Consider the following 55,681-nt stretch of genomic DNA (forward strand, 5'->3'; position numbering starts at 1 on the left):
GTGCCTACGGGACCGACGCCCCGAAGGCCGGCCCTGTCGGGACGGGTCAGGACACGACGGGCCCGGGCACGACGGGCCCGGGCACGGCGGGCCACGACACGGCAGGTCACGACACGGCAGGTCACGACACGGCAGGTCACGACACGGCAGGTCACGACATGACGGGCCCGACGAAGATCGGCCCTGTCGGGACGGGTCAGGACAAGGTCGGGGACACCGGCCGGCGCCAGGACCGGAAGGTCCCGACGGGCGGCCGCGACACGGGCACCGACCGGCACCAGGAACAGGAGCCGCCGGCGCACCCGCGCATGTCGTGGCTGCGCGCGCCCGCGGGCCCGCCGGACGCGGTCACCCTCCTCCAGGCCCCGACGGCATGGGAACCCGAGGAGCTCGTCCTGTTCCTCGCCGAGACGGCCGTGGACCCTGCAGCCCTGCCCGAGGACGACACGACGGCCGATCCGTGGCACCGCGCCGTACCGGGCGGGGTCCTACCCGAGACCGACACTCCCGCCGTCGTGCAGCCCGCGGACGTGGCGCCGGAACCGACCGTACCGGATGCCCCTGACGAGGCCGTCCAGCCCGCGGACGTGCCGGCGGACGCTGTCGTACCGGCTGCGCCGGACGAGGCTGTCCAGCCCGCGGACGTGCCGGCGGACGCTGTCGTACCGGCTGCGCCGGACGAGGCTGTCCAGCCCGCGGACGTGCCGGCGGACGCTGTCGTACCGGACGCCCCGGACGAGGCTGTCCAGCCCGCGGACGTGGTGCCGGAACCGACCGTACCGGCTGCGCCCGACGAGGTCGTGCAGCCCGCTACGAGGTGATCTGCCGCTTCGACGAGATGACGCCGGTGTTGAACCCGGCGAGGTTGAGCCCTCCGTGGAAGCGTGCGTGCTCGATCTTGATGCAGCGGTCCATCACGACGTCCAGCCCGGCGGTCTCCGCCTCCCGGGCCACGTCCTCGTGCCAGGAGCCGAGCTGCAGCCACAGCGTCTTCGCGCCGATGTCGAGGGTCTCCTGCAGGACGGACGGCAGGTCGTCGTGCCTGCGGAACACGTCGACGACGTCGGGCACCTCGGGCAGGTCCTCGAGCGACGCGTAGGCCGGCTGACCCAGGATCTCCTTCGCCACCGGATTCACGAAGTACAGGCGGTACGGCGAGGAGGACTGCAGGTAGGTCGCCACGAAGTAGGAGGCCCGCGAGGGCTTGTCCGACGCTCCGACGATCGCCACCGACCGCGCGTTCCTCAGCAGGGCCAGACGTTCGGGAGCCGAGGGCCCCTCCCAGGTCCGTGCCGGTGTCGCTGTGCCGCTCATGCTCCCACTCCCACTGCCCGCGACGCCGATGCGTCGTCGTCGTCCTGTCCCGCCGCTTCCTGCGGAAGGTCGTCGAAGGATGCGTCCGGCGAGTCCGCCGCGATGTCGAGTGCCTGGTCGAGATCCCAGAGGATGTCGTCGAGGTCCTCGAGGCCCACCGAGATGCGCACCAGGTCCTCGGGGACGCCTGCCGCGGCGAGCTGCTCGGCCGAGAGCTGCTGGTGCGTCGTCGAGCCGGGGTGGATCACGAGCGTGCGCGCATCGCCGACGTTCGCGAGGTGCGAGGCGAGCTGCAGCGACTCGATGAACTTCTGCCCGGCCTTGCGCCCGCCCCTGATGCCGAAGCTGAACACGGAGCCGGGGCCCTGCGGCAGGTAGGTCTTCGCGCGTTCGTGGTGCACGTGCGTGGGGAGGCCCGCGTAGTTGACGTACTCCACGCGGGGGTCGGCCTGCAGCCATTCGGCCACGGCCTGCGCGTTCTCCAGATGCTCGTCCAGGCGCTGCGCCAGGGTCTCCACGCCCTGCAGCAGCTGGAAGGCCGACATGGGCGAGAGCGACGGTCCGATGTCGCGGAGCTGCTCGGTGCGCAGCTTCGTCAGGAACCCGTATTCGCCGAAGTTCGCCCACCACTGGATGTTCCCGTACGAGGGCACGGGCTCGGTCATGGTGGGGAACTTGCCGTTGCCCCAGTCGAACCGCCCGCTCTCCACGATCACGCCGCCGAGCGTGGTGCCGTGTCCGCCGATGAACTTCGTGGCCGAGTGGATGACGATGTCCGCGCCGTGCTCGATGGGCCGCACCAGGTACGGGGTGCTCAGGGTGGAGTCGACGATGAACGGGACGCCGGCGTCGTGCGCCACCTTCGCCAACCCGGCGAGATCCGCGATCTCACCGGACGGGTTCGCGATGACCTCGGCGTAGACGGCCTTGGTGTTCTCGCGGATGGCGGCGGCGTAGTCCGCGGGGTCGGTCCCGGGCACGAAGGTGGTCTCGATGCCGAAACGACGCAGCGTGACGTCCAGCTGCGTGACGGTCCCGCCGTAGAGCTGAGAGGCGGCGACGATGTGGTCGCCCGCCTGGCACAGCGCCGCGAAGGTGATGAACTCGGCGCTCATGCCGGACGCCGTCGCCACCGCGCCGATACCGCCCTCGAGGGAGGCGATGCGTTCCTCGAACGCCGCGACGGTGGGATTTCCGATGCGCGAGTAGATGTTGCCGTACTTCTGCAGCGCGAAGAGATTGGCGGCGTCGTTGGTGTCCTTGAACACGAACGACGTCGTCTGGTAGATCGGCACGGCGCGCGCGCCGTGCGTGGCGTCGGGGGTGCCGCCCGCATGGAGCGCGCGCGTGCGGAAGCCGAAGGAACGTTCTGCCATCAGATACCTGCCTTGGTGGGTTCGTGGACTGGAAGAGTGGCCCCAGGGTCGAAGTCGACGCCGGCCTTCCGGGCGGCATCCGCCTCGAGCTCGCGGACGATCGGGAGGATGTCCGTGCCGAACGCTGCGACCTCCTCCTGGAAGTGCAGGTAGCAGGTGAGGAAGAGGTTCACGCCGATCTTCTTGTACTCGACGATGCGCTCGGCGATCTGCTCGGGCGTGCCGATGAGCTGTGTCTTGAAGCCGTCGTTGTACTGGACGAGGTCCTCGAACGTGGAGTCCGCCCACATGCCCTTGCCGTCCTTCGTCGAGGCTCCGGCTTCCTGCACGGCGTCGCGGAACCCCTCGACGGCGGGTCGATGCGCCTTCTCGACGATCTCGCGCAGCGTGTCCCGGGCCTCCTTCTCGGAGTCGCGGGCGATGACGAAACCGTTGAGCCCGTACCGCGGGTGCCGCCCGGCCTCGGCGGCAGACGCCTGGACGCCCGCGATGTTCTCCTTGAAGCCCTCGAGGTCCTTGCCGTTCGAGAAATACCAGTCCGCCACCCGGCCGGCGGTGGCCTGGGCCGCCGTCGAGTTGCCCCCGAAGAAGACCTCGGGGTGCGGGCGACCGGGAACGTCGACGGGTGCCGGGCTCAGCGTGAAGTCCCTGATGTCGTAGTACTTGCCCGCCTGGCTGTACCCCTCCTCGGTCCACAGCCCGCGCAGTACCCGGATGAACTCCTCCGTGCGGACGTAGCGTTCGTCGTGCTCCAGCCACTCCAGGCCGAAATTCACGAACTCGTCCTTGAGCCAACCGGACACGATGTTCACGGCGGCACGGCCGTTCGAGATGTGGTCGGCCGTGATGATGAACTTCGCCAGCACGCCCGGGTGCCACATGCCGGGATGGACGGCGGCGATCACCTTCAGCTTCTCCGTCGCGGCGAGCAGCGCCAGCGAGAACGACGTCGCCTCGTGCTGCTTGTCCGCGCCGTAGGACGCGGCATACCGGGTCTGCGAGAGGGCGTACTCGAAGCCGGCGTCCTCCGCGATGCGGGCGAGCTTCCGGTTGTAGTCGAAGTCCCAACTGGTGCGCTGCTCGATCGTCGAGACGACCAGGCCGCCGCTGACGTTCGGCACCCAGTAGGCGAATTTCAGGGGGGTGGAAAGGTCGGCGACGCTCATCGGATCCTCCATCGGTCTGGCAGTAGCACCCTTCTGTCGCCGCGGAGGACGCGGAGGCCAGGGTTGCTGCGGCGTCAATGAGCCAGATCTCTCAGCCGCTCGGGATGGTCAGGACGAGTGTGACACCGAGCCGCCGGCGAACCAAACAATGTGTCCCCGTGTGAGCGCGTCCCCGATGGAGGCCGCGCACCTCCGTCCCGCATAGGGTGGGTGGATGGAGAGCTGGAGGTCCGCGGAGCGTGCTCACGAGCGAAGACTCTGGAGCACGCTCCTCTGCGTCGGGGTGGCGCTGATGGCTGCGCTGTCCAGCAGCCTCGTGGCGGCGGCGATCGGCGCGGATCCGACGGCGAGCGCCTGGTTCTACCTGCAGCAGTCGGTGCTCCTCCTCCTCAGTGCCGGAGGCACGGCGCTCGCGTTGCGTCGCTGGCGATCGGCCCGTGCCGGGGGTAGGGTACGCGCCGTTATGTGAATGTGACAAAACGTCCGAGCAGTGGCTATGTTCGTCGGGTGCCTCCGCCTATGTGAGGCGCTCCTGGACGAAATGCCGAGCCCCGCCGTCGTCCGGGATACGTTCGCACACATCACGGCGGGGACGGGGGAACCACAGTTCCAGTGGACGCGCAGTAACACCTGCCGGCGTCCTTGGGGTTAAGTCGCACCGCACAAGCCGATCAGCTGATGCACGCGCCCGGGTGACTCCCATCCGAACCCGACAGCTCACCCCGCAGGCATGGGAGAGGTATACATCCATGTCACGAAAGATCTCTTCGGCGCGCCACCGCGCCGCAATCGACGGCAATCTCGCACTGCAGGGCCTGTCCCGCGCCGCGAAGGCCCACGCCACCATGGTGGGGCGTCCCGTTGCCGTCGTCGCCGTCACGTCGGGCCTCGCGCTCAGCGTCGTCGGCACCGCCCACGCCGGCACCTCCACGGAGCAGGGCACCACGCCGGCACCGGCAGCAGTAGCAGCCCCGGCCGCTCCCGCTGTCCAGGCAGCTCCCGCGGCCCCGGCCGCAGCGGCCGATGCCACCCACACCGTCGTCGCCGGCGACACCCTCGGCGGCATCTCGGCCGGCTACGGTGCGGACCTGACCGCGGTCCTCGCGGCCAACGGGCTCTCCCTCGCCTCGATCATCTTCCCGGGTGACTCCATCGTGATTCCCACGGGTGGAGCGGTCACGGCGCAGACTGTCTCCGTTCCTGTCGCCGTCGCTCCCGCGGCTCCCATGCAGCAGGCTGCGGTCGTCGCCCCGGCGCCGGTCGTCCAGCAGGCCGCGGCCGTCGCTCCGGCGCCGGTCGTCCAGCAGGCGCCGGTCGTCGCCCCGGCCCCGGCTCCGGCCGTGTCGGAAGCTCCCGGCTCGGGTGTCTACCTGGCCTCGGCCGAGGTCACCCCGGCGGCAGCCAGCGGTGGTGGTGCAACCCTCCTCGCGTCGGCCCAGGGGCAGCTCGCGGCCGGAGCGGTCCAGGACTGCACCGTCCTCGTCGAGAACGCGCTGCACGCAGCCGGTATCGCCGCGGGCGACCTCGGCCCGTCGCAGTTCTTCCAGTACGGCGCGACGGTGGCGACCCCCGCCCCCGGCGACATCGTCATCACCGGTGGCCACGTGGCCATCTACGCGGGTGGCGGCCAGGTCATCAGCAGCGGCATGAACGGGTCGAACCTCACCATGCAGCACCCTCTCTCGGACCTTCCGGGAGCATCCTTCGTCCGGGTCTGATTCCTGAACGAACCACACGCGGGAAGCGGCAGGTGCTTGGACGGGGCGCCTGCCGCTTCCTTATTTAAGCGGAACCCGTCCGGGCGGGTGCACGGCGGGCGGGATCCGGTCCCGCGCCGCCAGGACGTCCTGGATGCCGGGGATGCACCCCTCGTTCTGGAGCGAGGTGGTGTCCCCGAGGGGGCTGCCCTCGTAGAGCTGCGTCAGCAGGCGCCGCATGATCTTGCCGGACCGCGTCTTCGGGACGTCGGGCACGACGACGACGGCCGAGGGCCGAGCGATCGGCCCGATCGCCTCCGCCACATGGGCGCGTAGCGTCGCAGCGACGTCGGCCCCCTGGTCCGCGCCGGCGGCGAGCACCACGAAGGCCGCGATGGCATGGCCCGTCAGGGGATCCGGGATCGGGCAGGCGCCCGCCTCCGTGACGAGCGGGTGGGCCACGAGCGCCGACTCGATCTCGATGGTGGACAGGCGGTGCCCCGAGACGTTGATGACGTCGTCGACACGCCCCAGGATCCAGGTGTCGCCGTCGTCGTCGTACCGCGCGCCGTCGCCCGCGAGGAACCAGCCCCGGCTCGCGAACTTCCGCCAGTAGGCGTCGAGGTAGCGCTGCGGGTCGCCCCACACCGTCCTCGCCATGGCGGGTCCGTGGCGGTCGACGACGATGAGCCCCTGCTCGCCGGGTGGGACGGTTCGGCCGTCCTCGTCCACGATGCGCGTGCTGACCCCGGGCAGGGCGCGTGCCGCGCAGCCGGGCTTGAAGTCGGTGTCGGTGGGGTCGGGTGAGAGCACCGTGGCGCCGGTTTCAGACTGCCACCACGTGTCGACGACGGGCACCTCGTCCCGCCCGAGGTTCCTGCGGAACCAGCGCCACGCCTCGGGGTTCACGGCCTCGCCCACGGTGCCGAGCACGCGGATGGTCGAGAGGTCGTAGCCCGGCGGGACGCCGTCGGGGAACCAGCCCATGAGCGAGCGGACCAGTGTGGGGGCCGTGTAGTAGCTGGTGACGCCGTAGCGCTCGATGATCTCGAAGTGGCGGCCGGGATGCGGCGTGTTCGGGGTGCCCTCGAAGAGGACCTGGGTGGCGCCGTTGGACAGCGGCCCGTACAGCTCGTACGTGTGCGCGGTGACCCAGGCGAGGTCCGCCGTGCACCAGTGCACGTCCTGCCCGCGCTGCAGCGGGTCGGGGTGGCTGAAGAGATGCTCGAAGCTCCACGACGCCTGCGTCAGGTAGCCACCCGAGGTGTGGACGAGGCCCTTGGGCTTCCCGGTCGTCCCCGAGGTGTACATGATGAACAGCGGCGTCTCGGCGTCGAACGGCTCAGGCTCGTGGTGCGGCGAGGCCGTGTCGACGACGTCGTGCCACCAGATGTCACGGCCCTCCGTCCAGGCGACGTCGGATCCCGTCCTGCGGACCACGAGGACGTGCTCGATGCTGTTGGGCCCCGCGACCGCGGCGTCGGCGTTGTCCTTGACGGGGACGGCCGTGCCCCGCCGGTACTGGCCGTCGGTGGTGACGAGCAGCTTGGCCCCGGTGTCCTCGACCCGGAAGCGGAGCGCCTCCGCCGAGAACCCCCCGAACACCAGGGAGTGCACGGCGCCGACCCGGGCGCACGCGAGGGTGATGACGACCGTCTCGACGAGGACCGGCAGGTACACGACCACGCGGTCGCCTGCCCCGATGCCGAGGGCGAGGAGCGCATTCGCGGCCCGGGACACCTCGTCCTGCAGCTGGGCGTAGGTCACGGTGCGCCGGTCCCCCGGCTCGCCCTCGAAGTGCAGGGCCACCCGTCCGCCGTTCCCGGCGCGCACGTGCCGGTCCACGCAGTTCGCGGCGACGTTCAGTGTCCCGCCGGCGAACCACTCGATGACGGGCACGCTGAGCGTCCCGTCCTCCTGCGGGGTCGCCTTCCGGAACGTGTGCAGGGTGTCCCACGGGGTGTCCCAGTCGAGCCGGAGGGCCTGCTCCGCCCAGAACGCGAGCCGGTCGGCCTCGTCCTGGCGTTCGGCGGGACCGTCGGCCGCGGTCGTGCCCGGTATCGCAGTGACTACGCCCACCGGCGCACCGCCCAGCGCTCGGCGATGCCCAGGAGCGCGTCCGTGGTCTTGCCGATGACCGCGAGCAGGATGATCGCGAGGATGATGCGGTCCACGCGGCCCGTCTGCTGGGAGTCCGTCAGCAGGAAGCCGAGCCCCATCGACGACGCGATGAGCTCGGCGGCGACGAGGAACAGCCAGGACTGCGCGAGGGCCAGCCGGAGTCCGGAGAACAGGGCGGGGACGACGGCGGGGAGCTGCACGGTGGTCAGCAGGCGGACGCCGTTCAGGCCGAAGGCCCGCGCCGCCTCCACGAGGTTGCGGTCGACGTGCCGCAGCCCCAGGTAGAGCGTGGTGAACACGGGGAAGAACGCGCCGATGCTGATGAGCGTGACCTTGGAGTCCTCGTTGATGCCGATCCACAGGACCAGCAGGGGGACCCACGCCAGGGACGGGACGGCCCGGAGCGCCCCGACGGTCGGGGTGAGCAGGACGTCCGCGATGCGGGACAGGCCCAGCAGGGCCCCGGCCAGCACGCCGAGCACGGACCCGATGAGGAAACCGAGGACCACGCGCTGCGTGGAGATCAGGATGTGGTTGGCCAGTTGCCCGCGCTCGATGAGGTCGACGGCGGCCGCGAGGACCGACGCCGGCGACGGGAGCTGCGACGGACGGAAGAATCCCGACACCGTGCTCAGGTGCCAGGCGAGCAGGATGAGCGCTGGCACGATGAGCCCGAGCAGGAGGACGCCGGCCCGGCGGCCGACAGGCCGCCGCTGCCCGGTGCGGATTGCTCCCGTCCCGGGCACGGGCGGACCCCCGGCCTCCATGCCCTTCAGACTGACGGGCGTGGCCCGTTCATCACTCATGAGTCGGATCCGATGGAGTCCGGGTCGGCGTTCTCGACGAGGGAGGCGTCGAACAGGGACCCGAGGGCGTCGTCGATCTGCTGCTGGCTCTGCACGTCGCCGGTCTCCACGAACACGGGACCGATCTTCTCGAGGACGCTGCGCTGCGCGTCGCCCGGCGCGGGGTCGACGTCGAGGTTGGTGCGGTCGATGATGACCGAGGTGGCGACGGCCGGATCGATCGAAGCGACCTCCGCGAGGATGGCCGCGGTCTCCTCGGGGTTCTCCCTGGCCCAGGCGCGGGCTTTCTCGTAGGTGTCGACGACTGTCTGCGCGACATCGGGCTTCTCCGCGAGGAAGTCCTCCGTGGCGTTGAGGAAGCCGTAGGTGTTGAAGTCGATGTCCCGGAAGAACAGCTGTGCGCCGTCCTGTTCCGCGGCGGCCATGATCGGATCGAGGCCGGACCACGCGTCGACGGCGCCGCTGGCGAGCGCCGCCCGACCGTCGGCGTGCTGCAGGTTCTCGATGGTGACCTCGGACTGGTCCACGCCCGCGGCCTCGAGGGCCTGCAGCAGGAAGAAGTAGGGGTCGGTGCCACGCGTCGCCGCGACGGACTTGCCGCGCAGGTCCTCGACGCTCGTGATGCCGGAGTCGGGGAGGGTCACCAGGGCGGCCCATTCCGGCTGGGAGTAGATGTCGATGGCCTTGATGGGGGAGCCGTTCGAGCGGGCGAGCAGCGCGGCGGAGCCCGCTGTCGACCCGACGTCGATCGCCCCGGCGCGCAGGGCCTCGTTGGCCTTGTTCGACCCGGCGGACTGCACCCAGTTGACGGTGATGTCCTGGTCTGCGAGTTCGTCCTCGAGCCAGCCCTGGTCCTTGATGACGAGGCTCAGCGGGTTGTAGGTGGCGAAATCGATGTTAAGGGCGCCGCCCTCGGTGGCAGCGCCGTCGGCCGCGGCCTGTGTGTCGGCGGCGTTCTCGCCGGCCAGGCAACCGGTCAGGCTGACGGAGACGGCGGTTGCGAGGGCGAGGGTCGGCAGGAGGGCGCGGCGGTTCATGGTGGTCCTTCGATCGAGCGGATGGAGCGGGGGAGGGTGAGGCAGGAGCCGGTCGCACGGCGACGGGGATCCGGGTGGGGAAGCGGGGAGCGGCCCGGGACTAGTGTCCGGTGACGCCCAGCATCGAGAGCAGCGAGCTCCGGAGCGCCCCGAGGTCCGCGGAGTTGCGGTCCCGCGGACGGGCTCCGGGCACGGGCACGAGTTCGGCGACGGTGGAGCCTGCCGCGTCACCGTCGCTGCGTCCGAGAACGAGGATGCGGTCGGCGAGCTGGAGGGCCTCGTCGACGTCGTGCGTGACGAGCAGCACCGTGGTGGGCTGTGCGCGATGGATGTCGAGGAGGAGGTCCTGCATCTTGATGCGCGTGAGGGCGTCGAGGGCGCCGAAAGGTTCATCGAGCAGGAGCACTCCGGGGTTGCGTGCCAGCGCGCGCGCCAGCGAGGTGCGCTGGGCCATGCCCCCGGAGACCTCGCGCGGCCGGTGCTTGGCGAAGGTGTCGAGGCCCACGAGCTTCAGCAGTTCGAGGACCTTCGCCTTGCCGGCGCTGGCACTCGAAGATTTCGGCAGTCCGATCGCGACGTTGGCCTGCAGGGTGTGCCAGGGGAGCAGCCGGGGTTCCTGGAAGGCCACGGCGCAGCGCTCGTCGATGCCCGACACGGGGGTCCCGTCGATCAGGACCTCGCCGCTGTCGGGGATGTCGAGCCCGGCCGCCGCGCGCAGGAGCGTGGACTTCCCGCATCCGCTCGTCCCGAGGATGGCGAGGATCTCGCCGGGCTTCACCTCCACGGTCACGTCCCGCAGCACCGTACGCCGGTCCGCGGGCGAGCCGAAGCTGCGGCCGAGGCCGGCGAAGCGCACGCCGAGGGCCTGCTCGGTGAGGGTACGGGTGCTGCCGGGTGCCAGAACTGCGGTCATGGTGTCTCCATCGGTCCTGGCGGTAGCACCCTACGGACCGAGCCTTCGCCACCGTCGTGCTGTGGCTCCCGTGGCTCGGACCTCGTTATCGTCCGACGTCAGGGGATGTCGGACGACCAGGGTTGCTGCGGCTTCACTGATCCAGGTCTCTCGGCCGCTCGGGATGGTCACTCCCATGAAACGCCCGCGGCATATCGGGAGCAAAATAGGGCGTGTAACAAAGGCTGTAACAAAACGCGGCGGCCGACGCCGCGACCGACCCGTACGAGGAGCAGGAGGCGCTGTGGCGCACACGAACGATCCGCAGGTGATCAAGAGGCTCCTCACCGAGCCCGGGCGGTGGGCGGTGGTGGGGCTGTCGAACAATCCGCGCCGGGCCGCCGTCGGCGTCTCGCGTTTCCTGCTGGACCGCCTCGGCATGCAGGTGGTCCCGGTGAGCCTCAAGGGCGACGACGTCCACGGGCAGAAGGGCTACACCTGCCTCGCGGACGTCCCCGGGACCATCGACGTCGTCGACTGCTTCGTGAACTCGTCCCGCGTGGGTGCCGTGGTGGATCAGGCCATCGCGGTCGGTGCGCGCGCCGTCTGGCTGCAGCTGGGCGTCATCGACGAGGACGCCGCACGTCGCGCCGCGGAGGCCGGGCTCGACGTCGTCATGGACACGTGCCCGGTCATGGAGGCGCCCGCCCTCGGTCTCTAGTTCCTTCTGCGGGCGCCTACAGGCGCTGGTACTTCGACCGGACGGCCAGAAAGACTCCGTAGGCCATCAGCCCTAGCGCCACGGCGCCGAGGAGCCAGACACCGAAGGGCTGGTCCCGCAGCGTCTTCAGGGCGCCGTCGAGCCCCGCGGACTGCTCGGGGTTGTTCGTCGCGGTGGCGACGACGACGAGGACCCCGAGGATGCCGAGCGCGAAGCCCTTGGCGATGTAGCCCACCGTCCCGAGGGCCAGGACGGCGGTGCCCGCCCTGCCGGCGGGCAGCCCCGAGAGCTCCCGGCGGAAGCGGCGCGTGGCGCCGCTGTAGACGAAGTAGCCGCCGACCACGAGGATGCCCACGCCGATCGCGAGGAGGAGTGCCGCTCCGGCCGGGTTGGACATCAGGGTTGCACTCAGCGACCGCGAGCTGCTGCTGCTGTTGCTCGAGCCGCCCAGCGCGTACTGACCGAACGCAGCGCCGATCACTCCGTACGCCGCTGCCTGGCCGCCGCTCTTCAGGCGCGCCTTCAGCCGGTCCTTGTCGTTCCGCCCCTTCGCGCCGAAGAAGACCTCGCTGAGCTGGAAGAGGGCGAGCGCCACGCAACCGATGAAGCAGAACCACAGGAGCGCCGTCCCGCCCGGGCTTCCCGCGAGCTGCCCGATGGCGCCGCTCTGGTCGGCGCTCCCGGAACCGCCGCGCGCGAGCCCGAGCGCGATGAGCCCGATCATGAAGTGCAGGATTCCGGCGGCCACGTAGCCGGCGCGGGCAGCGAGCTCGAAGCCCTTCGAGTTCACGGCGTCCTCGGCGGCGTCCGTCGCCTTCTCGCCCACATCCCTGGGGCCGCCGTTCGTCCTGTCGTGCTTGTTCCCCTTGTTCTGCTTGTTCGACGCCATGCCTGATGCCATCGTGGTCCGCCTTCCTCGCCGGTCCGGACCTCCATCCTGCCACCGCGGGCCGGAGTCCGCGCGGTTTTCGGGCTAGGTTGGTCGAAAGACCCCGGCGGCGGTGCGCCGTCGATGTACACGCAGGGGAAGAGGCACGCATGGACCAGTTCACCTACGAGGAGCGGGGTGCCACGGACCGGCCGTTCCCGGAGCCGTTCGACGGCGGTTGGCCCTCTGGCTACACCGTGATGGTGGAGTCGCACGAGATTCCGGCCGACGACCCCTCCGCGGCGTTCGTCGCCCTGACCGAGGGCATCCTGGCCTGGGGACTGCACCGGCGCGCGGGCCTCACCATGGAGCCGGATGCCGTGCGGGCCGACCCCGGCGTCCGCGTCGTGTCGGGCTTCGGCATCGGGCCCGCCCGGATCAAGGCACCCTGCCGGGTGATCTGGTCACGGGTGCCACAGCTCGACGGCGCCGGCCGTGCCGTTCCCGGCCAGCGCGGGGGCTTCGGGTACGGCACGCTGCCCGGCCACCCGGTGAAAGGGGAGGAGGGCTTCTACGCCGAGCTGACCGCCGACAACCGCCTCTTCTTCGTCTGCTCCGCCTACAGTGTGCCGGCCACGCCGTTCTTCAGGCTCGCCTCACCCGTAACGAGGCTGACGCAGCGGTACGTGCTCTCGCGCTATGTGAAGGCCGCGCGTGAGCTGGCGGTCGGGGCGTAGCGACCCCTGCAGCGGGGGCGCCACGATGCCAAACCGTTATACGGCGGAAGTACGGCTTTTCGTTGCCCAGGTCACGTAATCACCCTAGGTTGAGAAGTACAGCGGTCGCCCAGCCCGTTCCCAGGATCATCGGGACCCGGCGGATGAGGCGATCAGCGGATCATGGATAGTGTGCGCGGCGCCCTCCTTCTGGAGGACGCCGCTTGCGTGTGGGGCCGCAAGCTGCGCCGTCGGGGATGGCCCGGGGGATACTACGTGTTTCAGGAGACGCGCATCATGATCGTTGCCAAAAAATGGGTTGCTGCCGGATCGACGGCCACCCTTCTCGCCGGTGGACTGTTCCTCGGCGCTCCTCTGGCTTCCGCCGCACCCGGCGACGCCGCCTGCCTGCAGGCATCCACACAGTTCAACGCGGCGCTCGGTGCTGCCGGCGTCGACGTGAGCTTCGTCAACCAGTTCGAGCTGGCGACCGCGGCCGTCGTCGCCGCCGGTCAGAACCTCGAGCTGGCCACGGAGGCCGCGCTGACCTCGCAGGCCGCGATCGACGCCGATGTCCTGTTGGTACAGGCCGAGACGGACTACAACCTCGCGTTCGATCTGGTCGGTACCGAGCAGACCGAGTACGACGCCGCTCTGCTCGCCGCCGGGGGAGACATCGCCGATGCGGACGTCGTCGCCGCACAGGAGGAACTGACGGTAGCACTGGCCGGTCAGGCGACGGCACTGAACAACGCGGAGCTCGCGGCGGCCGCCTACGACGCTGCCGTCACCACGCCGGACGTCCAGGCGGCAACCGCCGCCCTGGAGACTGCCGCTCTGGAGGCCGACGCCCTGCTCGCCCAGCTCAGCGGGAACGAGGCCCTCGCGGCCGAACTCCTCGAGCTGTTCAAGGGCTTCCTCGCGGCCTGCGACGCCAGCGCCATCGGCGTCGACCCGGTCGTCCCCGTCGTTCCCGTGGTCCCGGCCGCCGTCACGCCCGTCGGTCAGGCGCCCGTCGCCCCGGTCGCCGGCGTCCCCGCCCCGACCGGCGTCACTGCTCCGACCGGCACCGCTGCTCCGACCGGCACCAACAAGGGCCTGAACGTGCAGACCGCCGTCGTGACCGAGGACGACAGCGCAGCCGTCGCCCTCCTCGCCGCGCTGCTGGCCGTCGGCGTCGCGGTTCCCGTGGCGACCGCAGCCCGCATGCGCCGCCTCGAGCGCGTACAGCGCTAGCACGCCGGCCGTTCCGCTGCGGGGCTGAGATCCACGGATCGCAGCCCCGCAGCGGGGCAGCCCTCTTCTCCTCGACCCCAGGACGGCGCGACGCATGGAACACCACCGGATGCCGGACCTCCCTTCCGCCCAGGAGCCTGCGCCCGCGCACGAGGCGGGTCGGAAGCGCGGCGGCAGGCGCTGGCTCGCGCTCCCGCTCGTAGCCGCCGCGGGCCTCGCGCTCGCCGTCTCGGTGCTGCCGCCGGACTCCGCCGGAGCGCCCTCCGCGGCGCCGTCGTCGTCCATCCCTGCCGTGGCGACGCCGTCGCCCACTCCTCCGGCGACGCCCGCCGCTCCGGTGACGCCCGCGAAGGACCCCGGCCCGGCAGCCGCACGGCCCACCGGGTTCTCCTTCCCCGCCGCCGGGATGGACATGGCCGTCCTGCCGCTGACGCCCAGCGACGCGGACCTCGCCTCACAGACCCTGGTGCCTCCGCTCACGATCGACGCCTACTGGCTCACGTCGTACGGCGTGCCCGGGGCGGGCTCGAACAACACCACCTACATCGCCGGCCACAGCTGGGACGGCAAGGACGCCCCCTTCAACCGGCTGAGCGACGAATCCCTCCTGGGAAGCGAGTTCACCCTCACGACCGAGACCGGGAATCTCACGTACGTCGTCGACTCCGTGACCACGCACGACAAGGACACGCTGAAGGACAGCGAGATCTGGAACATCGTGCCGAACCGCGTGGTCCTCATCAGCTGCTACACCGAGGACCCCTGGGGCAAGAACGTGGTCGTCACCGCGATGCCGAAGGCCGCCTGACGCCGTCGGCCGGCATAGTTCCCTGCTCGTGGCGTCGCTCGACCGGCGACCGCATGCCCGGGACGCCGCTGTTGCCGGAGCCGGTGCGGCGGTGCATCCCCGGGGGAACGCCGCACCGGGTCCGGGCACCCGGCGCGGCGGCCCACCTGTCCGGGACGCCGCAGCGTCAGCCGAAGTGCTTCGGCAGGGTCTCCTCGTGTGCCGCGCGCAGCATGTCCAGCGGGAGGTTGAAGTAGCCCTGCACGTCCAGTGCGCGGTTCTCCGTGTCGACCACGCCGATACGGCTGGTGGGGAAGTTCCGCGCCGTGCACATGTCGTTGAAGCGCACCTCCTCCGAGCGGGGGACGCTGACGACGGCGCGCGCCTGGCTCTCGCTGAACAGGGCCGTGAACGCGTCGATGCCGTCGCGTTCGCACACCTCGTCGATGCCGATGCGTGCACCGACACCGAAGCGCAGCGCCATCTCGCTGAGGCCGGCGGCGAGCCCGCCCTCGGAGAGGTCGTGGGCGGCGTCGATCATGCCGTCCCGCGAGCAGTTGACGAGGATCGCCGCGAGTGTCTGCTCGGCGGCGAGGTCCAGCGCAGGGGGTTGCCCGCCCAGGTGGCCGCGCAGGTTCGCCCACTCGGAACCGTCGAGCTCGTCAGCGGTCGTGCCCAGCAGGTAGATGGCCTGGCCGTCCTCCCGCCAGCCCGACGGGGTGCGCCGCGCGACGTCGTCGAACACGCCGAGCACGCCGACCACCGGGGTGGGGTGGATGGCGATGCCGCCCGTCTGGTTGTACAGGGAGACGTTGCCGCCGGTCACGGGCACACCGAGCTCCTGGCAGGCGTCCGCGAGGCCGCGGACGGTCTCGGCGAACTGCCACATGACCTCGGGGTCCTCGGGGGAGCCGAAGTTCAGGCAGTCCGTGACGGCGAGGGGCACCGCGCCCGACGTCGCCACGTTGCGGTAGGCCTCGGCGAGGGCCAGGCGCGCGCCCTCGTACGGGTTGAGGTACGAGTACCGGCCGTTGGCGTCCGTGGAGATCGCCACGCCGAGGCCCGTCTCCTCGTCGACGCGGATCACGCCGGCGTCGTCGGGCATGGCGAGCGCCGTGTTGCCCTGGACGTAGCGGTCGTACTGGTCGGTCACCCAGTTCTTCGCGCACATGTTCGGTGACGCCATGAGTTCGAGGACGGCCTCGCGCAGATCGGCGGGCCGCTCGGCGGCGAAGGCGTCGGCCTGGACGCCGTCGAGCCATTCGGGGCGATGGTAGGGGCGCTCGTAGACGGGCCCCTCGTGCGCGACGGTGCGGGGGTCGACGTCGACGATCTTCTCGCCGTCCCACTCGATGATGAGGCGCCCGGTGTCGGTGACCTCGCCGAGCCACGAGTACTCCACGGCCCACTTGTCCATGATCGCCTCGAAGGCCGCGACGTTCTCCGGCGTCACGACGGCCATCATGCGTTCCTGCGACTCCGACATGAGGATCTCACCGGGGGTGAGGGACGGATCGCGCAGCAGCACGTTGGTGAGTTCCACGTGCATGCCGCCGTCGCCGTTGGAGGCCAGTTCCGACGTCGCGCAGGAGATGCCGGCGGCGCCGAGGTCCTGGATGCCCTCGACCACCGAGGCCTTGAACAGCTCGAGGCAGCACTCGATGAGCACCTTCTCGGCGAACGGGTCGCCCACCTGGACGGCGGGGCGCTTGGAGGGTTTCGAGGAGTCGAACGATTCCGAGGCGAGGACCGAGGCGCCGCCGATGCCGTCGCCGCCGGTGCGGGCGCCGAAGAGGACCACCCTGTTGCCGGCACCGGACGCGTTCGCGAGGCGGATGTCCTCGTGCCGCAGCACGCCGACCGCGAGGGCGTTGACGAGCGGGTTGCCCTGGTAGACGGAGTCGAAGACCACCTCGCCGCCGATGTTCGGCAGCCCGAGGGAGTTGCCGTACCCGCCGATGCCCGCGACGATGCCGTGCACGAGGCGCGCGGTGTCGGGGTGGTCGATCGCGCCGAAGCGCAGTGGATCCATGACGGCGACGGGGCGGGCGCCCATCGAGATGATGTCGCGGACGATCCCGCCGACGCCGGTCGCCGCGCCCTGGTAGGGCTCCACGAACGACGGGTGGTTGTGGCTCTCCACCTTGAACGTCACGGCCCAGCCGTTCCCGATGTCGACGACGCCTGCGTTCTCGCCGATGCCGACGAGCAGGTGCTCCTTCATGGCGTCGGTGACCTTCTCGCCGAACTGGCGCAGGTGCACCTTGGAGGACTTGTAGGAGCAGTGCTCGCTCCACATCACGGAGTACATGGCCAGTTCGGCACCCGTGGGCCGGCGGCCGAGGATCTCCTCCACGCGCCGGTACTCGTTCTCCTTGAGGCCGAGTTCGGCCCAGGGGAGTGCCTGCCCGGGGGTCGTCTCCGCGATGGCGACCGTGTCGATGTTGAACCTGCGCGTCGTCCCTGCAGTCACTTAGCCCACCAGTTTCTTGAGTACCGAGGTGAAGATGCCGAGTCCGTCGGTGCCGCCGCGCACGTCCACGGCGCCGCGCGCCGAGGAGTCGGGGCCGAAGCCGGCCTCGACGGCGTGCTCCGGGTGCGGCATGAGCCCGACGACGTTGCCCGCCGCGTTGGAGATGCCGGCGATGTCGCGGCGCGAACCGTTGGGGTTGCCGTCGACGTACCGGAAGACCACGCGGCCCTCTCCCTCGAGTTCGTCGAGGGTGCGGTTGTCGGCGACGAACTGCCCGTCCTGGTTCTTGAGGGGGATGACGAGCTCCTCGCCCTGCGCGTACTCCGAGGTCCAGAAGGTCCCGGCGTTCTCCACGCGCAGGCGCTGGTCGCGGCAGATGAAGTGCAGGGAGTCGTTCTTGATCATGGAACCCGGCAGGAGGTGGGCCTCGGTGAGGACCTGGAACCCGTTGCAGATGCCGAGCACCGGGAGCGCGTCCGCCCCGCCCGAGGCGGCTGCGGTGATCTGCTCCATCAGCGGGGCGAAGCGGGAGATGGCACCGGCCCGGAGGTAGTCCCCGTAGGAGAACCCGCCGGGGATGATGACGGCGTCGACGCCCTGCAGGTCGTGGTCGCCGTGCCAGAGCTGGACGGCGCTGCCGCCGGCGAACCGTACGGCGCGGGCTGCGTCGCGGTCGTCGAGGGTGCCCGGGAACGTGACGACGCCGACCCTCACCCCGTTGAGGGAGCTGTCCTCGTTGCCCGAGGCGAGCGGCTGGGGCCCGCCGATGAGGGGTGTCTCGATGCTCGAGGCGCTCACTGGGCGTCCTCCTCGAGAACCTCCACGCGCGTGACATCCTCGATGACGGGATTCGAGAGCAGCGTGACGGCGGCGTGGCGTGCCTGTTCGAGGACCTCGTCGGTGACGTCACCGTCCACGGTCAATTCGAACCGCTTGCCCTGGCGGACGCCGGCGAAACCGGTGAGGCCGATCCTGGGGAGCGCTCCTGCGATCGCCTTACCCTGCGGGTCGAGGATCTCGGGCTTGGGCATGACGTCAACAACAATCCGGGGCATCCGGCAACTCCTGTGCGTGAGCGGCAAGTGCTGGGGGTTCCAGCGTTGAGGCAGGGGCCCGGAAGTGCCGTCTCACGCCGTATCTGGTTGACACTGGCGCTCCGCGAGCTTGCGCTCCAAGTCTACCGGGGTTTCGCCGCACCCCCGTTCCGCGGCGGGGCGCGGACGGACCGCTACTGCGCGCCGGCCGTTCCGAGGAGGTCCCGCGCCTTGTCCCAGCGGGAGATCTCGCACCCGTCCGTCAGGGCGAAGGACGCCAGGACCGACGTGCCGTTGAAGTCGCCGGTGATGCTCGCGGTCTGCGGCCCGCCGTACTGCTGCGTGCACATGATGTCCTTGTTCGGCCGCGCCGTGAAGAACGCGGTGCCGAGCCGGGCGAGGGCCGCGCAGCCCGCGTCGGGGTCGGGAAGGGTCGAGGCGGGGCCGGGTGCGCCGTCGACGCACTCGAGGACGTACTGGACGGGCTCCGCACCGGCATCCTGCTGGACGGAGATGGTCAGCAGGGCGTTGTCCGCCGGGGCGGCACTCGGCGAGCCGGTCGGGGAGCCGGTGGGGATGGGCGTCGCCGGAGGCGTCGCGGAGGGTGCTGGGCCGCCGTCGGCCGAGGAGGGGCCGGTGGACGAGGGCTGGGGCGTGGAGGACTGCACGGCGGTCTCCTGATCTGTCGGTTCGGCGGTCGATCCACCCTGGGTGCAGGCCGAGAGGGCGAGGGATAGGACTGCGAGGGGGAGTGCGAGGCGCACGACGGCGCGGTCGGCCCGGCATCGGCCCGACGTCGTATCGGTGGTCTTCACGGGGTCCCCTTCGGCTGGCTTCCCAGCGTAGCGGCTGGTGAGAGCACAACGAAGGACGACGGCGGAGAGTCCCGCCGGCGTCGTCAGTCGGGGGCGAGGGAGCGGTCGAGCTGCTGCAGGAGCGTCCTCCGGAGCGCCTGCGACTCCTCGGCGAAGCCGCGCTGCAGGCGCACGTACTCCGCCTTGCCCTCGGTCGTCTCGATCCTGATCGGCGGATGGCCCCATGCGGCGAGGTCGTAGGGCGATGCCCGCATGTCCATGACGCGGATGCGCCAGGACAGCTCGAAGCAGTCCATGACGAGCTCGCTCGGCAGCAGGGGGGTGAGCTTGTACGCCCACTTGTAGAGGTCCATGTTCGCGTGGAGGCAGCCCGGCTGCTCCAGGTCGCGCTGGGTCTCGCGGGTGGGCACGTGCTCGTTGAGGGGCACGGCTTCGGGGGTGTAGAAGCGGAAGGCGTCGAAGTGCGTGCAGCGGATGCGGGAGGAGTCGACGACGTCGTCCGTCCCGTCGGCGCCCAGGCGCAGCTCGAGGTACTCGTGCCGTACCCCGTTGACGGCCGACCGGTAGGCCATGGCCCACTCGTGGAGGCCGAAGCAGCCGAACTGGGCCGGTCGTGCCGCGGTGCGGCCGAGGATCAGCCGGGCGAATTCGATGGCGTCCTGCCGTTCCCCGGTGAACCTGCCGGCATCCACGCGCACGCCGTCGCCGTCGGCGGTGTAGTACTTCCAGTCGGCGCGCTCCGCTGCCGCCGGCCCCGTCAGGACGGTCCCCGCCCCGGGGTGCCAGCGCAGGAGCTGCCCCGGCTTCTGGTTGTAGTAGGTGAAGAGGAAATCCTCCACGGGGTGCTTCGCCCCGCGGGACCGCCGCTCCAGGTAGGGCCCGGCGAAGCGCTCCACACGGTCCTGGTGCTGCCGCTCCCGGGACCGCCACTCGGCCTCGGCAAGGCGGGCGGGGACGACGGCGGGCATTGTTCCATTATCACCCGGCCCCGGATTGGTAAATGTCCTGTGTAAATTCTGGGAAACGCGCCCGGATGAGTCTGGTCAGGGTGTGTTGCCTCGGGTAAGTTTGTGCTCGCCACGACGTCTGTGAGCGTTATCACAGGTGGGGGGTCCTATCCAGGAGACCGTGGCATCGGGGGAACCGGCCCAGGCCGGCCCGCACTTTACGAGAGGCACTACCTTCTTATGACACAACGGAGAAAAGCCGGTCAGGGGCGCAGCACCCTGCGCGCTGCCACGGCTATCGTGCTGGGCCTGCCGTTACTGGTGACATCGACGGCCATCGCGCCCGCCGCCTTCGCGGCACCGGTCCCGGCCACCTCGCTCACGCCCCAGAAGGCGCCGGCCAAGGAGCTGGACCCCGCGCAGTACCCCGACGGCAAGTACATCGTCGTGCTCGCCGACAAGCCCGTCGCCACCTACGAGGGCGGCGTGGCCGGCATGGCACCGACGAAGCCCCAGGACGGCGCAAAGCTCGATGCCGCCGCAGCGAACGTGCAGCAGTACTCCGAGTTCCTCGAGACCAAGCAGCAGGAAGTCGCCGCCGAGAAGAACGTCGACATCAAGCGCACCTACACGGCCGCGATCAACGGTTTCGCCGCGGACCTCAGCACCGACCAGGCCGTCGAACTGGCCAAGAGCGACAAGGTGCTCCTCGTGGCACCGGATGTCGAGAACGCGCCGGACTACTCGAGCATCGACTTCCTCGGCCTGAGCGGCAACAAGGGCATCTGGAAGAGCCAGTTCGGTGGCGAGAAGAACGCCGGCGCCGGGACCGTCGTCGGTGTCATCGACACGGGCTACGCGCCCGACAACCCCTTCTTCGCCGGCAGCCCCGTCAAGCCGCTGAAGGGCAATTCCCAGCCCAAGGTGGGCGAGCCCTACCTCGACGCGACCGGCGAGATCGCCATGCTCAAGTCCGACGGCAGCACCTTCGTCGGCGACTGCCAGGTCGGCGAGGGCTTCGACGGCAGCCTCTGCAACTCGAAGGTCGTCTCGGCCCAGTACTTCGCGGACGCGTTCCTCGCGAGTGTGCCCGAAGCCGACCGCGCACCCCAGGAAGTCCTCTCGCCCGTCGACATCGACAACCACGGCACGCACACGGCCAGCACGGCCGCCGGCAACGCGGGTGTGACCCAGACCGTGGACGGCCGTAACTTCGGCGTCTCCTCGGGTGTCGCCCCGGCCGCCAAGATCTCCGTCTACAAGACCTGCTGGGAGGACAACGACGCCGACACCGGTGGCTGCTACTCCTCCGCCGCCATCGATGCCATCAACCAGGCCATCCTCGACGGCGTCGACGTCCTCAACTACTCGATCTCGGGCAGCACGACGACGACGACGGACCCCGTGTCCCTGGCGTTCCTCTCCGCCACGTCGGCGGGCATCTTCGTCGCCGCCTCGGCAGGCAACTCCGGCCCCACGGCCAGCACCGTCAACCACGGCGCCCCGTGGATGACCACCGTCGCCGCCAGCACGTTCAACAACGAACTGCAGGGCACGGCCGAGTTCTCCGACGGCACCAAGTACCGCGGTGCCTCGATCATGCGCGCCGGCGTCCCCGCCAGCCCGGTCGTCCTCGCAGCCAACGCCGCTGCGGCGGGCGCGGTGTCGCCCCAGCTGTGCGGCCCCAACACCCTGGATCCCGCGAAGGTCGCCGGCAAGATCGTGGTCTGCGACCGCGGCGTCGTCGACCGCACCGCCAAGAGCGCCGAGGTCAAGCGCGGTGGCGGTGTGGGCATGATCCTCGTGAACCTCATCGACTCCTCGACGGACACCGACCAGCACGTCGTCCCCACGGTGCACGTCAACGCCCCCGAGTCCCTCGAACTGAAGGCGAAGGTCGCGGCCAACCCGTCGCTCACGGTCGCCCTGAAGCCCACGGACACCACGGGCAAGCCCCTGCCGCCCGCACCGCAGGTCGCAGGGTTCTCCTCGCGCGGCCCGCTGCTCGCCACCGATTCCGATCTCCTGAAGCCGGACATCACGGCTCCCGGCGTGGCCGTCCTCGCGGGCGTCTCCACGGTCGGTTCCAACGGCGCCCAGTTCGGCTTCCTGTCCGGAACCTCCATGGCATCGCCCCACGTCGCCGGTCTCGGCGCCCTGGTGCTGAGCAAGAACCCCACCTGGTCGCCGGCGACCGTGAAGTCCGCCATGATGACCACCGCCTACCCGCTGAAGACCGCCACCGGCGGCGTCGAGACGGACGTCCTCGCCGTCGGCGCGGGCCACATCAACCCGGCCTCCGTCCTCAGCCCCGGACTGGTGTACGACCAGAGCGACGATGACTACCTGCGCTTCATCGCGGGCACCGGCGTGGACCTCGGCATCGAGGGCCTCGAGCCCGTCGCCGCCAAGGACACCAACGTCCCGTCGTTCGCCCTCGGCAACCTGACCGGGCGCACCGAGGTGACCCGTACGGTCACCGCCGTCACCCCGGGCATCTACCGGGCAACCGCCAGCGTCCCCGGAGTGAAGGTCACGGTCACACCGTCGATCCTCAACTTCAGCGCCGCCGGCGAGACGCGCACGTTCAAGGTCTCCTTCGAGAACCAGACCGCGCCGTTCGGCAAGTTCGCCGCCGGTTCGCTCACCTGGGCCGGCCAGGGCAAGAAGGTCACCTCGCCGGTCGCCATCCGGCCCCAGGCCGTCAACGCTCCCGCAGAGGCTGCATTCACCTCCGCGGGCCCCGACGGCAGCGGCACGTTCGACGTCACCTCCGGCACGAACAGCCCCATCAGGATGACGCTGCTGGGCCTCGCCAAGGCGGACTCGACCGCGATCAACCTGGTCCCCGGTGGCCTCGCCAACGCGAACAACGCGTCCAACGCCGTCAAGGACGTCACCGTCCCCGCCGGCGCCCCGGTCGCGAAGTTCTCCGTCCTCTCCGGCGACCCGACCGCCGACTTCGACATGTTCCTCATCACGCCCGCCGGTACCGTCACCCAGGTGGCGACGGCCGACGCGAGCGAGACGATCACGCTCGAGAAGCCGGCACCCGGCACCTACCGCATCATCGCCAACCTGTACGCCAGCACCGGCAATGCGCCGACCGCCGGCACCATCGACGCGGCGGTCCTGACGGGCACGGAGAAGAACGCGACGCTGACCCCCAACCCGCTCGTCCTGGCGAACGGCACCAAGGGCTCCGTGACCCTCAACTGGACCGGCCTCGCCGCCGGCTCCCACGTGGGCCGCGTGACCTACGAAGGGTCCTCGGCCGTGACCTACGTGACGGTCACCGTCGGCGGGGCGGGCACGGCCCCGGCGCCCGCAGCGCTGCCCACCGTCACCCCGGCGGACAAGCTCATGACCGGTCCTCGCGAGACGACCACCCCGACCGGCGACAAGTAGGCACTCGGCACTACCCGCCCGGAACGGACCGAAGGCCGGTGGATCAACGATCCACCGGCCTTCTCCATGTCCGCGGTCCCCTGGACGGCTCGGACCGGAGGGTGCGAGCGAGGCTTCGTTCCCACGGGCGTCGAACGGTGGGAACGGTGGGAACGGTCCCACCGGGACGGCCCCGGGAACGGGATCGACGACGAGCGGGTGAGATCGACGGCGACGGCGGGGCGGCGCCACCGCGACGGAGGGCGGGACCTCCGACGACGGCGGACGAGAAGTCCGCGGGCTAGCGGCCGGTCCCGGCGTAGACGGTGGCCGTGGCGTCGCCGTCGAGCTCGAAGGCCGCGTGGACGGCGCGGACGGCGTCGTCGAGCAGGTCGGCTCCCGTGACCACCGAGATGCGGATTTCCGACGTCGAGATCATGTCGATGTTCACGCCGGCGTCGGACAGGGCGCGGAAGAAGCGGTACGAGACGCCCGGGTTGGACCGCATGCCCGCGCCGATGAGGGAGAGCTTGCCGATCTTCTCGTTGTACTCCACCGTTTCGAAGCCCACACGGTCCTGTGCCTCGGCGAGCGCGGCCAGGGCCTCGGCGCCGTCGACGATCGGCAGGGTGAAGGAGATGTCCGTGCGGCCCGAGCCGAGTGTCGAGGCGTTCTGGACGATCATGTCGATGTTCGTGTTGGCGCCCGCGACGATCCCGAAGATCTCCGCCGCCTTGCCCGGGATGTCGGGCACGCCGACGACGGTGACCTTCGCTTCGGAGCGGTCGTGCGCTACGCCGGAGATGATGGGCTGTTCCAAGGGTTCTCCCTCTTGAATCTTGATCTGGTCGTCGGGGCTGGGCAGGACCCAGGTGCCCTCGTTGTGGCTGAAGGAGGAGCGGACGTGCAGGGGGACCCCGAAGCGCCGCGCGTACTCGACGCAGCGCAGGTGCAGGATCTTCGCGCCGGACGCGGCCATCTCCAGCATCTCCTCGCTCGAGATGGTGTCGATCTTCTGAGCGGACGGGACGACGCGCGGGTCCGCGGTGTACACGCCGTCGACGTCGGTGTAGATCTCGCAGACGTCCGCGTCGAGGGCCGCCGCGAGCGCCACCGCGGTGGTGTCCGATCCACCGCGTCCGAGCGTGGTGATGTCGTTGCTCTCGCGGCTCATGCCCTGGAACCCGGCGACGATCGCCACGTCGCCCTTCTCGATGGCCGTCAGGATGCGGTGGGGGGAGACGTCGATGATGCGCGCCTTGCCGTGGATGGCATCGGTGATCATGCCGGCCTGGCTGCCGGTGAAGGACTGGGCGGAGGCGCCGATCCCGTGGATGGCCATGGCGAGCAAGGCCATCGAGATGCGCTCGCCCGCGCTCAGCAGCATGTCCATCTCGCGGGCGTCCGACGTGGGGCTCACCTGGGCGGCGAGGTCGAGCAGCTCATCGGTGCTGTCTCCCATGGCGGAGACGACGACCACCACGCGGTGGCCCGCGGACTGCGTCTCCACGACGCGCTGCGCGACCCGCTTGATGCCCTCGGCGTCGGCGACGGACGACCCGCCGAATTTCTGGACTATGAGGCTCATGCACTCGCTCACTGGGGATGACGGCGGCAACTCGCCGTACTGGCTGGGATCCAGGGGCGGCAGCACCGGCGCCTCGGGGACGCGGACGGAAGTCCGGCGCCCGTGCAAGTCTAGCGGGGGGCTGTTTGCGTGCTCAAAGTCCGGGTCCGATTAAGAACGGGCCGCGGGATGATCGTTCCGGGCCATCCTGCGGGCCGAACGCCGCCGTGTCGCCTACGCTCGTACCATGACCGACGAATTTGGGGGAATCGTTGTCGAGGGCGTTGCCAGGAGCTTCGGTTCCGTGCAGGCGATCCGCGACATCGATTTCGTGGCCCCGCCCGGGGAGGTGACCGCTCTGATCGGTCCCAACGGCTCCGGCAAGACGACCCTGCTGCTGATGATGGCGAGCCTCCTGGCGCCCGATCTCGGCACCATCCGGGTGGCGGGGTTCGACCCCGTCACGCAGCCCGCCGAGGTCAGGAGCCGGATCGGCTGGATGCCGGACACCCTCGGCGTCTGGGAGTCCCTCACCGCCTTCGAAGTGCTGAAGACCGTCGGCGCCCTCTACGGCATGAGCGCCGCGGACAGCGCCCGGCGTGCCGACGAACTGCTGGTCACCGTCCACCTCACCGAGTTCGGCCGGCAGCCCGCCCGGGTCCTCTCCCGGGGGCAGCAGCAGCGGCTCAGCCTCGCCCGCGCCCTGATCCACGACCCGCAGGTGCTGCTCCTGGACGAACCCGCCTCCGGGCTCGACCCCGGGTCACGGGTGGAGCTGAGGTCCCTCCTGCGCTCCCTGGCCGCCGCCGGCAAGACCGTCGTCGTGTCGAGCCACGTCCTGTCGGAGCTGGACGAGATCGCCGACCGCGCGGTCTTCGTCAGCCGCGGCCGGTCGGTCAAGAGCCAGACGCTCGACGAGGCCGGCAGCCAGGCACGCCGCTACTACGTCCAGGCGGAGCCCATGACGGCGCTCGCCGCGGCCCTGCAGAGCTACGGGGTCCGCTTCGAGAAGCGCGGGGACTCCCGGCGCGAGGAGTTCCTCGTCCAGCTGGGCAGCACGGCGGAAGCCTCCTGGCTGCTCCGCACCCTGGTGCTGGCCGACGTCGTCATCACCGCCTTCGCACCAGCCGGGGGCGCCCTCGAGGAGACCTACATGAGCCTGGATACGGACCGACTATGAGCACAGTGACCGAACCCTCGACACCGCAGCCTGTCCACTCCTCGACCCGGCTGCCCTTCCGGTCCGCGGTCCGCACCGTGTTCTCGCTCGAGATGCGGCAGCGCCTGCGCGGCAAGGGCTGGTACTGGATGCTCGCCATCTGGTTCGTCGTGATCGCGTTCATCTTCGTCCTCGGCACGGCGTTCCTCGCCACGACGGACAACGAGGGCGGGATCCTCTTCGACCTGGTGGTCGGCTTCGTGCTGCTGTTCGGCCTGCTCGTCGCGCCGGGACTGTCCGCGAATGCCGTCAACGGGGACCGGGCGGGCGGCACGCTCGCGATCCTGCAGGTGACCCTCCTGACCCCCGGGCAGCTGCTCTTCGGCAAGTGGCTCGCCTCCTGGGTGGGATCGCTCGCGTTCCTCGTCCTCAGCAGCCCGTTCATCCTCTGGGCTTTGGCGCTGGGAGGAGTGGACGCCGCGGAGGCCCTGGTCTCCCTGCTCATGCTGGCGGTGGAGCTGGGCGTCGTCTGCGCGATCGGTGTCGGCGTCTCGGCGCTGGCCAACCGGCCCCTGTTCTCGATCGTCAGCACGTACATGCTGGTGGCCCTGCTGGCGGTCGGCACCGTGATCGTCTTCGGCCTGAGCACCACGCTCGTGATGGAGGAGCGCACCGTGCGGTCGTCGTACTACACCTATCCGGAGAGCAGCCTCGACAGCATGGGCGTCCCGGACCCGGAAGCCGAGGCGGTGTGCCAGTCACAGACCTACACCGCCGAGCTGCCGGACACGCAGTACATCGCGTGGATCCTCGCGGCCAATCCGTTCGTCGTGGTCGCCGACGCCGTGCCGTACAAGATCCCGGACGTGCCCGCGACCGTCCCGGGGCCGGGCGGCACGGGCAGCTTCTACTCGCCGGGCGTCATGGAGACGGTCAGTCAGGGTGTGCGCTCAGCCCAGGCGGGGCCGGACCTCGACGTCACCTGCGAGGAGTCGATGCTGGGGCGCCAGCCGCTCCCGCAGGGGGTGCCGATCTGGCCCCTCGGCCTCGGACTCCAGCTGCTCCTCGCCGGCGCCCTCCTGCTCATGGCGCGCCGGAGGCTGACGATGCCTGCCCGGCGCCTCGCACAGGGGACACGCATCGCCTGATGCGGGGTGGGGTCAGGACATGGCCCGGCGGCCCTCGAAGGCCCGTCCGAGGGTCACCTCGTCGGCGTACTCCAGGTCTCCGCCCACCGGCAGGCCGGAGGCGAGCCGGGTCACCGGGATGCCGATGGTCTTGAGCATGCGCACGAGGTAGGTGGCCGTCGCCTCCCCCTCGAGGTTGGGATCGGTCGCGATGATGATCTCCTGGACCTTCTCGTCCGAGAGGCGGGCGAGCAGTTCGCGGATGCGCAGCTGGTCTGGGCCCACACCGGCGATCGGATTGATCGCGCCTCCGAGGACGTGGTACCTGCCGCGGAAGGAGCGGGTGCGCTCCACGGCGATCACGTCCTTGGACTCCTCGACCACGCAGATCATGGACGGATCGCGGCGCGGATCGCGGCAGATGACGCACTTGTCCTGTTCCGCGACGTTGCCGCAGACGGTGCAGAACTTCACGCGCTCCTTGACGGTGGTGATCGCGGTGACGAGGCGCTGCATGTCCTCACCGTCCGCCTCGAGGATGTGGAACGCGAGGCGCTGCGCCGATTTCGGTCCTACCCCGGGCAGTCGTCCGAGCTCGTCGATCAGCTCCTGCACTGCGCCTTCGTACACGGTGGTTCCCTCTTCTGCTGATCTGGTCGGCCGGTGACGTCGACGCCCCCGGCATGCTGCGCGCCCGCCCGCGGAGGGCGGGTGAGCGCTCTTCCATTGTCCGCCCTGCGGAGCCGCGGGCGGGTCACACCACGGCGCGATTACGCCGTGGGCATCACCCGGTCCGTCGGGCGGGTGAGGACCAGATGGAGGACCCCGGACGGCGAGGGGGTGGCCTCGATGTCGAAGCGTTGTTCGAGCCCCTCCAGTCCGTCCCACAGCCGTTCGCCGCGGCCCAGGACGATCGGCACGAGGACGACGTGCAGGTAGTCGATCAGGTCGGCCTCGAGGAACTGCCGGACGGTGGCGACGCCGCCTCCGATCCGGACGTCGAGACCGCCGGCCAGGGCGCGGGCCTGCTCGAGCGCGGAGACGGGGTCCGCGTCCACGAAATGGAAGGTCGTGCCGCCGTCCATCTCGAGGACCGGCCGCGGATGGTGTGTGAGCACGACGACGGGGGTGTGGAAGACAGGGTCGTCGCCCCACCACCCCTTCCACTCCTCGTCCTCCCAGGCGCCGCGCTGGGGGCCGAACTTGTTGCGCCCCATGATCTCCACGCCGATCCCGGACCCCCACGACCCAGCGAACGCGTCGTCCACGCCGCGGGATCCGGCGCCTTCGCCCGGGAGGCCCATCTCGCGGAACGTGCGCGTGCCGACGGCCCACTGCATCAGCCGTGAACCTGCGTGGCCGAACGGGGCATCGAGTTGCTGGCCCTCACCCGTGCCGAATCCGTCGAGGGAGATCGAGAAGTTGTGGACGCGGACGAGGGACATGTCATCTCCTGGTGCTTGTCGTTCGCCCTGACCCTAGACCTACCGATGCCGACGACTCAAGACCGAGGGCCGCTGGTCCTCCGCCCTGGCCTGGGCAGTGCGCAAGCGGGTGTCACTGGCCGTCGATGCTGCGTTCCTCGACGAGCCGTCCGTTGAGGATGCGCTCGATCGCCGTCCGGCCCACGAGTCCGGACTCCTCGAGCGTCTCGTCGTCCGCGCTGGGCTCGTCCTCGACGAACCGGCGGTCGGCGGCGCCCCGCGCGGCCGCGGCTTCCTCGGCCCGCTTCCGCTCGGCCTCGTCGAGGAGCTGCTGGTATCGGCTGATCGGTTTCTGCCGGATGTTCTCGGCGGGCGCCGGGCGGTCGGGTGCAGCAGTACCGTTCGATCCGGTGGCCGCGGCGGGTCCGGCGGGCGCGTCCGGGACAGGTCCCCGTGGTCCGGTGCCTGCCACGCCTCGCGGCGGCGCGGGCGACAACGGCACCGTGGAGTCGGGCGACGTCGGGGCCACGGGAGGGCTCCACACCACTGATCGCGACGGCTCCGGTCCGGCGGTCCGCGCCGCCGCTTTGGGGGCGTGCTGCGGCCCAGCCGCCGGAGCGGCGGCGGACGGAGGCGCGGCCTTGGCCGGGACCTCCGTACGCGCTGCCGCCGGAGAGGCTGCCGGGCGTGCCGGCGCAGCCCCCTGCGGCTCCCTGGGGCGGCGGTCGTACGGATCCTCGGGAACCGGGCCCCAGTCGCCCCCCGGGTCGAAGGCCTCCTCGGGGGGCTCGACGAGCGCCCAGGAGTCGTCGGACATCGACGGATCCCACGCGCTGACGGCCTCGGACGCAGGGGGTTCGGAGGAGGCGGTCGGGCCGGCACCGCGACCGTCCCCGCGGCGGGGACCCGAGCCGCTGGGCCGGTGCTGCCGGCCGGTGCTGCCTGCGGTCCTGTCCTGGGGACCTGGAGCGTCGCCCGAGCGGGCTCCTCCGGGCGCAGGCCGCGCCGCCGGATGGCTGCCGGAGCGGGACGGCATGGAGGGTGTCTGTCCGCCGGCCACGGGAGTACCGCCCGGAGCGGCACCTGCGGACGGGGGCGCTGCAGGAGCCGTGGCCACGGATTCCGGCGTACCGGGGCCGGGACCGCCGGCAGCGGCTGGAGCCGTTGTCGTTCGTGGTGGTGCCGCGCTTACGGATGCATCGGGGCTGGAAGCACCTGCCGTGGGCGGTGCGGCGGCCGGCGTATCGGCGCGCTCCTGGGAGTCGCCGGGCGACGGAGCGCCCGCAGGCGTCTCGCTGCGCTCCTGCGGCGTTCCACCCGCGGAGGGCTGGTTGCCAGCCATACTGAGAGCGGGTCCGGAGCGCCGGGGCGTCCCGTCGGCTGTCCCTGCGTCCGCAGGAGCCTGCGCTCCGCCGGGCCGGGCACCCTCGGCCGCAGTGCGGGCGGCCGCGGGCACAGGAGTAGCGAGGCCCGGGTTACTGCCCGGAGCCGCCTGGCTGGCCGGTACTTTTGGGCCCGACTCACCCGCCCCGCCGGCGTCGTGGACCGCCTCGATGGAACACGTCAGTCCTAGGACCGTGTGGATGGCCTGCTTCACGTTGTCCACGTGGGGTCCTCGCTGGAACCCGATGGCGTTGCCCTGGTTCGCGAAGGCCAGGACCAGCTGGTTGCCCTCGAAGGAGCGTGGCTTCGCGGAGACGTTGACGATCAGCCAGGTGGCCCGCTTGATCCGCGCGACCTCGTCCATGATCTCGGGCCAGGCGCGGCGGATCATCTCGACGCTGCCTCCGGAGCCGCTCGGTTGACCCTGCGGACCGGACTGACCCTGCTCCGGGCGCCGTGCATCCTGCTGCGGCCGGCCGTGCTCCGGAGCGCTTCGCGACGGTTCCTGTGGTGCTGCCTGTGGTGCTGCCGCGGGCGCTTCCTGCGGTCGGGAGGGCGCACCCCAGGACGGCCCTGTGCTCTCGCCGCGGACCGGGGCCCCGTTCCCCGGTGCACCGGGTTCGTCGGGACGCCGACCATGCTCGGCAGCTGCCTGCCGGGGGGCCGTGGGGTCCTGTCCCCGCGCGTCGTCCCGCGCAGGAGTGCGCTCGCCGTCGGAGTGCCGGGCGCCCAGGGGTGCCTGCGTCGAGGGCTGTTCCGGCGGGGGTCCCGACGCGGCAGGAGGGGCCGCAGGGTCGGCAGCGGCGGAATCCACGGCCGTCCGCTCGGCCGCCGGCTCGCCCGTCCGCCCGTCCGTCTGCACTCCCGGATCCGGCGCTGCAGCGGGCGCTGCAGCCGCCGGTGCCGCCGGTGACGCGTCGCCGGTTCGTACGGGCTCGCCGGTCGTCGGCTGTCCTGCCGGACGGTCCTTCTGTTCGGAGTCGGCGAATGCGGAGTCGGTGGACACACCCCAGCTCCCGCCCCAGTCGGGCGACGAATCCTCAGGGGCACCCGCTCCACCCGGCCGGCTGCCGCGGGATGCGGCCGGGACGGCGGGGGAGTGTGCGCCCGGGACGGCGGCCGCGGGAGCTGCCGGGTCGGCGGACGGCAACGACCAGCGGGCCGCAGCCTCTTCTGCTGTCCTGGGCACATCGAGACGCGGGCGGGCGGGCGCTTTCGGTGTCTCCTCGGGCTCTGCCGCGGGAGTGCCCGAGGCGTACTCGAGGCGGCGTTCGATGCGGTCGACCCGGGCGAGGGTGCCGCGCACGGTGGCGTCCGCTGCCGGAAGCAGCAGGCGGGCGCACAGGAGCTCGAGGTGCAGCCGGGGCGAGGTGGCGCCCGTCATCTCGGTGAGTGCGGTGTTGGTGACGTCGGCTGCCCGGGAGAGTTCCCCGGCGCCGAGCTGGTTCGCCTGGGCTCGCATGCGGTTCAGCTGGTCGTCCGGGACACCGCGAAGGATCGACGACGCTCCCTCCGGGACGGCGTTGATGACGATGAGGTCGCGGAAACGCTCCAGCAGGTCCTCGACGAAGCGGCGGGGGTCGTGCCCCGTCTGGATCACGCGGTCGACGGCGTTGAACACCGTGGCGGCGTCCTCGGCCGCGACGGACTCGACGACGTCGTCGAGGAGCGTGGCGTGCGTGTAGCCGAGGAGCGAGACCGCGAGCTCGTAGTCGAGTCCGTTCTCGCCGGCACCTGCCATGAGCTGGTCGAGCACGGAGAGGGAGTCACGCACCGACCCTCCGCCCGCCCGGATCACGAGCGAGAGCACGCCGGGTGCCACCGGCACGTTCTCCTGCCGGCAGAGCTGCTCCAGGTACGCCATGAGGGGTTCCGGCGGGACGAGCCGGAACGGGTAGTGGTGGGTACGCGAGCGGATGGTGCCGATCACCTTGTCCGGCTCCGTGGTCGCGAAGATGAAGAGGATGTGCTCCGGCGGCTCCTCGACGATCTTCAGCAGTGCGTTGAAGCCCGCCGACGTGACCATGTGGGCCTCGTCGATGATGAAGATTTTGAAGCGGTCCCGGACGGGTGCGAAGGTCGCGCGTTCACGGAGGTCACGGGCGTCGTCCACGCCACCGTGGCTGGCGGCGTCGATCTCGATGACGTCGAGGCTGCCCGACCCGTTGCGGGCCAGTCCGACGCAGCTGTCGCACGTCCCGCAGGGCGTGGAGGTGGGGCCCTGGGCGCAGTTGAGGCAGCGGGCGAGGATGCGGGCCGAAGTGGTCTTGCCGCAGCCGCGGGGCCCGGAGAAGAGGTAGGCGTGGTTGATGCGGTCCTTGTCGATGGCCGCCATCAGGGGTTCGGTGACGTGCTCCTGGCCGATGACATCCGCGAAGGTCTCGGGACGGTAGCGACGGTAGAGGGCTGTACTCACGGGTGAACCTTATCGGTTGGTGCTGACGGTTTGCATGCCGGGCCGGCGGAGGGGGAGATCAGCGTCGCGGGGTCCACGATCCAGGGATCACGTGGCAACCGGACGGGGTCGAAGGACGCGAGGGCCGCCTCGAGCGGTCCTCCGGGAAGGCCCAGCGAGGCGAGGATGGTGTCCAGCACGGCACGCGACGACCGGCCCAGCCCGGCGAGATCCTCCAGTGTCACAGCGCCGTCCCGTTTTGCCAAGCGACTACCTCCGGCCGTGACGGCCAGGGGCACGTGGGCGTAGGTGGGGGCCGGCAGCCCGAGCAGCGAGGCCAGGTAGGCCTGGCGCGGAGCGGACTCGAGCAGGTCCTCCCCCCGCACCACCTGATCGATGCCTTGGGCGGCGTCGTCGACGACGACGGCGAGGTTGTAGGCGACCACGCCGTCGTTCCTCCGCAGCACGACATCGTCCACCGGGGCCGAGACCTCCCCCGCCAGCAGGTCATGGACCGTCCAGGTACCGACGGCGGAGGCCAGGCGCAGCGCCGGACGCCGCTGCGCCCGCCGTCGTTCCCGCTCGTCCCCGCCGAGTCCCCGGCAGGTGCCCGGGTAGAAGCCGGGGCGACCGTGCGGGGCGCTCGCGGCGTCGGCGACGTCCCGTCGCGAGCAGAAGCACTCGTACACCAGTCCCTGTGCCTGCAACCGGTCGAGGGCCTGCCCGTAGCGGTCGGCCTGCTCGCTCTGGCGGAGGACGGGTGTGTCGGATGTGATCCCCAGCGCGGCCAGTTCGGCCAGCTGCTCAGCCTCGGCCCCGGCGCGGACGCGGTCGAGGTCCTCGACGCGGATCAGGAAGCTCCTGCCCGTGGACCGGGCGAACAGCCAGGCGACGACGGCCGTGCGGAGGTTTCCGACGTGCAGCCGTCCGGAGGGACTGGGGGCAAACCGGCCGGCGCCCTTGCCTGCCACGTCCGACCTCCCGCTGCGCTCGCTTAAAGTGAAGACCCCCCATGCACCTGCCAGAGCCCGCTTACCCTTGCTACCTTCCGGTCCTGGGGGAGTTCACAGGGTGACACCACATGAGGGGCCGGGAAATAGTCTACACAGGAGCATGCGCGGCTTTCGAATCGGCGGCAGGCGGCAGCCGGACGGCCTGCGCGAGGGGGCGATTCGGCAGGATGCCCTTGTATGGGTATTCTGGTATCTGCTCCAAATGAGGAGGATTCGCCTAGCGGCCTATGGCGCACGCCTGGAACGCGTGTTGGGTTCACGCCCTCGGGGGTTCAAATCCCCCATCCTCCGCTCGAAGCACACAGCTGAACCCCGGCCCCGCGGCCGGGGTTCAGCCGGTTAAGCCCTCGACGGGTCGGCGGTGCCGGTCACGCGGCGGATGCGCTTCTTCGCAGCCGCCTCCGCGGGGCCCTCGGGTCCGAGCCCCAGCCGGATCACCCCGAGGACGATCCTCACCGCCGTGCGGATCGGCAGGGGGATCGGGCCCAGCGACGGCACCCGGAGGCCGAGCAGCTCCCGATGCCTCGGTTCGAGGGTGGCCACCGCCCCGGCCAACAGGATCTGGTAGCCGAGCCGCTGGGAGCGCGGGAGCGGTGGACGGCGGATGTAGGTCAGCGCCTCCTGCACCTGGTCGCTGTTCCTGAGTTCCGCGTCGAACGCCGCGAGCTGCGACCGGAGCTCCGCCTCGGACCGGGGCGGGTCCTCGAGACCCATCAGGTGCCCCGCCTGGGCCCATTCCGCGACGTACCGGTCCACGCCGCCCGGGATGGCGCCGCCGTACGCGGCGTGGGCGGCGACGAAGGCGTCGGTGAAGGCCAGGTGCACCCAGCGGGTGAGATCGGGGTCGGCAGCGGAGTAGGGCCGTTCCGCGCCCCGGCTGTCGGTGTACGTGCCCTTGACGCGGGTGTGGAGGCGCTGGACGAACGCCGACCCCTCCTGTGCAGCCACCTTCGAGCCGTAGGTGACGGTGAAGATCCAGCGGATGGTGTTGGCGAGGCGGCCGAGGGGCTCCTCGCGGAAACTGGAGTGCGCATGGACACCCGCCATCGCGCCCGGGTGCAGCGCCTGCAGCAGCAGGGCGCGGATGCCCGCCACCGTGGGGGTCATCGAACTGTGCACCGTCCAGACCGCCGAACCGACGGGGAAGTAGCCGGCGTCATCGCCCTTCTCGAACTCGAACTGCCACTGCGGGATGCTGGGATCGCCGTCCGTGAAGGTGGTTCGGAGCTGCAACTTCCACGTGTCGATGATTCCCATGCGACGACCTATCCTGTTGATGACGTGGGGCCTCCCCGGCCGTCGTTCCTTCCAACGTATTCCCGCGCCCGTTTGCTCCTGCCACGCCCGCCGACCCGGGACCATCCGTCCCGCGGAGCGGAACGAAGCAGGAGGACCATCACCTACCAGGGAGCAGCCATGTCCTCGTCGGACCTGTACGACATCGACCTCACCATGAACGACGGCGCCCGGAAGTCCTTCGGCGACTACCGCGGGCAGCCCGTCCTGGTGGTGAACGTGGCGTCGAAGTGCGGCTTCACCCCCCAGTACGCCGGGCTCGAGGAGCTCCACGGCAAGTACGCGGAGGAGGGCCTGGTGGTGCTCGGCATGCCCTGCAACCAGTTCATGGGCCAGGAGCCGGGCACCGACGGCGAGATCGCCGAGTTCTGCTCCACGACGTTCGGCGTCACGTTCCCCCTGCTGTCGAAGGGCGACGTCCGCGGGAAGGACCAGCACCCGCTCTACGGGCAGCTGACGAAGTTCAGGAACGGTGTCCTACCCGGGCTCGTGAAATGGAACTTCGAGAAGTTCCTCGTGAACCGGGAGGGGGACGTCGTCGCACGCTTCGCCCCCACCGTGGAACCCGACGCCCCCGAGGTCGTCGCGGCGATCGAGGACGTCCTGGCGCGTCCGGCCGCCTGACGTGCCGTCGGCGCGGCGCGCCGGGCGTCAGCCCAGGGAGGCGACGCAGCGGGTGAGGAAGGCGGCGCCCGCCTCCTCGTGGATCAGCGTGCCCTCGGTCAGCACCTCGTAGGGCTTCGCGGGGATCCCGTCGGCGGGCCGCACGTCCACGTGCGCGACGTCGAACCCCTGGTCGTGCAGGTAGTCCGCCATGGCGTAGTCGGTGCGGGAGTCGCCGACCGTCCGCCACGTCCGCGGGATGTCCATGAGCGGGGCGATGAGCGTGAGGGCGCGCTCCGCGCCGACATCCTTGCCGACGCGCACGGATTCGATGTCCGTGGAGATGATGGTCGGATCCACCCGGTAGTGGATGTCCCCGCTGCTGTCCGGTTCCTCGCGGTCCAGCCGGCAGGCGCCCATGTCGTGGCTGTGCATGATGTCCAGGGCGTCGCTGTCGAAGGCACGCTGCCCCTCGAGGTAGTCGGCGTTCGTCGCGTCGAGGGACTGCTCGACCGACACCATGGCGAGTTTGGTCTCGTCGAAGAACATGAGGGACGAGTACTTCTCCTCGACGAGGTCCCGGACGTCGTCGGCGAAGCTGCCCGGCAGGGCGAGCTCGCGGTCGACGAAGACCTGCCCTGCGCCGTCGGCGGTGAACGAGAACCACGTGGCGCCCTTCTCGCAGACCGCGTGGAAGGTGACCCCGGCCGGGATGCCCCGGGCGAGCATCGGCTCCATGACCTGTTCCCTGATGAAGGCGTCCGAGCGGCCGGTGTTGAAGACGACGGGCCACCCGGCGGCGGCGAGCGTCAGCAGGTCGGCGATGATGCCGTCCGGCACGGTGCGCGTGACGGGGCTCGCCACCGGGCCGTCGACGTCGAGCAGCAGCCCCTGGGCCGGCCTTCCGTCTCCGGGCGCGGGGGCGGAGGGAGCGTCGGGGAGCAGGTCGATCGGGGCATCCGTAGGCATGGTCCCATTATGTTCCCGAGCCGCTCCTGACTCGTAGTCGGCCCCTGTCCCGGGCGCTCCCGCGTCCCGTGGGAGACTGCTGGGCATGAGTACCACCCCGGGCATCGTCGTCGTGGGGTCCGTCAACGCGGACCTCGTGGTCACCCTCGAACGCCATCCCCGACCCGGCGAGACCGTCCTGGGCCGGACGATGACCGTGCTGCCCGGCGGCAAGGGCGCGAACCAGGCGGTGGCCGCGGCGCGGCTCGGCGCCGGCGTCGTCCTAGTCGGAGCCGTGGGAACGGACGCGTACGCGGACACGGCGCTCTCGGCGCTGACCGAGGCGGGCGTCGACCTGGGTGCGCTCCGGCGGATCGGCGGCAGCACCGGTATCGCCGTCGTCGAGGTGTCCGACGACGGCGAGAACACCATCGTGGTGCTGCCCGGCGCCAACGCCCATATGACGCCGGAGCTCGTCGCCGCATCGGCCGCCGTGATCGGTGGGGCCGCCGTCGTCGTCGTCCAGGGCGAACTGCCGGCCGGCGCGACCGAGGCGGCCGTCCGGGCCGCATCCGGGCGCGTGATCGTCAACCTCGCGCCTGTCGGGCCGGTCGACCCGGAGGCGCTCCTGCGTGCGGATCCGCTGGTCGTCAACGAACACGAGGGCGCACTGGTCCTGGCGCAGCTCGGGGGAGGGGAGGCGTCGGGCCACCGGGCCGTGGTGGAGGCACTGCTCGGGTGCGGCTTCGCGTCGGTGGTCATGACGCTCGGCGCCGCCGGTGCACTCGTGTCCGACGGCGGTCCCGTCCTGGCGGTGGCCGCGCCCCGCGTCGACCCGGTCGACACGACCGGTGCGGGCGATGCCTTCGTCGGCGCCCTCGCCGCACGGCTCGCGGACGGCGACCCGCTCGCGGACGCCGTCCGGTTCGCCGTGCAGGTCGGGTCCTACGCCGTCCGGCACGCGGGCGCACAGCCCTCCTACCCGACGCTCGACGACGGGCTCCCCGCACTGCCCGCGGACGTGCCGCGGCATGACCTTTGAGCCGCGGGATGGTGGCATCGAGCCCCCTCGCGTTCCCATTGGCTGAAGCAACAACCTAGGCTGTAGCAGTGATCTTCAAAGCAGTGCGCGACGGACGGCCCTACCCGGACCACGGACATGTGACCCCCAGGGACTGGGCGGAAGTAGCTCCCCGGCAGGTGCGGCTCGACGAACTCGTGACCACCAAGACCACCCTGGACCTCGAGGCGCTCCTCGCGGAGGACTCGACGTTCTTCGGCGATCTCTTCCCGCACGTGGTGCTGTGGAACGACGTCATGTACCTGGAGGACGGCCTGCACCGCGCGGTCCGGACCGCCCTGCACCAGCGGAGCATCCTGCACGCGCGAGTCCTCGTGCTCGATGACTGAGCAGGAATCGCCCCGGCGGCAGCGGCCTGAGGACTCGCCGCGCCAGCAGCGGGCGCAGGCCAGGCGGGACCCGACCGAGTGGCACGGCCACCGCATCGTCACCGAGACCGATCTCGGCACCGTCTTCGAGGAGGACGACGCCGCCCGGAGGCGGCGCATCTCCATGCGCAGGATCCGGCACGGGATCGTGCTGGTGCTGCTCGTCGGACTGGTCGGGGCCGGCATCGTCGTGGCCCTCGGCCTCGTGCGCGGCGACATCAGGATCGGTTCCTCCGAGGCAATCCCGGAGCCCACGTCGACGTGCCCTGCCGGGCCGTTCGACTACCAGGATCCGAGCGCGATCACCGTCAACGTCTACAACGGCACGAATATCGACGGTCTCGCCGGTACGGCCGCCGAGCAGCTCCGCGGGCGGGCGTTCGCGGTGCGCGACATCGGCAACCGCGAGGGGGGATCCTCCGCCGTGTTCATCGTCTCGGGCGAGGGCGGACGCGCCAACGCGTTCACGCTGCAGCGTACGTTCCCCGACTCGATCTACGTGCCGGACGAGCGGGAGGACAGGACGGTCGACGTCGTCCTCGGCTCCTCCTTCGCCGGCCTCGTGCCGCCGGAGAAGGTGGACATCACCCCGGCAGGGCTCACCTGCGCGCCCGAGGAGGGCGTGACGCCCACCCCGGCGCCCTCGGCTCCGTAGGCGCCTACGGGGTTCCCGACCCTGCGCTCGTTCACGCCGTCGCGGCGGGTCAGGACGGCGCGCGGTTCCGTACCGCCCGACGACGGACCGCCAGCGGGTAGACGACCCACAGCAGCAGCACCACGAGCAGGACCGACCCCGCCACGACGAGGCCGGAAAGCCGGCCGACCACGAGGTCGAAGATCAGCCAGGCGGTGCCCGCGAGGACGAGCCCCACGAGGGCGATGGTCGCCTGGATGATGATCGCGGTGTGCCGGACGAGCGTCGCCTTCACGCGCAGGCCGAACAGGACGCGATGCAGGTTGACCGACGACAGCACCAGGGCCGTGATCAGCGCCGACAGGCAGACGAGGCCCAGGTAGACCATCACCTGGGTGTCGTCGAGCTCGGCGAAGCGGCTCTGGAACGGCAGGGTCAGCAGGAATCCGGTCAGGATCTGGATGCCGGTCTGCATGACGCGCAGCTCCTGCAGCATCTCCTGCCAGTTCCGGTCGAGGCGCTGGTTGCTGCTCTCGCCCCGTCCGTCGTCCGGCACCGACCCGCCCGCGACGTCGTCGGACGAGCCGGGCTCCTCGTCGTACGGGTCCGCCGCTGTGCTCACGATGCGCCTCCGTCCGCCGCTAGGAGTGCGCGCCGCCCTGCCACACGGCGTCGAACGGGGCGTTGGACGCGACACGGTTGCGGATGCCCTCCGTCACGAAGCCCTTGGCGGTGCGGGCGGCGTCGAGCGGTGCCGCACCCTTGGCGAGTTCCGCGGCGATCGCCGCAGCCAGGGTGCAGCCGGCGCCGCTGACGGCGACCTCGCCGACCTTCGGCGCGGACAGCACCTCGAGGGTCTCGCCGTCGAAGTAGACGTCGACGGCGTCCGGGCCCTCGAGGCGCACGCCGCCCTTGGCGAGGACGACGGCGCCGCTCTGGCGGTGGATGATGCGGGCCGCTTCCTTGAGGTCGTCGAGGGACCCGATGGTGATTCCCGAGAGGGACTCCGCCTCGAAATGGTTGGGGGTCACGAAGGTGGCCAGCGGCAGGATGTTCGCCTTCAGTGCCTGGTCGGTGTCGAGGGCGGCGCCGGGCTCCTGTCCCTTGCAGATCAGCACCGGGTCGAGGACCACGTTGTCCCACTCCTGGCTCTTCAGCGCCGTGGCCACGGTGTCGATGGTCGCCGGCGTGCCCAGCATGCCGAGCTTGACCGTGCGGAGGGGGTAGCAGGACTGGATGGCCTCGAGCTGGTCGGCGATGACCTGCTGGTCCACGGGTACGAAGCGGTGCTGCCACTCGTTCTTCGGGTCGAAGGAGACGATGCAGGTCAGCGCCACGATGCCGTAGACCCCGAGCTCCTGGAACGTCTTGAGGTCCGCCTGCGCGCCGGCGCCGCCCGTCGCCTCGGATCCGGCGATGGTCAGGGTGACGGCGGGGGGTGCGGGGGTCTGGGTCTCGGACATCTCCCTAGTCTGCCCGAACCGGCTCGGGGGCGGCCACCCGATCCCGGGCGAGGATGTCGTCGAGTGCCGGCCCCAGCGTGGGATAGGTGAAGCGGAAGCCCGCGTCGAGCAGTCTGCGGGAACTCACCCAGCGGCTCTTCAGCACCAGTTCGGCCTCGGTGCGGATGAGCCTCCCGCCGAGGTGCAGGAGCCAGGCGGGTGTCGGCAGACCCGCAGGGACACGCAGGCGCTGCCGGACGGCTGCCATGAGGTCGGCGTTCGTCACCACCTCCGGCGCTGCGACGTTGACGGGCCCGTGGAGGGACGGCGACCCGGCGATGAACACCACGGCGCGGAACAGGTCGTCGAGGTGCACCCAGCTGAACTTCTGGGCACCCGTGCCCATCGGACCGCCGAGGCCGGTCCGGGCGAGGACCGTCAGGGGCGCCATCACGCTGCCGGGGCCGAGCACGATCGAGATGCGCAGAGCCACCTTGCGCACTCCCGGGGAGTCGGCGTCGGCCTGTGCCCTCTCCCAAGCCCGGGCCACCGCGACCGAGAAGCCCGTGCCGAGCTCGCCGTCGTCCTCCGTCTGGGGCCGGTCCATGGCGTGACGGTAGATGGTGCCGGTGCTCGAGTTGATCCACACCGGAGGCGGCGTGCCTTCGCCGGCACGGCACAGGGCGAGGGCCCGGCCGAGTTCCTCGGTGGTGTCCACGCGGGAGGAGAAGATCGCGTCCGCGTTCCGCTTGTTGTAGCGGCAGTTCACGCTGCGGCCCGCGAGGTTGATGAGCAGGTCGGCGCCGTCGAGCGCGGTCGCGAGGCCCCTCGTGTCGCCCCATACGGTAGGGCCTGCGCGACCGATGGTCCTCACCTCGACGCCGGCGTCGGTGAATCGGCGGACGAAGTGCGTGCCGATGAAGCCCGAGGCTCCGGCGATGACGACCGTGCTGATGCTCGACGGGGTGTTCATTGCTCGCGGACCATCCTCCAGATACTGGCGCGGGCCATCGCGGCCGCGCCTCCGATGACGAGTGCGGTGGGCAGGCTGTCCCGGGGGAGTGTCGAGGGGGAGAGCAGGGCGGTGACGAGGAAGGCCGTCATCGCGAATCCGACGAAGAAGATCGCGACGTGGATCCACTGGTTGCTCACCGGGCGCAGGAGGAGTCCGAGCACGATCCCGAGGGGCAGCCCCGTGACCAGGCCGATCCCGACGCCGTACCAGAGCGCCAGCAGGAAGACCCGGGGCGCCTCGGCGCCCCAGGAGGAGGCGAAGGCCAGCGCGAGGACGGTGAGCCCCACGAGGAATCCGACGGCGACGGCGCCCGGGCCGAAGGTCACGCGTCGGCGTCCCGGAGACCGGTCCTCCGGTGATCCGTCGTCAGGCGTCCCGCCGTCCGCGCTCATTCCCGCGTCCCCCGGATCAGCTGCACGACGTCCTCGACGATCTTCCGGACCACCGGGAGCCGGGAGAGGATCACGAGCTTCGAGATCAGCGGCGCCACCTGGTGGATGAGCCGGCGTGTGCGGGCCTGGGAGGGGGAGGAGTCGTACACCCAGAAGAGGGTCACGGCCATGTAGGCGAACCAGAGGAGTTCGGGCAGGTCGTCGCGGATGGCGAGCGGCGGTTGCGGCCTCGACATGGCCACGGCCTGCCGGAACAGGGCGATGGCCCGGGCGCGGGCCACGGCGGATTCGCTGCCGAAGGGGCTCGTCGTCGCCGAGGGTTTGATCGCGATGCCGATGAAGTTCGAGCCGAAGTCGTGGTACGGCTCCATGACGTCGATCCCCGTGTTCAGCACGATCCGCAGGAGTTCCCCGAGGTTCTGGCCCTCGTGCAGCAGTGGCAGGGCGCGGGCGCGGTGCTCCTCCTGCAGGCTGCGGTACAGCTCGTGCACGAGATCGTCCTTCGAGGCGAAGTAGTAGTACGCACTCCCCGTCGAGACGTTGGCGGCCGAGGCGATGGCGCGCATGGTGGTCTTCTCGTAGCCGACGTCGCGGAAGAGCCGGAGCGCGGTGGACACCAGCAGCTCCCTCGTGGCTTCGCTCTTGGCGGTGGCGGTGGCGGTGGGCATGAACTCCCTTTCTGAACGTGTTCAATTCGGAGTGTAGCCCCTAATTGAACATGTTCAAAAGCGTCGCGACGTCCCTCATGGTCGGGCAGCCGTGCCGTCGTCGCCCTTCCCCGGTCGGGGCCGCCGCGCCGGGTGTCCAGACCCGTTGGTTCTTGCCCCCGGGTCGGAGACTCCGGCCCGGCTCTGTCTGGCCCTCCGCGCCCGCAAGGACCGAAAGTGCGGTCCACGGCGCACCGCCGCCGAAGACGCGGAACGTCCGGATGCTGCGGCGTCCTCGTCAGGCGGCGGCTCTCCGCAGGGCGGCGTCGAGGGCCCGACGGATGCGTGCTTCGAGTTCCGCTTCCCGGAACAACTCCGACCACTCGATGCGCACGATGGTCCAGCCCTGTTCCGTCAGAGCTTTCTCCCGGCGTCGCTCCTGATAGAGCACCTCGTCCGTCGCGGTACCGAAGTACTTCACCCGGCCGTCGAACTCGAGACCGACCAGCAGTTCCGGCCAACCGAAGTCCAGCCGGTACAGCCCGTGGCGAGTGTCGACGTCGACCTGGGACCGGGCAGGAGGAAGGCGGAAGCGGAGCAACCGGCTTCGGGTGAGCGTCTCGCCCGGCGACTCCGACAGGGGGTCCGCTGCCATGACGACCTCCCGAGCCCGGGCGATTCCCGTGACCGGGCCGAGCAGTTCGAGGCCTTCGAGGGAGGCCGTCCTCGGAACACCTCGTGCGAGGCACTGGTCGGCGATGATCAGCGCCTGGTCGAAGGGGAGGGTCCTCGCGCAGTCCAGCATCGTGCGGTGCAGTGACGTGGAGGGTAGCCCTCGCAGAACGACGACGTCGTCCTCGTTCAGATTGGCGCTGTGGTTCCGCACATCGGCACCGTGACTCGCGTTCGAGGTACGCGTCGGCTGCGTCACGTGGACCTCCGGGCCGGGCTTCCACAGACTGAGCCCGTGCAGGGCTGCGGCCGTCTCGTGACTGTAGACATGCTGGGTCGTGACGAGTCCGACGAGCGAGTGGTGGTGGGCCTCGGCGCGGAATGCAAGGCGTTCCAGCGGCGTGAGAGCCGCCCAGTAGGCGTCCGGGACGTAGCAGTTCTTGCGCAGCCGGCAGAGCTCCCCGCACGCAACGAGTCGCTGGATGCGCTGACGGCTCAGCCCCTCGTCGAGGAGCTCCTGATAGCGCCAGAGGGTTCGTGCTCCGAAGGCATCGGTCGAGGGGGTCATGGCCATACCTTGGCGAGCCGGGCGCCGCGATTCACGGTCGGTGCGCGGAATGTGGACAAGTCGGCCGACGGCGGCTCCGGTGGGTGGGCCGCCAAACCCGCGGCGCACGCTCATCCCCGGTGCTGCGTTGCCCCGGGTCTGGACACCCAGCGCGGCGGCCCCGGAGGGGGGTAGGGAAAACCCGCGCCGCAGTGTCAGGACCGGGGGCAAGAACCAACGGGTCTGGGCACCCGGCGCGGCGGCCCCGATACAGAGGCGGGCGGGGACGGCGGAGGACGACGACGCCGCTAGGCGTAGTACCTCCCCAGCACCTCCGCCTTCAGGTCGTAGAAGGTCCCGTCGTCGATGGCGTCCCGCGCGTCGTCGACCATGCGCACCACGAAGCGCTCGTTGTGGATCGAGATCAGCGTGGCCGAGACCATCTCCTTGGCCTTGTACAGGTGGTGGATGTAGGCGCGGGTGTAGTGGGTGCACGTGTAGCAGTCGCAGCCCTCGACCAGCGGCGTGAAATCGCGCCGGAAGCGGGCGTTCGAGAGATTCCAGCGGCCGTCCGGCGTGTAGAACGCGGAGTTCCTGGCCACGCGGGTGGGGGAGACGCAGTCGAAGGTGTCGGCACCGTTCTCGATGCCCGTGAACAGGTCGTCCGGCTCCGAGATCCCGAGCAGGTGGCGGGGCTTGTCCTCGGGCAGCTCGTCGCTGCACCAGCCGAGGATCGTGCCCAGGTTCTCCTTCTCGAGGGCACCGCCGATGCCGAAGCCGTCGAAGTTCAGGCCCCCGAGGTCGGCGGAGGCCTTCCTGCGCAGGTCCTCGTACTGCGCGCCCTGGATGACGCCGAACAGGGCCTGGTAGGGGCGGTGGCTGCGCTCTGCCGTGAGCCGCTCGTGCTCGGCGATGCAGCGCAGCGCCCACAGCCGGGTCCGCTCGAGGGACTCCTCCTGGTAGCCACGCGAGTTCATCAGCGTGGTGAGCTCGTCGAAGGCGAACATGACGTCCGCGCCGAGCTGGTGCTGCACCTGCATCGAGATCTCGGGCGTGAACCGGTGCCGGTCGCCGTTCAGGTGGCTCTTGAACCAGACACCGTCGTCGTCGATGTGGGCGAGGCGCTCCTTGCCGACGGCCACGCGGTCATCGGCGCCGGCCTGATCGGCGTCCACCGGCACGTCCATGGTGATGACCTTCTTGAACCCCGAGCCGAGGCTCATGACCTGGAACCCTCCGGAGTCGGTGAAGGTGGGGCCGGGCCAGTTCATGAAGGCACCCAGTCCTCCGGCCTCGTCCAGAATGTCCGCACCGGGCTGCAGGTACAGGTGGTAGGCATTGGCCAGCAGCGCCTGGGCGCCGAGCTCCGCCATCGAACCCGGGAGGACGGCCTTCACCGACGCCTTGGTGCCCACGGGGATGAACGCCGGTGTGCGGATCTCGCCGTGCGGCGTCGTGATCGTCCCGGTCCGCCCGTGCCGGCGCCCGCCGCTCCCTGCCCCCGGCGTCGTGTCCTCGAGGCGGCTGTGGACGGAGAAGGCGAACGAGGACTGCTGGGACTGTGGATGCACCACCCTATTTTGCCAGCACCGGGCCGGCGGACCGAGCGCCCGCGAAGACGAGGCCGGACTAGCCGCCCGCGAAGGCGGGCGGCTAGTCCGCGGCGAGCCGGTCGTCGAGCGCCCCGACGGCGGTGAGCTCCGCGGCGATCCGGCGCTCGAGGACGTCGCGGCTCAGGGTCTCGGACCCACCGTGCGCCCGCAGGTAGAGCAGCACGCCGATGCGCAGCACCCGCCAGTCGCGTTCGACGTCGATCTTCCCCGCCGAGGAGGCCCGCAGGATCTCCGGGTCGTAGACGTTCGGCTCATTGAGCTGGCGCTGCCGGTACACCGCGGCCGTCTTGGCGCGCAGCGGGTCCGTCTCGGCGTCGTCGGCCGCCCGGATCGCCGCCGCGTACCGGGCCGAGCGGGCGTCGTCGTGCCGGGTGAGGTAGGCGGCGATCGCGAGGCCGCCCTCGATCCACTTCCACCGACCGAAGTTCCCGTCGAAGGGCAGCTCGGCCAGCAGGTCGGCGACGGTCAGGGCCGACGCCGTGTCGCCCTCGTCGATGAGCAGGGCGAGCGCGAGCTGGTGCAGGTCCTGCAGGTTGCTGCCCGACTTGAGGTTGATGCCCCGGGCCAGCCGCCCGGCCAGCTCCTGGATGGCGGCGCTGTCGGGATGCCCCAGCGCGATCTGCGCCACGAGCGCCTCAGGGGAGCCGTGGTCCGCGGCGACGGCGGACACGCCGATCTCCGCGTCGGACGGCTCGAGGTAGACCATCGAGCCCGTGGCGATCGTGATGCGCCGCCCTCCGTCGACGGTCGCGACGACGAGGGCGGGCACCCCGAAATCGTCGTTCTCGACGGCGATGGCGGAGACCTCCGCCAGGGCACCGTCGGGGAGTGCCAGGACGTCGCCCGCCGTGAGCGCCTCCGCCGGGACCGCACGCAGTCCTGTCCTGTCTGATCTGTTCATGTACGTCGTGCCAACCTCTGCCAGTAGCGCCCCGGATGTCCTGTGGCGCCCCAGCGCGCCTGTTTCACGATACGGTAACGCGGGCACCGACGGGTGCTCATGGCCTCTCTAGCGGCCCCAGCCGGCATGCGCGAGCGCCTGGCGCAGCAGATCTCCACGCCCGCCCGAGAGCTCTGCCTGGATGGCGGGACCCAGCGCCTCGGCCGGGGTCAGCCAGGACAGCTCGAGCGCGTCCTGCCGGGGGGCGCATTCACCGGTCACGGGGATGATGTACGCGAGGGCGACGGCATGCTGGCGGTCGTCGGTCAGGCCGGTCTCCGACGGGGACGGGAAGTACTCCGCGATCGTGAAGGGCAGGGGCGACGGCGCCAGCTGCGGGAGGGCGAGCGGCCCGAGGTCCTTCTCGAGGTGGCGCAGGAGTGCGGCCCGGATGGTTTCCCGGTACATCACGCGGCCGGAGACGAAGGTGCGCAGCATCTCGCCCTGTTCGTTCGCCTGGAGGAGCAGGCCCACCTCGTTGACGTAGCCGAGGGCGTCACAGCGCACGGGGATCGCCTCGACGTACACCATCGGCAGGCGGCGGCGGGCCTCGTACAGGTCATCTTCGGAGAGCCAGCCCGGGTTGGGGTCAGGGGTGCGTACGTTCATACCCCAGTTCTATAGCAGACACCCACCGGGGCACCTACGGCGCGCGGTTCTTCGGCCCGTGGCTGAATACCCGTGGCTGGATACCCGCGGGTGCCGCGCCACCGCCCCGTCAGGAGATCGTGTGCCCGGGGACGTCCCCTCGCCGCTCGTCGATCCGCACCTCGGTACCCCACGGCGCGCGGACCCGGAGCGACCATCCGTTGCTTCCGTCGCTCACCACGGGCTCGGAACCACCGGCCGTGAGGGGCCCGAGCAGGTCCCGTACGTCGCCGTCGTACTCGAACGCCAGGCCCACTCCTCTGCGCGCCGCGGCACGGACGGCCACGAGGCCGCCGTTCTTCGCCTGGAAGTCGTGCGGGGTGCCGGCAGCGGAGCCGGTCCTCGGCTTCGCGCCCATGTCACGCAGCACCCTCGCGGCGAGGTCGACGTCGGGCGTGGACCAGAGCGCGAGGACGGCGAGGGGGGACGCCGGAGCACCGGTCTCGCGGGGACCCTCCTCCGCGGGGAAGGAGGTGCCGTCCGGCGCGGCGATCCGCGCGGTGAGCAGGGAGCCCTCCCGGGACAGCCCGACGGCGGTGCCGGCCTCGACGGTCCGGCGGGCGAACTCCCGGACGTCGCCGACGTCGAACGCGAGGGCCGCCCGTCCCTCCTCCCCGCTGCCCGGTGCACAGGAGCGCAGGGCCACCCGGCCGCTGCCGGCGTCGAACATCGCGCAGGTATCGTCGGCAACCGGCTCCTGCGCCGGGTGGAGCCCGAGGGTCCGGAGGAAGCCGGCCGCAGCGGGGAGATCGGAGGTGGCAACGACGGGGCGGACGCGGAGCATCGGTTCTCCCTGGGGTAGGCGCGGAAGCACTGTTCCACGAAGGCGGCGGACCGCCCTTCGGGTCCGTCAGATCCGTCAAGGATGCCAGCAATCCGGTAGGCAGTCGGGAAGGGGCGTCCTAGGGTATGAGCATGAAGGCCGAACTCCCCGAACTCCTGCTGCCCGACGCGGCGGCCTGGCGGCGCTGGCTGGAGGAGAACCACGAGTCCTCGCCCGGCGTCTGGCTGATCGAGCACAAGAAGGGCGGCACGACGACGGGGCTCACCTACGCGCAGGCCCTCGACGAGGCGCTCTGCTTCGGCTGGATCGACGGCCAGGCGAAGTCCCGCGACGAGGGCAGCTACCTGCAGCGCTTCACGCCGCGCGGGCCGCGGAGCATCTGGTCGGTCCGCAACCGGACCTATGTGGACAGGCTTCGCGCCGAGGGCCGGATGCGTGACGCCGGGGAGCGGGCGGTCGCCGCGGCCCAGGCGGACGGCCGATGGGAGCGGGCCTACGCCGGCCCCGCGACAGCCGAGATGCCGCCCGACCTCCTGGCCGCGATCGAGGCCGACGACGCCGCGCTCGCCACGTACCGCACGCTGTCGTCCCAGAACCGGTACGCCATGATCTTCCGCCTGTCCCAGCTGAAGACCGACGCGGCGAAGGAGCGGAACATCGTGAAGTTCGTCGCGATGCTGTCCCGAGGAGAGACCTTCTACCCGCAGGGGAAGGGCCCGGCGAAGAGCGACTAGAGCCGTCCCGACCCGTCCCGACCCGTGCTGTCCGGACCCGTCCCGACCCGTCCAGACCCGTGCTGTCCGGACGTCGCCGCCGGCCCCGAGGGCTGGTCAGTCGAGCCGGGTCACCTCGTAGGTGTGCCCGGCGGCACGGAGCCGCTGCACGAGCACCATCCCGAGCGCGGTGGCGGGCGTCAACGATCCGCTCACGGACGGCAGCCGGTCACCGTCCAGTGCCAGGGCCAGCGCCGTCTCACCCGCCATGACGGCGGTGGCGGCGTAGCCCGGATCGCCGGGGCCGGCAGCGATCGCCTGGTAGCGGTGCCCGCCCTCGGTACGGGCGGTGACCTGGGAGCGGAACCAGCCCCTGCTCCGCGTGGCGGCACTCGGACCCGTCCCGGGTGCCGGGAGCACGCGGTCGAGCAGACGCCGGGTCGCCGGCAGCGCCATGGCACCGCCGAAGGCCCGGAGTCCGATGGCGGTCGCCCCGGCGACGACCGCCCCCGCCGGTCCGCGGGCCACCCCCATCACCTCGCCGTACCGCAGGGACCGGCCGTAGGCCCAGCCCTGCAGCGCGTTGCTGCGGCGCACGATCCGCGTGTTGGCCGCGGCCATGACGAAGGGCGCCGTCCAGGTGCCGTCGTCCGAGCGGCTCACCGGACCCGCGTCCGCCGGCTGCGGTGTCGCCGGCTCGCCGGTGCGGTCCGGGCTGAGCGCGTAGGGATCGACGGCGAGCGACCGCAGGGCGGCACTCGAACGCATCCCGTCGAGCTGCCCGCGCATCGACTCGAGGGTGCCTCCGCTGATGCCGCCCTTGGCCGTGGCGACCAGCTGGACCTCGGTCAGGGCACCGGCGCCGTCTGCCTCCGCTGCCTGGTGGAGCAGGAGTACCGCGAGGTCGGACGGCACGGAGTCGTACCCGCACGCGTGGACGATCCTGGCACCGCTCGACCGGGCCGGGAGGTCGCAGCGGTCGATCGCCTCGCGGACGAAGGACACCTCGCCCGTCAGGTCGCCGTAGTGGGTGCCCGCCCGCGCGCAGGCCTCGACGACGGGCAGTCCGTACTTCGCGTACGGACCGACGGTGGTGAAGAGCACCCTCGTGCTCCCGGCCAGGGCGGCGATCGAGGCCGCGTCCTCCGAGTCGGCCTCGATGAGGGGCCACTGGTGCGCAGCGGCCGGCAACCGCGACCGGACCGCCTCGAGCCTGGCCGCCGACCGGCCCGCGAGCCCGATGCGCAGGCCGGCCGGGGCGTGCGCCGCGAGGTAGGCGGCGATCAGTTCGCCGACGAAGCCCGTCGCTCCGTAGAGAACGAGGTCATGATCGCGGGGCAGGTTCTCCATGCGAGCAGTCTGTCATCCCGGGCGGTCGGGCTGCCGGGGACCGCGGGGGAGCTTCATCCGAGGCCGGTTCGCGTTCCCCGTGCACGGGCCCTGCCCGCGGCCTCCAGGATCATCCAAGCCTGGAGCTGCGAGGACAGGCTGACGGGCCCGTCCTGCCGCGGCGGGAACACGAGTGTCGTGGCTCCCGGCGTCCCGTTCGACGGCGGCCCGTCGACCGTCGTCCGGCCCGCCCAGAGTCGCTCCGCCGTCGCTTCCAGGAGGGATCGGGCGGTCGCTGCGGCCCGCGCGTCGATCCCCGGCGTGAGGACGGCGAGGGACAGGTACCGTGCGAGGATCCCGGTGAACAGGCCGGCGTCGCCCCCGGAGGCGAGGGGCAGCACGCCGTCGTCGTCGGCCAGGCGGTCCGCGATCGCGTGGACGAGGGCCGATGCCCGCTCGAGGTTTCCCTCCCCGCCCGTCGCCACGAGCGCGCCGAGCACCGTGCCCTGGTTGTAGGTGTGGACGGTGCGCTCCACCGTCCCCTCTGCGCTGCCGTCGGCCTTCACGCCGTCGAGGTACAGCCCTGCGGCAGGGTCGTGCAGGCGTGCGTGCAGCCAGTCGAGGAGCTCCTGTGCGCGTGCCGGGTCCCCGGCGCGTGCGAAGAAGAGTGCGGCGGGAGCCGTGCTGGGGGTGTTCTTGTAGTCCCGCGTCGTGTTCCAGAAGACGCCGCCACCGAGGTCCGGCGTGTGGGCCGACTCCAGGGCTCGCCCGAGGACCCGGACGCGGCGCCGTGGCCGCTGTCGCCCCTCCATCGCGTCGAGGCGCTGGAGGGACAGGGCCAGCCAGGCCATGTCGTCGTAGTAGGCGTTGCGCCACCGGCCGCCGTTGCGCAGCCAGATACCCCGGGCGAGCTTCCGCGCCTCGGTCAGCGCACTGCCGTCGGGGTGGCGGAGGTGTTCGTCCAGGAGGCAGTCGAGGTAGTGCGCCTGCCACCAGTAGTGCCAGTGGCTCCTCCGGCTGCTCGGCGCCGGGTAGGCGATCGCACCGAGCCTCGTTCCGGGAAGGCGCAGGCTCCGGCGTGCGAAGAGGCGCCGGACGCTGTCCGCGGCCGGGGAGGCGGCGTCGTCGGGGATGGGCATATGACCACCCTAGTCACGCCCACTGCTCCAGGGATTGCGCAGGATGCGCAGTCCCACGCCCGCCGGGTGCGCAGTGGGCCACGTCACAGTACGCTGAGCAGCGGGACGGACCAACGGCGGTCCTTTCGCTGCGGAAGGATCAGGCATGGACATCAGGGGAGCGGTAGCGCTCGTCACCGGAGGCGCTTCGGGACTCGGTCTCGCCACCGCCTGCAGACTGTTCGACGACGGCGCGTCCGTGGTGCTCGTCGATCTCCCGCAGTCCGCCGGCGCGGACGCCGCGGCGGACCTCGACCCCTCCGGCAGCCGCGTGCGGTTCGTCGCCGCCGACGTCGCCGACCCGGCGCAGGTGCAGGCCGCCGTGGCCGTCGCCGCCGGGCTCGGGTCGCTGCGCATCGTGGTGAACTGTGCCGGGATCGCCACGCCCGGCAAGGTCCTCGGGCGGGACGGCGTCCTGCCGCTCGAGCAGTTCGCCCGCGTCATCAACGTCAACCTCGTGGGCACGTTCAACGTCATCAGGCTCGCCGCGGAAGCCATGGCGGCGACCGCCACGGTCACGGGCGTCGGCGGCTCGGACGAGCGCGGCGTCATCATCAACACCGCGTCCGTCGCTGCCTTCGACGGGCAGATCGGCCAGCCCGCGTACTCTGCGTCGAAGGGCGGCGTCGCGGCCATGACGCTCCCCATCGCCCGCGAACTCGCGCGGTCGCTGATCCGCGTGGTCACGATCGCCCCGGGCATCTTCGAGACGCCCATGATGGCCGGGCTGCCACAGGAGGCGCAGGACTCCCTCGGCGCCCAGGTGCCCCACCCCTCACGCCTCGGCAAGCCCGTCGAGTACGCGGCGCTCGCCGCGCACATCGTCGAGAACCAGATGCTCAACGGCGAGACGATCCGCCTCGACGGCGCCATCCGCATGGCGCCGAAGTAGAGCACGACCCGGTCTCAGCTCGATCGAAAGGACGGCTCGATGGAGAGCCAACTGCCCACCGCCGACTTCCTCGGCTTCGAATCCCTCCTCACGACGCACGAGCGGGAGAAACTGCAGGACGTCCGGGACTTCCTCGCGAAGGAGGTCTCGCCGCGCGCCGTGGAATGGTGGAACCGCGCCGAATTCCCCCACGAGCTCCTGCCGAAGCTCGCCGGGCTGAACCTCAGCACCCCCGTGCAGCAGGGCTACAGCCACCTGTTCAGCGGGATGGTGATCGCCGAGCTGACCCGGGCCGACACGTCGATCGCGACGTTCTTCATGGTCCACCACGACCTCTTCGTCGAGGCCCTCCACACCTTCGGCAGCGAGGACCAGAAGGCACGCCTGCTGCAGGACGCCATGGACCTGAGGATCACGGGCGCCTTCGCGCTCACGGAGCCCCTCCACGGCTCCGACGTCGCCGGCGGCATGACGACCACGGCCACGCGCGACGGCGACACCTGGATCCTCGACGGCGAGAAGCGGTGGATCGGCAACGGGACCTTCTGCGACTACATGCTCCTGTGGGCTCGGGACACCGACACCGGGGGAGTGCGTGGATTCATCCTCGATGCCACCCTGCCCGGCGTGACCCGCACCGCCATCGGGAACAAGATCGCGCTGCGCACGGTGCAGAATGCCGACATCGTCCTCACCGGGGTGCGCGTCGCCGAGGCCGACCGCTTCGCCGGCATCAAGTCCTTCGAGGACACCCGGCAGCTCCTGCTCGGCTCCCGGATCCTCGTGGGCTGGCAGGCCGTCGGCCAGCAGCTGGCCGCCTTCGACGTCGCCCGGCAGTACGCCGTGGAGCGCCACCAGTTCGGCAGGCCGATCGCCGGCTTCCAGCTCGTCCAGGACCAGCTCGTCACCATGATGGGCAACACGACGGCGAGCCTGGCCGTGATGGCGCGGGTCGCCCAGCTGCAGGAGCAGGGCACCTCCGGCATGCCCCAGGCCGCCTTCGCGAAGTCCTTCACGACGGGGCGCATGCGCGAGACGGTCGCCCTGGGCAGGGGCATCCTGGGCGGGAACGGGATCGTGACGGACTACGGGATGGCGAAGATCTTCGCGGATGCCGAGGCCGTCTACACCTACGAGGGGTCGTACGAGATCAACAGCCTCATCGTGGGCCGCGCCCTGACGGGTATCTCCGCCTTCGCCTGATCCGGTGTCCCCGGGCCGGCGGGTCGTCGTCGTTCATGCTTCTCGTGCCACCCACCGCGTGTCGGGCGCCGACGCGCCGCATTCTGGTCGGTCTGTCGATGAAACCCGGGAACGACGGCGGCCCCCGGTACGGGCGGGTGTCCGACGGGGTGGACCGTTCACATGACGGGCGGGGTGAGGCGCACGCCACGTTACTGGGTAGGATCCCAACAGCAATCCGTCGTATCCAGTGCCGCATACGCCCCGTTTTCCATGCCCTGAAAGCAGGCCGTTGTGACAGTGCCCCTCGAAGTGTCCCCCCTGCACGCCGACCCGTTCGGCGGCGCCGCGGACGACATCAGTTCCGACCTCCGCGCCGACGTGCGCCGCGTGAGCACGCTGCTCGGCGAATCGCTCGTCCGGCAGCACGGCCAGGAGCTGCTCGATCTCGTCGAGCGCGTCCGCCGGCTGACCAAGCAGTCCAAGGAGTCCGGCAGCGGAGCCGACGCCGAGGAGCGGGCAGCCCTCACCGAGCAGGTGCGGGAGCTGCTCGCCGCCCTCCCTGTCGACAGGGCCACCGAGCTCGTGCGGGCCTTCGCCGCCTACTTCCATTTGGCGAACGCCGCCGAGCAGGTGCACCGCGTGCGGGGGCTGCGGTCGCGGTCGGAGGAGGACGGCTGGCTCGCCCGGACGGTGTCCCGCATCGCGGTCGACGCCGGCCCCGAGGCGCTCACGGACGTCGTCCGGGCGCTCGACGTCCGCCCCGTGTTCACCGCGCACCCCACCGAGGCCTCGCGCCGCTCCGTGCTGGACAAGCTGCGGCGGCTCTCCGACATCCTCGCGGACACGACGGCGGAGGGCTCACAGCAGCGGCGCCGCCAGGACCGGAGGCTCGCCGAGGTCATCGACCTGATCTGGCAGACGGACGAGCTGCGCCAGGTACGGCCCACGCCCATCGACGAGGCCCGCAACGCCATCTACTACCTCGGCGACATCCTCACCACCGCCCTGCCCGAGCTCCTCGAGGACCTCTCGGACCTCCTGGCCGAGCACGGCGTGGCCCTGCCGGCGGAGGGCGCACCGCTGAGATTCGGGTCCTGGATCGGCGGGGACCGCGACGGCAATCCGAACGTCACCGCGGCCGTCACCCGCGAGATCCTGCAGATCCAGAACCAGCAGGCCGTCCGGATCGCCATCCACTTCGTCGACCGCCTGATCTCGTCGCTGTCCTCGTCGACGGCGATCGTCGCGGCGTCGGAGGAGCTGACGGCGTCCATCGAACGGGACCTCGCGAGCCTGCCCCGCCTCGACAAGCGGATCCTCGAACTCAACGCCCAGGAGCCCTACCGGCTCAAGCTCACGTGCGTGAAGGCGAAGCTGCTCAACACGGCGTCCCGCGTGCAGAACCAGATGGCCCACGAGCCCGGCCGCGACTACAGCACCACCGCCCAGGTGCTGGCGGACCTCCGGCTCGTCGGGGACTCCCTGCGGCAACACGCGGCGGGCCTCGCGGCGGACGGTGCCCTCGCCACGGCCTCGCGCGTGATCTCCTCCTTCGGGCTGCACCTCGCGACGCTCGACGTCCGGGAGCACGCGGACATGCACCACGACGTCATCGCCCAGCTGGCCGACCGGCTCGGCGAGCTGCACGTGCCCTACCTCGAACTGGCCCGCGAGGACCGCCTCCGGGTGCTGTCCCGCGAGCTCGCGTCGCGGCGTCCGCTCGCCACGATCAACCCGCCGCTCGACGACGGCGCGCGGCGCACGTTCGACGTCTTCCGCGAGATCGCCTCGGCCCTGGAGACCTACGGCCCCGACGTCGTCGAGACCTACATCGTGTCCATGACCCGCGGGGCGGACGACGTCCTCGCCCCCGTGGTGCTGGCGCGCGAGGCCGGACTGGTCGACGTCGTCGGCGACGGTTCCGGCGGCCCGGAGTCCGGGGCATTCGCGAAGATCGGTTTCGCGCCGCTCCTCGAGACGGTGGACGAACTCCGCGTCTCCGCCGAGATCGTGGACACCCTCCTCTCCGACCCGACGTACCGCGAGGTGGTGCGGCTGCGCGGGGACCTCCAGGAGGTCATGCTCGGGTACTCCGACTCCAACAAGGAGTCCGGCGTGCTCACGAGCCTGTGGGAGATCCACAAGACCCAGCGCCGCCTGCGCGACGTCGCCGCGAAGCACGGCGTCCGCCTCCGCCTCTTCCACGGCCGCGGCGGGTCGGTGGGTCGCGGTGGCGGCCCCACGTACGACGCCATCCTCGCCCAGCCCAACGGGGTCCTCGAGGGCGAGATCAAGTTCACCGAGCAGGGTGAGGTCATCAGCGACAAGTACTCGCTGCCGGCCCTCGCCCGCGAGAACCTCGAGCTCTCGCTCGCCGCCGTCATGCAGGGGTCCGCGCTGCACCGGACGCCCCGCACGTCCGACGACGACCGCGGGCGGTGGGCCGAGGTCATGGAGACGGTGTCAGACGCCGCCTTCGCCCGGTACCGCTCCCTGATCGACCACGAGGACCTGCCCGCGTACTTCCTCGCGTCGACACCGGTCGAGCAGCTCGGGTCCCTCAACATCGGCTCCCGCCCGTCGAAACGCCCCGACTCCGGAAGCGGGCTCGGCGGGCTCCGGGCGATCCCGTGGGTCTTCGGGTGGACGCAGTCACGGCAGATCGTCCCGGGCTGGTTCGGCGTCGGGTCCGGCCTGCGGGCCGCACGGGAGGCGGGCCACGGTGGGCTGCTCGCGGAGATGCTCGACCGCTGGCACTTCTTCCGCACCGTCGTCTCGAACGTCGAGATGACGCTCGCCAAGACCGACCTCGACATCGCCGCACACTACGTCGAGGCCCTGGTGCCCGACGAGCTGCAGCACCTCTTCGGGGTGATCCGCGAGGAGTACGAGCTGACCCTCGCCGAGATCCGCCGGCTCACCGGCGAGCACGAACTGCTCGACAACCAGCCCGTGCTCAAGCGGTCCCTGGCGGTGCGTGACCAGTACCTCGACCCGATCTCCTACCTCCAGGTCGAACTGCTGCGCCGGGTGCGCGCCGGGTCCGACGGCGGGCAGCCCGACGAGCAGATCCAGCGCGCGATGCTGATCACGATCAACGGCGTCGCTGCGGGGATGCGCAACACCGGCTGAACGGCGTTCCGCCCGACGCCCTCCCCTCCGCGCGCGGACGGAATAGCTGCAGGTCGGTGCCGGTTGCCGCCTCCGGAAGCAGACCGGCACCGGCCGGACCAGCGTCGAGGAGGAGCACCAGGCAGTGTTCTACGAGCAGTACGGCGATCCCGACGTCCTGC

Annotated in this window: 50 protein-coding genes, 1 tRNA gene, 1 other RNA gene and 2 riboswitches (1 of these 54 cut by a window edge); of the genes, 19 read left to right on the plus strand and 33 right to left on the minus strand. The window is 70.9% G+C overall.

Annotation, left to right across the window (positions count from 1 at the left end):
* Positions 1–821: the 3' portion of a hypothetical protein gene (locus tag CXQ97_RS09090; protein WP_104180542.1), read on the plus strand. It extends 760 nt beyond the left edge of the window; 821 of the gene's 1,581 nt are visible here — the last part of the coding sequence; its start codon lies off the left edge, out of view; its stop codon occupies positions 819–821.
* Here CXQ97_RS09090 and CXQ97_RS09095 read toward each other — a convergent pair.
* From CXQ97_RS09095 to sfnG, 3 genes are all read right to left on the minus strand, one after another.
* Positions 811–1,314 carry a CoA-binding protein gene (locus tag CXQ97_RS09095; protein WP_104180543.1) on the minus strand — a complete coding sequence of 168 codons (504 nt, stop codon included), beginning with the start codon at positions 1,312–1,314 and terminating at the stop codon, positions 811–813. The genes CXQ97_RS09090 and CXQ97_RS09095 overlap by 11 nt on opposite strands.
* Positions 1,311–2,690: an O-acetylhomoserine aminocarboxypropyltransferase/cysteine synthase family protein gene (locus CXQ97_RS09100; protein ID WP_104180544.1), complete on the minus strand. Its 1,380-nt coding sequence runs from the start codon at positions 2,688–2,690 to the stop codon at positions 1,311–1,313. Before CXQ97_RS09100 ends, CXQ97_RS09095 begins: the two co-directional genes overlap by 4 nt.
* Positions 2,690–3,868: a dimethylsulfone monooxygenase SfnG gene (gene sfnG / locus CXQ97_RS09105; protein WP_104180545.1), complete on the minus strand. Its 1,179-nt coding sequence runs from the start codon at positions 3,866–3,868 to the stop codon at positions 2,690–2,692. The genes CXQ97_RS09100 and sfnG overlap by 1 nt, the downstream gene beginning before the upstream one ends.
* A riboswitch (SAM riboswitch) is annotated at positions 3,862–3,967 on the minus strand. (Overlaps the previous gene by 7 nt.)
* Positions 3,968–4,070: 103 nt before the next feature.
* Between sfnG and CXQ97_RS09110 the strand changes: the two genes are divergently transcribed.
* Positions 4,071–4,325: a hypothetical protein gene (locus CXQ97_RS09110; RefSeq protein WP_104180546.1), complete on the plus strand. Its 255-nt coding sequence runs from the start codon at positions 4,071–4,073 to the stop codon at positions 4,323–4,325.
* A gap of 63 nt (positions 4,326–4,388) precedes the next feature.
* Positions 4,389–4,600: riboswitch (cyclic di-AMP (ydaO/yuaA leader) on the plus strand.
* A gap of 5 nt (positions 4,601–4,605) precedes the next feature.
* Entirely contained in the window at positions 4,606–5,574 is a 969-nt protein-coding gene (locus tag CXQ97_RS09115; protein ID WP_104180547.1) for a LysM domain-containing protein, read from the plus strand.
* A 60-nt stretch (positions 5,575–5,634) separates the two neighbouring features.
* On the opposite strand, the gene acs is transcribed toward CXQ97_RS09115, so the two are convergent.
* The 4 genes from acs to CXQ97_RS09135 all read right to left on the minus strand — a co-directional run bounded on the left by acs (position 5,635) and on the right by CXQ97_RS09135 (position 10,430).
* Positions 5,635–7,614, minus strand: coding sequence for an acetate--CoA ligase (acs, locus tag CXQ97_RS09120; RefSeq protein WP_104180622.1), 1,980 nt, complete (start codon positions 7,612–7,614; stop codon positions 5,635–5,637).
* Between the two features lie 8 nt (positions 7,615–7,622).
* On the minus strand, positions 7,623–8,480 hold the full coding sequence (locus CXQ97_RS09125) for an ABC transporter permease (RefSeq protein ID WP_104180548.1): 858 nt from the start codon (positions 8,478–8,480) through the stop codon (positions 7,623–7,625).
* Entirely contained in the window at positions 8,477–9,517 is a 1,041-nt protein-coding gene (locus CXQ97_RS09130; RefSeq protein ID WP_104180549.1) for an aliphatic sulfonate ABC transporter substrate-binding protein, read from the minus strand. The genes CXQ97_RS09125 and CXQ97_RS09130 overlap by 4 nt, the downstream gene beginning before the upstream one ends.
* Before the next feature lie 100 nt (positions 9,518–9,617).
* Complete coding sequence (locus tag CXQ97_RS09135) at positions 9,618–10,430, minus strand: ABC transporter ATP-binding protein (RefSeq protein ID WP_104180550.1); 813 nt, start codon at positions 10,428–10,430, stop codon at positions 9,618–9,620.
* A gap of 283 nt (positions 10,431–10,713) precedes the next feature.
* On the opposite strand from CXQ97_RS09135, the gene CXQ97_RS09140 reads away from it, so the two are divergent.
* Positions 10,714–11,130 carry a CoA-binding protein gene (locus CXQ97_RS09140; RefSeq protein ID WP_104180551.1) on the plus strand — a complete coding sequence of 139 codons (417 nt, stop codon included), beginning with the start codon at positions 10,714–10,716 and terminating at the stop codon, positions 11,128–11,130.
* 16 nt (positions 11,131–11,146) lie between these two features.
* Here CXQ97_RS09140 and CXQ97_RS09145 read toward each other — a convergent pair whose 3' ends face one another.
* Positions 11,147–12,031, minus strand: coding sequence for a DUF1206 domain-containing protein (locus CXQ97_RS09145; protein ID WP_258062444.1), 885 nt, complete (start codon positions 12,029–12,031; stop codon positions 11,147–11,149).
* A 137-nt stretch (positions 12,032–12,168) separates the two neighbouring features.
* On the opposite strand from CXQ97_RS09145, the gene CXQ97_RS09150 reads away from it, so the two are divergent.
* The 3 genes from CXQ97_RS09150 (at position 12,169) to CXQ97_RS09160 (ending at position 14,758) form a co-directional block, all read left to right on the plus strand.
* Positions 12,169–12,735, plus strand: a complete 567-nt coding sequence (locus tag CXQ97_RS09150; protein WP_181035027.1) for a DUF1990 family protein — start codon at positions 12,169–12,171, stop codon at positions 12,733–12,735.
* Between the two features lie 276 nt (positions 12,736–13,011).
* Entirely contained in the window at positions 13,012–13,950 is a 939-nt protein-coding gene (locus CXQ97_RS19815; RefSeq protein WP_104180554.1) for a hypothetical protein, read from the plus strand.
* A 109-nt stretch (positions 13,951–14,059) separates the two neighbouring features.
* Positions 14,060–14,758, plus strand: coding sequence for a class F sortase (locus CXQ97_RS09160; RefSeq protein ID WP_104180623.1), 699 nt, complete (start codon positions 14,060–14,062; stop codon positions 14,756–14,758).
* Between the two features lie 166 nt (positions 14,759–14,924).
* On the opposite strand, the gene purL is transcribed toward CXQ97_RS09160, so the two are convergent.
* The 5 genes from purL to CXQ97_RS09185 form a co-directional block, all read right to left on the minus strand.
* Complete coding sequence (gene purL, locus CXQ97_RS09165) at positions 14,925–17,210, minus strand: phosphoribosylformylglycinamidine synthase subunit PurL (protein WP_104180555.1); 2,286 nt, start codon at positions 17,208–17,210, stop codon at positions 14,925–14,927.
* A complete protein-coding gene (gene purQ / locus CXQ97_RS09170) occupies positions 17,211–17,978 on the minus strand; it encodes a phosphoribosylformylglycinamidine synthase subunit PurQ (RefSeq protein WP_104180624.1) in 768 nt (255 codons plus the stop codon). It abuts the gene before it with no gap.
* A gap of 26 nt (positions 17,979–18,004) precedes the next feature.
* Positions 18,005–18,265: a phosphoribosylformylglycinamidine synthase subunit PurS gene (purS, locus tag CXQ97_RS09175; protein WP_104180556.1), complete on the minus strand. Its 261-nt coding sequence runs from the start codon at positions 18,263–18,265 to the stop codon at positions 18,005–18,007.
* Positions 18,266–18,438: 173 nt separating this feature from the next.
* Complete coding sequence (locus CXQ97_RS09180; RefSeq protein WP_104180557.1) at positions 18,439–19,059, minus strand: SSI family serine proteinase inhibitor; 621 nt, start codon at positions 19,057–19,059, stop codon at positions 18,439–18,441.
* Between the two features lie 83 nt (positions 19,060–19,142).
* Entirely contained in the window at positions 19,143–20,027 is an 885-nt protein-coding gene (locus CXQ97_RS09185) for a 3-methyladenine DNA glycosylase (protein ID WP_104180558.1), read from the minus strand.
* A 219-nt stretch (positions 20,028–20,246) separates the two neighbouring features.
* On the opposite strand from CXQ97_RS09185, the gene CXQ97_RS09190 reads away from it, so the two are divergent.
* The gene (locus CXQ97_RS09190; RefSeq protein WP_104180559.1) at positions 20,247–23,414 is read left to right on the plus strand and encodes a S8 family peptidase; all 3,168 of its coding nucleotides are present in this window, start codon (positions 20,247–20,249) and stop codon (positions 23,412–23,414) included.
* A gap of 280 nt (positions 23,415–23,694) precedes the next feature.
* Here CXQ97_RS09190 and CXQ97_RS09195 read toward each other — a convergent pair whose 3' ends face one another.
* A complete protein-coding gene (locus CXQ97_RS09195) occupies positions 23,695–24,981 on the minus strand; it encodes an aspartate kinase (protein ID WP_104180560.1) in 1,287 nt (428 codons plus the stop codon).
* Between the two features lie 226 nt (positions 24,982–25,207).
* Here CXQ97_RS09195 and CXQ97_RS09200 point away from each other — a divergent pair, with 226 nt between their 5' ends.
* Positions 25,208–26,140 (plus strand): ABC transporter ATP-binding protein, encoded by a 933-nt coding sequence (locus CXQ97_RS09200; protein ID WP_104180561.1) that lies wholly within the window; start codon positions 25,208–25,210, stop codon positions 26,138–26,140.
* Positions 26,137–27,267, plus strand: coding sequence for an ABC transporter permease (locus CXQ97_RS09205; RefSeq protein ID WP_104180562.1), 1,131 nt, complete (start codon positions 26,137–26,139; stop codon positions 27,265–27,267). The genes CXQ97_RS09200 and CXQ97_RS09205 overlap by 4 nt, the downstream gene beginning before the upstream one ends.
* Positions 27,268–27,279: 12 nt before the next feature.
* On the opposite strand, the gene recR is transcribed toward CXQ97_RS09205, so the two are convergent.
* The 5 genes from recR to ffs all read right to left on the minus strand — a co-directional run bounded on the left by recR (position 27,280) and on the right by ffs (position 33,542).
* Entirely contained in the window at positions 27,280–27,876 is a 597-nt protein-coding gene (gene recR / locus CXQ97_RS09210) for a recombination mediator RecR (RefSeq protein ID WP_104180563.1), read from the minus strand.
* Positions 27,877–28,016: 140 nt separating this feature from the next.
* Entirely contained in the window at positions 28,017–28,691 is a 675-nt protein-coding gene (locus CXQ97_RS09215; RefSeq protein WP_104180564.1) for a dihydrofolate reductase family protein, read from the minus strand.
* Between the two features lie 112 nt (positions 28,692–28,803).
* Positions 28,804–32,469: a DNA polymerase III subunit gamma and tau gene (locus CXQ97_RS09220; protein ID WP_104180565.1), complete on the minus strand. Its 3,666-nt coding sequence runs from the start codon at positions 32,467–32,469 to the stop codon at positions 28,804–28,806.
* Positions 32,466–33,419 carry a tRNA glutamyl-Q(34) synthetase GluQRS gene (gene gluQRS / locus CXQ97_RS09225; protein ID WP_104180566.1) on the minus strand — a complete coding sequence of 318 codons (954 nt, stop codon included), beginning with the start codon at positions 33,417–33,419 and terminating at the stop codon, positions 32,466–32,468. Before gluQRS ends, CXQ97_RS09220 begins: the two co-directional genes overlap by 4 nt.
* Before the next feature lie 27 nt (positions 33,420–33,446).
* Positions 33,447–33,542, minus strand: an RNA gene (ffs, locus tag CXQ97_RS09230) — signal recognition particle sRNA small type.
* 125 nt (positions 33,543–33,667) lie between these two features.
* On the opposite strand from ffs, the gene CXQ97_RS09235 reads away from it, so the two are divergent.
* Positions 33,668–33,752 (plus strand) — tRNA-Ser (locus CXQ97_RS09235).
* 48 nt (positions 33,753–33,800) lie between these two features.
* Here CXQ97_RS09235 and CXQ97_RS09240 read toward each other — a convergent pair.
* On the minus strand, positions 33,801–34,718 hold the full coding sequence (locus CXQ97_RS09240; RefSeq protein WP_104180567.1) for an oxygenase MpaB family protein: 918 nt from the start codon (positions 34,716–34,718) through the stop codon (positions 33,801–33,803).
* A 159-nt stretch (positions 34,719–34,877) separates the two neighbouring features.
* Between CXQ97_RS09240 and CXQ97_RS09245 the strand changes: the two genes are divergently transcribed.
* Positions 34,878–35,381, plus strand: coding sequence for a glutathione peroxidase (locus tag CXQ97_RS09245; protein WP_104180568.1), 504 nt, complete (start codon positions 34,878–34,880; stop codon positions 35,379–35,381).
* Between the two features lie 27 nt (positions 35,382–35,408).
* Here the strand turns inward: CXQ97_RS09245 and CXQ97_RS09250 are convergent, their stop codons facing one another.
* On the minus strand, positions 35,409–36,329 hold the full coding sequence (locus CXQ97_RS09250; protein ID WP_258062445.1) for a hypothetical protein: 921 nt from the start codon (positions 36,327–36,329) through the stop codon (positions 35,409–35,411).
* Positions 36,330–36,414: 85 nt separating this feature from the next.
* Between CXQ97_RS09250 and CXQ97_RS09255 the strand changes: the two genes are divergently transcribed.
* The 3 genes from CXQ97_RS09255 (at position 36,415) to CXQ97_RS09265 (ending at position 38,412) form a co-directional block, all read left to right on the plus strand.
* Positions 36,415–37,350, plus strand: coding sequence for a ribokinase (locus CXQ97_RS09255; RefSeq protein ID WP_104180569.1), 936 nt, complete (start codon positions 36,415–36,417; stop codon positions 37,348–37,350).
* A gap of 68 nt (positions 37,351–37,418) precedes the next feature.
* Complete coding sequence (locus CXQ97_RS09260; RefSeq protein WP_104180570.1) at positions 37,419–37,718, plus strand: type II toxin-antitoxin system VapB family antitoxin; 300 nt, start codon at positions 37,419–37,421, stop codon at positions 37,716–37,718.
* Complete coding sequence (locus tag CXQ97_RS09265) at positions 37,711–38,412, plus strand: LytR C-terminal domain-containing protein (protein WP_104180571.1); 702 nt, start codon at positions 37,711–37,713, stop codon at positions 38,410–38,412. Before CXQ97_RS09260 ends, CXQ97_RS09265 begins: the two co-directional genes overlap by 8 nt.
* A 49-nt stretch (positions 38,413–38,461) precedes the next feature.
* Here the strand turns inward: CXQ97_RS09265 and CXQ97_RS09270 are convergent, their stop codons facing one another.
* From CXQ97_RS09270 to CXQ97_RS09315, 10 genes are all read right to left on the minus strand, one after another.
* Positions 38,462–39,013, minus strand: a complete 552-nt coding sequence (locus tag CXQ97_RS09270; RefSeq protein WP_104180572.1) for a DUF6328 family protein — start codon at positions 39,011–39,013, stop codon at positions 38,462–38,464.
* Positions 39,014–39,032: 19 nt separating this feature from the next.
* The gene (gene thiD / locus CXQ97_RS09275; RefSeq protein ID WP_104180573.1) at positions 39,033–39,854 is read right to left on the minus strand and encodes a bifunctional hydroxymethylpyrimidine kinase/phosphomethylpyrimidine kinase; all 822 of its coding nucleotides are present in this window, start codon (positions 39,852–39,854) and stop codon (positions 39,033–39,035) included.
* Positions 39,855–39,858: 4 nt separating this feature from the next.
* Complete coding sequence (locus CXQ97_RS09280) at positions 39,859–40,806, minus strand: TIGR01777 family oxidoreductase (protein WP_104180574.1); 948 nt, start codon at positions 40,804–40,806, stop codon at positions 39,859–39,861.
* The gene (locus CXQ97_RS09285; RefSeq protein ID WP_146069612.1) at positions 40,803–41,240 is read right to left on the minus strand and encodes a hypothetical protein; all 438 of its coding nucleotides are present in this window, start codon (positions 41,238–41,240) and stop codon (positions 40,803–40,805) included. Before CXQ97_RS09285 ends, CXQ97_RS09280 begins: the two co-directional genes overlap by 4 nt.
* Entirely contained in the window at positions 41,237–41,908 is a 672-nt protein-coding gene (locus CXQ97_RS09290) for a TetR/AcrR family transcriptional regulator (protein ID WP_104180576.1), read from the minus strand. The genes CXQ97_RS09285 and CXQ97_RS09290 overlap by 4 nt, the downstream gene beginning before the upstream one ends.
* 277 nt (positions 41,909–42,185) lie before the next feature.
* Positions 42,186–43,127 (minus strand): hypothetical protein, encoded by a 942-nt coding sequence (locus CXQ97_RS09295; protein ID WP_258062446.1) that lies wholly within the window; start codon positions 43,125–43,127, stop codon positions 42,186–42,188.
* A 287-nt stretch (positions 43,128–43,414) separates the two neighbouring features.
* Complete coding sequence (tgt, locus tag CXQ97_RS09300; RefSeq protein WP_104180626.1) at positions 43,415–44,677, minus strand: tRNA guanosine(34) transglycosylase Tgt; 1,263 nt, start codon at positions 44,675–44,677, stop codon at positions 43,415–43,417.
* Positions 44,678–44,759: 82 nt separating this feature from the next.
* Complete coding sequence (locus CXQ97_RS09305; RefSeq protein WP_104180578.1) at positions 44,760–45,620, minus strand: DUF6707 family protein; 861 nt, start codon at positions 45,618–45,620, stop codon at positions 44,760–44,762.
* Between the two features lie 108 nt (positions 45,621–45,728).
* Complete coding sequence (locus CXQ97_RS09310; protein ID WP_104180579.1) at positions 45,729–46,268, minus strand: NUDIX hydrolase family protein; 540 nt, start codon at positions 46,266–46,268, stop codon at positions 45,729–45,731.
* A gap of 109 nt (positions 46,269–46,377) precedes the next feature.
* Positions 46,378–47,091, minus strand: a complete 714-nt coding sequence (locus CXQ97_RS09315) for a VOC family protein (RefSeq protein WP_104180580.1) — start codon at positions 47,089–47,091, stop codon at positions 46,378–46,380.
* Between the two features lie 131 nt (positions 47,092–47,222).
* Here CXQ97_RS09315 and CXQ97_RS09320 point away from each other — a divergent pair, with 131 nt between their 5' ends.
* The gene (locus CXQ97_RS09320) at positions 47,223–47,825 is read left to right on the plus strand and encodes a YdeI family protein (RefSeq protein ID WP_104180627.1); all 603 of its coding nucleotides are present in this window, start codon (positions 47,223–47,225) and stop codon (positions 47,823–47,825) included.
* A gap of 96 nt (positions 47,826–47,921) precedes the next feature.
* Here CXQ97_RS09320 and CXQ97_RS09325 read toward each other — a convergent pair whose 3' ends face one another.
* Positions 47,922–49,154 carry a trans-acting enoyl reductase family protein gene (locus tag CXQ97_RS09325; protein ID WP_104180581.1) on the minus strand — a complete coding sequence of 411 codons (1,233 nt, stop codon included), beginning with the start codon at positions 49,152–49,154 and terminating at the stop codon, positions 47,922–47,924.
* A 53-nt stretch (positions 49,155–49,207) separates the two neighbouring features.
* Complete coding sequence (locus CXQ97_RS09330; RefSeq protein ID WP_104180582.1) at positions 49,208–50,272, minus strand: glycoside hydrolase family 76 protein; 1,065 nt, start codon at positions 50,270–50,272, stop codon at positions 49,208–49,210.
* Positions 50,273–50,417: 145 nt separating this feature from the next.
* Here CXQ97_RS09330 and CXQ97_RS09335 point away from each other — a divergent pair, with 145 nt between their 5' ends.
* The 3 genes from CXQ97_RS09335 (at position 50,418) to ppc (ending at position 55,520) form a co-directional block, all read left to right on the plus strand.
* Positions 50,418–51,203 carry an SDR family NAD(P)-dependent oxidoreductase gene (locus tag CXQ97_RS09335; RefSeq protein WP_104180583.1) on the plus strand — a complete coding sequence of 262 codons (786 nt, stop codon included), beginning with the start codon at positions 50,418–50,420 and terminating at the stop codon, positions 51,201–51,203.
* 39 nt (positions 51,204–51,242) lie between these two features.
* A complete protein-coding gene (locus CXQ97_RS09340; RefSeq protein WP_104180584.1) occupies positions 51,243–52,406 on the plus strand; it encodes an acyl-CoA dehydrogenase family protein in 1,164 nt (387 codons plus the stop codon).
* A gap of 273 nt (positions 52,407–52,679) precedes the next feature.
* Positions 52,680–55,520 (plus strand): phosphoenolpyruvate carboxylase, encoded by a 2,841-nt coding sequence (gene ppc, locus CXQ97_RS09345; RefSeq protein ID WP_258062447.1) that lies wholly within the window; start codon positions 52,680–52,682, stop codon positions 55,518–55,520.
* Positions 55,521–55,681: the final 161 nt, after the last annotated feature.

The organism is Arthrobacter sp. B0490, from assembly GCF_002929355.1.
Taxonomy (GTDB): Bacteria; Actinomycetota; Actinomycetes; order Actinomycetales; family Micrococcaceae; genus Arthrobacter_D.

Excerpts from the sequence above, each read along its gene's own strand:
- CXQ97_RS09135 (WP_104180550.1), bottom strand. The coding sequence starts at position 10,430 with ATGACCGCAGTTCTGGCACCCGGCAGCACCCGTACCCTCACCGAGCAG.
- CXQ97_RS09315 (WP_104180580.1), bottom strand. The coding sequence starts at position 47,091 with ATGCTCCGCGTCCGCCCCGTCGTTGCCACCTCCGATCTCCCCGCTGCG.
- CXQ97_RS09325 (WP_104180581.1), bottom strand. The coding sequence starts at position 49,154 with ATGGAGAACCTGCCCCGCGATCATGACCTCGTTCTCTACGGAGCGACG.
- CXQ97_RS19815 (WP_104180554.1), top strand. The coding sequence starts at position 13,012 with ATGATCGTTGCCAAAAAATGGGTTGCTGCCGGATCGACGGCCACCCTT.
- thiD (WP_104180573.1), bottom strand. The coding sequence starts at position 39,854 with ATGTCCGAGACCCAGACCCCCGCACCCCCCGCCGTCACCCTGACCATC.
- CXQ97_RS09095 (WP_104180543.1), bottom strand. The coding sequence starts at position 1,314 with ATGAGCGGCACAGCGACACCGGCACGGACCTGGGAGGGGCCCTCGGCT.
- CXQ97_RS09290 (WP_104180576.1), bottom strand. The coding sequence starts at position 41,908 with ATGCCCACCGCCACCGCCACCGCCAAGAGCGAAGCCACGAGGGAGCTG.
- CXQ97_RS09150 (WP_181035027.1), top strand. The coding sequence starts at position 12,169 with ATGGACCAGTTCACCTACGAGGAGCGGGGTGCCACGGACCGGCCGTTC.
- CXQ97_RS09160 (WP_104180623.1), top strand. The coding sequence starts at position 14,060 with ATGCCGGACCTCCCTTCCGCCCAGGAGCCTGCGCCCGCGCACGAGGCG.
- CXQ97_RS09335 (WP_104180583.1), top strand. The coding sequence starts at position 50,418 with ATGGACATCAGGGGAGCGGTAGCGCTCGTCACCGGAGGCGCTTCGGGA.
- CXQ97_RS09200 (WP_104180561.1), top strand. The coding sequence starts at position 25,208 with ATGACCGACGAATTTGGGGGAATCGTTGTCGAGGGCGTTGCCAGGAGC.
- purS (WP_104180556.1), bottom strand. The coding sequence starts at position 18,265 with ATGCCCCGGATTGTTGTTGACGTCATGCCCAAGCCCGAGATCCTCGAC.
- CXQ97_RS09330 (WP_104180582.1), bottom strand. The coding sequence starts at position 50,272 with ATGCCCATCCCCGACGACGCCGCCTCCCCGGCCGCGGACAGCGTCCGG.
- CXQ97_RS09205 (WP_104180562.1), top strand. The coding sequence starts at position 26,137 with ATGAGCACAGTGACCGAACCCTCGACACCGCAGCCTGTCCACTCCTCG.
- CXQ97_RS09265 (WP_104180571.1), top strand. The coding sequence starts at position 37,711 with ATGACTGAGCAGGAATCGCCCCGGCGGCAGCGGCCTGAGGACTCGCCG.
- CXQ97_RS09240 (WP_104180567.1), bottom strand. The coding sequence starts at position 34,718 with ATGGGAATCATCGACACGTGGAAGTTGCAGCTCCGAACCACCTTCACG.
- CXQ97_RS09185 (WP_104180558.1), bottom strand. The coding sequence starts at position 20,027 with ATGCCCGCCGTCGTCCCCGCCCGCCTTGCCGAGGCCGAGTGGCGGTCC.
- CXQ97_RS09320 (WP_104180627.1), top strand. The coding sequence starts at position 47,223 with ATGAAGGCCGAACTCCCCGAACTCCTGCTGCCCGACGCGGCGGCCTGG.
- CXQ97_RS09310 (WP_104180579.1), bottom strand. The coding sequence starts at position 46,268 with ATGAACGTACGCACCCCTGACCCCAACCCGGGCTGGCTCTCCGAAGAT.
- CXQ97_RS09245 (WP_104180568.1), top strand. The coding sequence starts at position 34,878 with ATGTCCTCGTCGGACCTGTACGACATCGACCTCACCATGAACGACGGC.
- CXQ97_RS09255 (WP_104180569.1), top strand. The coding sequence starts at position 36,415 with ATGAGTACCACCCCGGGCATCGTCGTCGTGGGGTCCGTCAACGCGGAC.
- CXQ97_RS09145 (WP_258062444.1), bottom strand. The coding sequence starts at position 12,031 with ATGGCATCAGGCATGGCGTCGAACAAGCAGAACAAGGGGAACAAGCAC.
- CXQ97_RS09215 (WP_104180564.1), bottom strand. The coding sequence starts at position 28,691 with ATGTCCCTCGTCCGCGTCCACAACTTCTCGATCTCCCTCGACGGATTC.
- CXQ97_RS09190 (WP_104180559.1), top strand. The coding sequence starts at position 20,247 with ATGACACAACGGAGAAAAGCCGGTCAGGGGCGCAGCACCCTGCGCGCT.
- CXQ97_RS09125 (WP_104180548.1), bottom strand. The coding sequence starts at position 8,480 with ATGAGTGATGAACGGGCCACGCCCGTCAGTCTGAAGGGCATGGAGGCC.
- CXQ97_RS09115 (WP_104180547.1), top strand. The coding sequence starts at position 4,606 with ATGTCACGAAAGATCTCTTCGGCGCGCCACCGCGCCGCAATCGACGGC.
- CXQ97_RS09280 (WP_104180574.1), bottom strand. The coding sequence starts at position 40,806 with ATGAACACCCCGTCGAGCATCAGCACGGTCGTCATCGCCGGAGCCTCG.
- CXQ97_RS09110 (WP_104180546.1), top strand. The coding sequence starts at position 4,071 with ATGGAGAGCTGGAGGTCCGCGGAGCGTGCTCACGAGCGAAGACTCTGG.
- CXQ97_RS09250 (WP_258062445.1), bottom strand. The coding sequence starts at position 36,329 with ATGCCTACGGATGCCCCGATCGACCTGCTCCCCGACGCTCCCTCCGCC.
- CXQ97_RS09340 (WP_104180584.1), top strand. The coding sequence starts at position 51,243 with ATGGAGAGCCAACTGCCCACCGCCGACTTCCTCGGCTTCGAATCCCTC.
- CXQ97_RS09100 (WP_104180544.1), bottom strand. The coding sequence starts at position 2,690 with ATGGCAGAACGTTCCTTCGGCTTCCGCACGCGCGCGCTCCATGCGGGC.
- CXQ97_RS09295 (WP_258062446.1), bottom strand. The coding sequence starts at position 43,127 with ATGACCCCCTCGACCGATGCCTTCGGAGCACGAACCCTCTGGCGCTAT.
- CXQ97_RS09285 (WP_146069612.1), bottom strand. The coding sequence starts at position 41,240 with ATGAGCGCGGACGGCGGGACGCCTGACGACGGATCACCGGAGGACCGG.
- sfnG (WP_104180545.1), bottom strand. The coding sequence starts at position 3,868 with ATGGAGGATCCGATGAGCGTCGCCGACCTTTCCACCCCCCTGAAATTC.
- CXQ97_RS09130 (WP_104180549.1), bottom strand. The coding sequence starts at position 9,517 with ATGAACCGCCGCGCCCTCCTGCCGACCCTCGCCCTCGCAACCGCCGTC.
- CXQ97_RS09195 (WP_104180560.1), bottom strand. The coding sequence starts at position 24,981 with ATGAGCCTCATAGTCCAGAAATTCGGCGGGTCGTCCGTCGCCGACGCC.
- CXQ97_RS09305 (WP_104180578.1), bottom strand. The coding sequence starts at position 45,620 with ATGAACAGATCAGACAGGACAGGACTGCGTGCGGTCCCGGCGGAGGCG.